Source organism: Enterococcus sp. AZ015 (assembly GCF_050499225.1).
GTDB lineage: Bacteria > Bacillota > Bacilli > Lactobacillales > Enterococcaceae > Enterococcus_D > Enterococcus_D entomosocium.
The window spans coordinates 2,781,103-2,838,773 of the sequence record NZ_JBMHEX010000001.1; the positions used below are offsets into that span (position 1 = coordinate 2,781,103).

At 43.1% G+C, this 57,671-nt stretch carries 50 protein-coding genes (1 of these 50 running past the window's edge); 5 read left to right on the forward strand and 45 right to left on the reverse strand.

The annotated features are described in order from the left end of the window. The 16 genes from IGK85_RS12920 to IGK85_RS12995 form a co-directional block, all read right to left on the reverse strand. Positions 1–613, reverse strand: the beginning of a protein-coding gene (locus IGK85_RS12920) for a uracil-xanthine permease family protein (RefSeq protein WP_016612741.1). The gene continues 671 nt to the left of window position 1, outside the view; the window shows 613 of its 1,284 coding nt (coding positions 1–613); it begins with the start codon at positions 611–613; its stop codon lies off the left edge, out of view. A 49-nt stretch (positions 614–662) separates the two neighbouring features. Next, positions 663–2,018 (reverse strand): guanine deaminase, encoded by a 1,356-nt coding sequence (gene guaD / locus IGK85_RS12925; protein ID WP_005234095.1) that lies wholly within the window; start codon positions 2,016–2,018, stop codon positions 663–665. 218 nt (positions 2,019–2,236) lie between these two features. Then, a complete protein-coding gene (locus IGK85_RS12930; protein WP_008380635.1) occupies positions 2,237–3,577 on the reverse strand; it encodes a hypothetical protein in 1,341 nt (446 codons plus the stop codon). A 156-nt stretch (positions 3,578–3,733) separates the two neighbouring features. Next, positions 3,734–4,075, reverse strand: coding sequence for a PTS lactose/cellobiose transporter subunit IIA (locus IGK85_RS12935; RefSeq protein WP_005234093.1), 342 nt, complete (start codon positions 4,073–4,075; stop codon positions 3,734–3,736). 1 nt (position 4,076) lies between these two features. Continuing rightward, complete coding sequence (locus IGK85_RS12940; protein ID WP_008380633.1) at positions 4,077–4,376, reverse strand: PTS sugar transporter subunit IIB; 300 nt, start codon at positions 4,374–4,376, stop codon at positions 4,077–4,079. Between the two features lie 28 nt (positions 4,377–4,404). Then, on the reverse strand, positions 4,405–5,670 hold the full coding sequence (locus IGK85_RS12945) for a PTS sugar transporter subunit IIC (RefSeq protein ID WP_008380631.1): 1,266 nt from the start codon (positions 5,668–5,670) through the stop codon (positions 4,405–4,407). Positions 5,671–5,685: 15 nt separating this feature from the next. After that, complete coding sequence (locus IGK85_RS12950) at positions 5,686–6,471, reverse strand: tyrosine-protein phosphatase (RefSeq protein ID WP_008380628.1); 786 nt, start codon at positions 6,469–6,471, stop codon at positions 5,686–5,688. A 3-nt stretch (positions 6,472–6,474) separates the two neighbouring features. Next, positions 6,475–8,355 (reverse strand): BglG family transcription antiterminator, encoded by a 1,881-nt coding sequence (locus tag IGK85_RS12955; protein WP_008380626.1) that lies wholly within the window; start codon positions 8,353–8,355, stop codon positions 6,475–6,477. 244 nt (positions 8,356–8,599) lie between these two features. After that, a complete protein-coding gene (locus IGK85_RS12960; RefSeq protein WP_005234088.1) occupies positions 8,600–9,625 on the reverse strand; it encodes a LacI family DNA-binding transcriptional regulator in 1,026 nt (341 codons plus the stop codon). A 3-nt stretch (positions 9,626–9,628) separates the two neighbouring features. Continuing rightward, positions 9,629–11,755, reverse strand: a complete 2,127-nt coding sequence (locus IGK85_RS12965) for a glycoside hydrolase family 65 protein (protein WP_008380623.1) — start codon at positions 11,753–11,755, stop codon at positions 9,629–9,631. Next, positions 11,742–12,578 (reverse strand): carbohydrate ABC transporter permease, encoded by an 837-nt coding sequence (locus IGK85_RS12970; RefSeq protein WP_429972257.1) that lies wholly within the window; start codon positions 12,576–12,578, stop codon positions 11,742–11,744. The genes IGK85_RS12965 and IGK85_RS12970 overlap by 14 nt, the downstream gene beginning before the upstream one ends. Positions 12,579–12,583: 5 nt before the next feature. Beyond that, a complete protein-coding gene (locus IGK85_RS12975; RefSeq protein ID WP_008380619.1) occupies positions 12,584–13,492 on the reverse strand; it encodes a carbohydrate ABC transporter permease in 909 nt (302 codons plus the stop codon). Between the two features lie 62 nt (positions 13,493–13,554). Beyond that, on the reverse strand, positions 13,555–14,832 hold the full coding sequence (locus tag IGK85_RS12980) for a sugar ABC transporter substrate-binding protein (protein ID WP_005234084.1): 1,278 nt from the start codon (positions 14,830–14,832) through the stop codon (positions 13,555–13,557). 11 nt (positions 14,833–14,843) lie between these two features. Next, the gene (locus IGK85_RS12985; protein WP_008380616.1) at positions 14,844–17,171 is read right to left on the reverse strand and encodes a glycoside hydrolase family 65 protein; all 2,328 of its coding nucleotides are present in this window, start codon (positions 17,169–17,171) and stop codon (positions 14,844–14,846) included. Between the two features lie 50 nt (positions 17,172–17,221). Then, entirely contained in the window at positions 17,222–17,515 is a 294-nt protein-coding gene (locus IGK85_RS12990; protein ID WP_005234082.1) for a hypothetical protein, read from the reverse strand. Next, entirely contained in the window at positions 17,493–17,906 is a 414-nt protein-coding gene (locus tag IGK85_RS12995; protein ID WP_008380613.1) for an RDD family protein, read from the reverse strand. The genes IGK85_RS12990 and IGK85_RS12995 overlap by 23 nt, the downstream gene beginning before the upstream one ends. A gap of 229 nt (positions 17,907–18,135) precedes the next feature. Between IGK85_RS12995 and IGK85_RS13000 the strand changes: the two genes are divergently transcribed. After that, entirely contained in the window at positions 18,136–19,350 is a 1,215-nt protein-coding gene (locus tag IGK85_RS13000) for an amidohydrolase family protein (protein ID WP_008380611.1), read from the forward strand. Positions 19,351–19,441: 91 nt separating this feature from the next. On the opposite strand, the gene rbsK is transcribed toward IGK85_RS13000, so the two are convergent. From rbsK to IGK85_RS13055, 11 genes are all read right to left on the reverse strand, one after another. Next, positions 19,442–20,371: a ribokinase gene (gene rbsK / locus IGK85_RS13005; protein WP_081487936.1), complete on the reverse strand. Its 930-nt coding sequence runs from the start codon at positions 20,369–20,371 to the stop codon at positions 19,442–19,444. 4 nt (positions 20,372–20,375) lie between these two features. Then, the gene (locus IGK85_RS13010) at positions 20,376–20,819 is read right to left on the reverse strand and encodes a GNAT family N-acetyltransferase (RefSeq protein ID WP_008380608.1); all 444 of its coding nucleotides are present in this window, start codon (positions 20,817–20,819) and stop codon (positions 20,376–20,378) included. 55 nt (positions 20,820–20,874) lie between these two features. Continuing rightward, positions 20,875–22,245, reverse strand: coding sequence for a C4-dicarboxylate transporter DcuC (dcuC, locus tag IGK85_RS13015; protein ID WP_005234077.1), 1,371 nt, complete (start codon positions 22,243–22,245; stop codon positions 20,875–20,877). 12 nt (positions 22,246–22,257) lie between these two features. Continuing rightward, positions 22,258–23,178: a ribonucleoside hydrolase RihC gene (gene rihC, locus IGK85_RS13020; RefSeq protein ID WP_008380607.1), complete on the reverse strand. Its 921-nt coding sequence runs from the start codon at positions 23,176–23,178 to the stop codon at positions 22,258–22,260. Positions 23,179–23,319: 141 nt separating this feature from the next. Beyond that, complete coding sequence (locus tag IGK85_RS13025) at positions 23,320–24,333, reverse strand: LacI family DNA-binding transcriptional regulator (RefSeq protein WP_008380606.1); 1,014 nt, start codon at positions 24,331–24,333, stop codon at positions 23,320–23,322. A 151-nt stretch (positions 24,334–24,484) separates the two neighbouring features. Next, entirely contained in the window at positions 24,485–25,294 is an 810-nt protein-coding gene (locus IGK85_RS13030; RefSeq protein WP_008380605.1) for an alpha/beta hydrolase, read from the reverse strand. A 10-nt stretch (positions 25,295–25,304) separates the two neighbouring features. Next, a complete protein-coding gene (locus IGK85_RS13035; RefSeq protein WP_005234073.1) occupies positions 25,305–26,771 on the reverse strand; it encodes an alpha-L-fucosidase in 1,467 nt (488 codons plus the stop codon). Continuing rightward, positions 26,768–27,424 carry an SGNH/GDSL hydrolase family protein gene (locus tag IGK85_RS13040; RefSeq protein WP_005234072.1) on the reverse strand — a complete coding sequence of 219 codons (657 nt, stop codon included), beginning with the start codon at positions 27,422–27,424 and terminating at the stop codon, positions 26,768–26,770. Before IGK85_RS13040 ends, IGK85_RS13035 begins: the two co-directional genes overlap by 4 nt. Before the next feature lie 138 nt (positions 27,425–27,562). Continuing rightward, entirely contained in the window at positions 27,563–29,311 is a 1,749-nt protein-coding gene (locus IGK85_RS13045; protein WP_005234070.1) for an ABC transporter substrate-binding protein, read from the reverse strand. Positions 29,312–29,332: 21 nt separating this feature from the next. Next, positions 29,333–30,265: a carbohydrate ABC transporter permease gene (locus tag IGK85_RS13050; RefSeq protein ID WP_005234069.1), complete on the reverse strand. Its 933-nt coding sequence runs from the start codon at positions 30,263–30,265 to the stop codon at positions 29,333–29,335. Between the two features lie 15 nt (positions 30,266–30,280). Next, positions 30,281–31,222 carry an ABC transporter permease gene (locus IGK85_RS13055; protein ID WP_005228459.1) on the reverse strand — a complete coding sequence of 314 codons (942 nt, stop codon included), beginning with the start codon at positions 31,220–31,222 and terminating at the stop codon, positions 30,281–30,283. A gap of 235 nt (positions 31,223–31,457) precedes the next feature. Here IGK85_RS13055 and IGK85_RS13060 point away from each other — a divergent pair, with 235 nt between their 5' ends. Further along, entirely contained in the window at positions 31,458–32,063 is a 606-nt protein-coding gene (locus IGK85_RS13060) for a YesL family protein (protein ID WP_005234068.1), read from the forward strand. After that, on the forward strand, positions 32,060–33,856 hold the full coding sequence (locus tag IGK85_RS13065; RefSeq protein WP_008380604.1) for a sensor histidine kinase: 1,797 nt from the start codon (positions 32,060–32,062) through the stop codon (positions 33,854–33,856). The genes IGK85_RS13060 and IGK85_RS13065 overlap by 4 nt, the downstream gene beginning before the upstream one ends. A gap of 58 nt (positions 33,857–33,914) precedes the next feature. On the opposite strand, the gene IGK85_RS13070 is transcribed toward IGK85_RS13065, so the two are convergent. The 7 genes from IGK85_RS13070 to xylB all read right to left on the reverse strand — a co-directional run bounded on the left by IGK85_RS13070 (position 33,915) and on the right by xylB (position 44,658). Continuing rightward, entirely contained in the window at positions 33,915–35,378 is a 1,464-nt protein-coding gene (locus IGK85_RS13070; RefSeq protein ID WP_008380602.1) for a glycoside hydrolase family 43 protein, read from the reverse strand. After that, positions 35,379–37,649, reverse strand: coding sequence for an alpha-xylosidase (gene yicI, locus IGK85_RS13075; protein ID WP_429972258.1), 2,271 nt, complete (start codon positions 37,647–37,649; stop codon positions 35,379–35,381). Further along, complete coding sequence (locus IGK85_RS13080) at positions 37,646–38,545, reverse strand: ROK family protein (RefSeq protein WP_008380600.1); 900 nt, start codon at positions 38,543–38,545, stop codon at positions 37,646–37,648. The genes yicI and IGK85_RS13080 overlap by 4 nt, the downstream gene beginning before the upstream one ends. 137 nt (positions 38,546–38,682) lie before the next feature. Further along, positions 38,683–40,092, reverse strand: a complete 1,410-nt coding sequence (locus tag IGK85_RS13085) for a response regulator (RefSeq protein WP_008380599.1) — start codon at positions 40,090–40,092, stop codon at positions 38,683–38,685. 36 nt (positions 40,093–40,128) lie between these two features. Further along, positions 40,129–41,595: a glycoside hydrolase family 1 protein gene (locus IGK85_RS13090; RefSeq protein WP_008380598.1), complete on the reverse strand. Its 1,467-nt coding sequence runs from the start codon at positions 41,593–41,595 to the stop codon at positions 40,129–40,131. 141 nt (positions 41,596–41,736) lie between these two features. Continuing rightward, entirely contained in the window at positions 41,737–43,044 is a 1,308-nt protein-coding gene (xylA, locus tag IGK85_RS13095) for a xylose isomerase (RefSeq protein ID WP_008380597.1), read from the reverse strand. A 117-nt stretch (positions 43,045–43,161) separates the two neighbouring features. After that, positions 43,162–44,658 (reverse strand): xylulokinase, encoded by a 1,497-nt coding sequence (gene xylB / locus IGK85_RS13100; RefSeq protein WP_008380596.1) that lies wholly within the window; start codon positions 44,656–44,658, stop codon positions 43,162–43,164. Positions 44,659–44,908: 250 nt separating this feature from the next. On the opposite strand from xylB, the gene IGK85_RS13105 reads away from it, so the two are divergent. Then, complete coding sequence (locus tag IGK85_RS13105; protein WP_008380595.1) at positions 44,909–46,087, forward strand: ROK family transcriptional regulator; 1,179 nt, start codon at positions 44,909–44,911, stop codon at positions 46,085–46,087. A gap of 55 nt (positions 46,088–46,142) precedes the next feature. On the opposite strand, the gene IGK85_RS13110 is transcribed toward IGK85_RS13105, so the two are convergent. The 4 genes from IGK85_RS13110 to IGK85_RS13125 form a co-directional block, all read right to left on the reverse strand. Continuing rightward, on the reverse strand, positions 46,143–46,976 hold the full coding sequence (locus IGK85_RS13110; RefSeq protein ID WP_005228444.1) for a carbohydrate ABC transporter permease: 834 nt from the start codon (positions 46,974–46,976) through the stop codon (positions 46,143–46,145). Next, on the reverse strand, positions 46,977–47,888 hold the full coding sequence (locus IGK85_RS13115; RefSeq protein WP_008380594.1) for a carbohydrate ABC transporter permease: 912 nt from the start codon (positions 47,886–47,888) through the stop codon (positions 46,977–46,979). It lies immediately after the preceding gene. A 126-nt stretch (positions 47,889–48,014) separates the two neighbouring features. After that, on the reverse strand, positions 48,015–49,340 hold the full coding sequence (locus IGK85_RS13120) for an ABC transporter substrate-binding protein (protein ID WP_008380593.1): 1,326 nt from the start codon (positions 49,338–49,340) through the stop codon (positions 48,015–48,017). Next, positions 49,337–50,953 carry a glycoside hydrolase family 43 protein gene (locus IGK85_RS13125; protein ID WP_008380592.1) on the reverse strand — a complete coding sequence of 539 codons (1,617 nt, stop codon included), beginning with the start codon at positions 50,951–50,953 and terminating at the stop codon, positions 49,337–49,339. Before IGK85_RS13125 ends, IGK85_RS13120 begins: the two co-directional genes overlap by 4 nt. Positions 50,954–51,219: 266 nt before the next feature. Here IGK85_RS13125 and IGK85_RS13130 point away from each other — a divergent pair, with 266 nt between their 5' ends. After that, the gene (locus tag IGK85_RS13130) at positions 51,220–52,014 is read left to right on the forward strand and encodes an AraC family transcriptional regulator (RefSeq protein ID WP_008380589.1); all 795 of its coding nucleotides are present in this window, start codon (positions 51,220–51,222) and stop codon (positions 52,012–52,014) included. 262 nt (positions 52,015–52,276) lie between these two features. Here IGK85_RS13130 and IGK85_RS13135 read toward each other — a convergent pair whose 3' ends face one another. From IGK85_RS13135 to IGK85_RS13165, 7 genes are all read right to left on the reverse strand, one after another. Beyond that, a complete protein-coding gene (locus tag IGK85_RS13135; protein ID WP_008380587.1) occupies positions 52,277–52,999 on the reverse strand; it encodes an HAD family hydrolase in 723 nt (240 codons plus the stop codon). A gap of 96 nt (positions 53,000–53,095) precedes the next feature. After that, a complete protein-coding gene (locus IGK85_RS13140) occupies positions 53,096–53,713 on the reverse strand; it encodes a bifunctional 4-hydroxy-2-oxoglutarate aldolase/2-dehydro-3-deoxy-phosphogluconate aldolase (protein ID WP_008380585.1) in 618 nt (205 codons plus the stop codon). Beyond that, on the reverse strand, positions 53,710–54,807 hold the full coding sequence (uxuA, locus tag IGK85_RS13145) for a mannonate dehydratase (protein ID WP_429972259.1): 1,098 nt from the start codon (positions 54,805–54,807) through the stop codon (positions 53,710–53,712). The genes IGK85_RS13140 and uxuA overlap by 4 nt, the downstream gene beginning before the upstream one ends. Positions 54,808–54,827: 20 nt before the next feature. After that, positions 54,828–55,283, reverse strand: a complete 456-nt coding sequence (locus tag IGK85_RS13150; protein WP_008380583.1) for a PTS sugar transporter subunit IIA — start codon at positions 55,281–55,283, stop codon at positions 54,828–54,830. A gap of 24 nt (positions 55,284–55,307) precedes the next feature. Next, a complete protein-coding gene (locus IGK85_RS13155) occupies positions 55,308–56,183 on the reverse strand; it encodes a hypothetical protein (RefSeq protein ID WP_008380581.1) in 876 nt (291 codons plus the stop codon). A 102-nt stretch (positions 56,184–56,285) separates the two neighbouring features. Next, entirely contained in the window at positions 56,286–56,792 is a 507-nt protein-coding gene (locus IGK85_RS13160) for a PTS system mannose/fructose/N-acetylgalactosamine-transporter subunit IIB (RefSeq protein WP_429972261.1), read from the reverse strand. Positions 56,793–56,809: 17 nt separating this feature from the next. After that, complete coding sequence (locus IGK85_RS13165) at positions 56,810–57,667, reverse strand: PTS system mannose/fructose/sorbose family transporter subunit IID (protein ID WP_008380577.1); 858 nt, start codon at positions 57,665–57,667, stop codon at positions 56,810–56,812. Positions 57,668–57,671: the final 4 nt, after the last annotated feature.

Here is a 57,671-nt window from a genome sequence, read left to right on the forward strand (position 1 = left end):
TAAAGGAAGCAATCACGGTACCGATAACCAAAGCAATAATGACCGAACTGATTCGGAAGTATTTTCCCATTCCTGGAAAATAATCGCCTAACATGGAAAACAAGATCAAAATCGCCGCAGTAATCGCAGCCAACAACATGTTTTGATTGGCACTTAGTGTTTCAGTGGCAGGATAGATATTGCTAGTAAAGGCCGTTGGCAACAGCGTCAAACCAACGATCATGATGATCGTTCCACTGACGATCGTAGGAATAAAATGACGAACGATATACTTATAGATTCCAGTAAAACCTAGTAAAATGACTGCTGCGGCACCAACAATGCTGGCACCTAACACCGTGTCCATGCCGTTGGCACCAAAATAAATACCGATGATCGCTCCAACGGGTACAAAGGATGGTCCTTGACATACGGGTAATTTCAAGAAAAAGAGGACTTGGATCAAAGAAGCGATCCCTGCTCCTAAAAAGGTCGATTGGATCAAACCTGATGCGTCTGAAGAGGACATCGCCACCGCGGTTGCGATAATAAATGGCGGCACATACACGTCCATTGCCAACACATGCTGTAATCCTAAAAGTACTGCTTGACCAAAGGGAATGTCTTCGTTCATTCCGATCGTTAAATGTTTGTTTTTCGTTGATTCCACTGTCTCATTCTCCTCATTTTTCGTGTACTTTTTTTCCTTGGACCCAGACTTGGCGAATATTTTGCATCGTTGCTAAGTACAGGATTTTTTGTAATCTTGCTTCGGGTGAAGTAAACACACCGAAGTCAGGCAAAGGATTTTCTTTTTGTCGCGTATCGATCACTTGCACATCAAACGCATACCCTTCTTTGATGACACCTACTGGTAATCTCAGTGCCTCACCGCCGCCTTTTGTCGCCAATGAGAACGCATCGATCACGGATATACGAGAATCAGCTACTCCTCGTGTGTTTTGAGGAAGCGTGACATCCACGCCATCTTCTAACATTCTCGAAGACATCACAGCTTGTTTGATGTTGTCATACAAACTCGGTGAAAAACCGCCGGAGATATCCGTTCCTAAACCAATCGTGACCCCTTGTTCTTTCAAGCGCTTGATTGGGATCACGCCATTGGCAAAGTAGGCATTTGAGATGGGACAGTGCGCAACTGCGGCGCCGGTTTCGACAAAACGGGCGCCGTCAGCTGGGCTGATGAAATTGCCATGAGCCATCACTGCTTTTTCTCGCAACAAGCCGAAATCTTGCAGCACTTCGGTATCCGTTTTGCCAAATCGCTCTTGAACAAAGTCATGTTCCCATTGCCCTTCACTGCAGTGGGTCTGAACATGGACATCATATTTTTCAGCCAATGCGCCTAACCCTGCCAAGCCTTCATCGGTACAGCTCGGGACAAATCGCGGAGTAACCACAGGATAAACGCCTTGAGGTGCAGTCTTTGCGATTGCTTGTACTTCTTGAATAAAACGTTCTGTATCCGCTAACGCCTCTTCTGTTGACGCGTCCCGATAAAAAGCAGGATTGGCTTGGGGATCGTCCATAACGACTTTTCCGACTAATCCCCGTTGACCAAGAGTGGCACAAGTCTTCGCCAATTGAAGGCTCGCTTCTAGATGGACCGTTGCAAAATAAAGAACCGTTGTCGTTCCTCTTGCCAATAGCTGTGCCACCAAATCTTGATAGACAGCTTTGGCAAATGCTGGATCGGCATATTTTGCTTCCAGCGGAAACGTGCATTCATCTAACCAAACATTTAACGGTTCATCTAACGCGATTCCTGCTTGCGGCCATTGCGGTGCATGGACATGCAGATCAACAAACCCAGGTAAAAAACACTGGCCTGCAGATAATGCCTGCAGATTCTCTGATGCTTTCGCCAGCTCTGACTCATACCCTTGATCTGTTTTAGCAGTCACTTTTACGATGATCCCTGCGTCATCGACTTGAATCAAAGCTTCTTCTATATATTCTAGTTTTCCATCAGTTGGCGTATGGAAAACATCTCCTTTAAAATAGTGAATGGTTGCCATTTGTTTGATTTCCCCCGTTCTCTAAGACATTGTCAGGAAAAAGCCGTTCATTTAATGTTCCTTTTTCACTAACACGATGTTCTTATTTTAACGCTATTCGAAAATAGTGCAATAAAATTCACTATCATAAAGAAAGATAATACGATAAATGTTCGGTTTTTATGCGATTTCAAAAAAAAGACACCGTCTAGAAATAAGACAGTGTCAGTTAACGACGCTTATACTTTTGTTTTCTTTAGTTGCCGATAAAATACCACCAGTCCACCTACTAGCAAACAGAGTACTCCTGCAATCGAGCCCCATTTTGCTGGCTCTAAAAAGCTTTGGATCCTTGAGGTCTGATTCGTTGCCGTCGTTCCTGATAGCTGAAACAAGAAAGCCAACGGCTGATGTTCAAAACGAAGAATAACAAATAGGAGTGTCATCAAAAGAAATTGATGTACCAGACTCCCTTTGCTTTGTGTGGCATACTTGGCTAAGCTCTGCTGTTCAATTGCTTCCGGTTTTGCCGCCAAATACTGTTTCGTGAGCCATTGATTCAATCCCGCATTAAAGAAACTAATGACAAATAAACTTATTGGGATCAAAAGATCGCTGCTAAATAGAAGAACACCAACCATCAATCCAAGCAAATACGCCGGTACTAACTGTTTTTCTAGCAAGCGTGCGAGTTTTCCTCCGAGAAACATTGCGCCAAAAAGGCCCAGTGCATAAGGCAAGTAAACGTGAGTACTAAGCGCTTGTGCCCCAAATCGACCGGTAACATAGACCGAGCCGAAAAGAAAAAGAAAGTTACCGATCACTCCCCGAATAAAGGTGAGGATGTTCAAGTGAAGCGGCTGTTTCCACGAGCGGCTGCGTTTCGTTAAAGTGATCAGCAGCAAAGCAAAGAGAAACAAGAAGCCAGTAATCGCCCACTCAAACAGGGCATTCGACTTGATCAGCCTGGCTGATCGCAAGCCAAACAGTAAGAGAAAGAAAAAGAAATACAACAAAAACTGCTTGTTGAATAACTGGTTGCGCTGCATCAACGGTCTTTTTGGGAGGTTGTTGAAGGTTTGACTACTCTTAGCTGCCAGCACAAAGAGTGCAAAATAACTGCCAAATAGGCCAACGCCTTGAAGGTCATCAGGCAACCGTAAGGCAAACAGTAAAACAAAAAGAAAGAACAGCGCCTCCTTCCAATCATTTTTCAGCGGCTGTTCAGTGAGCTTGGCTTTTTGTCGTACCATCAGATCAGCTGGCGGCAGCCAAGAAGCACTGATCCCCAACAAACCAGCAGCTGGCAAGAGTGCCACGCTCCACCAGATGCTCAAGATACCTACCAATGCGCCGGCGCCGCCGATCAAGACACTTGCTGCTAACAATGATGGTGCAAAAAGCGCCGTAAGCGTCTGTAAGAAAAAGACCCCTGTCATGCGAAAGGTATAAAAGAGCGCAAAGGCTAATGTTGCACTTAGCGACTGCTCTTTGCTCAAAGATAAGAAATAAAGATACGGGATGATCGTGATCGTATTGCTGATGATCAAAAGTGCGGTATGGGATTTTAAAACTTTCATCGTCCGACTCCTTGCCTTGATTTAAAGTTCCATCTTTCTTCTATCCTACACTTTCAAGCAATCCTGTCAACTTGCGTGCCAAATTTAAGCAAAAAGAAACCAAGTGTATTGTCAAAAGACTGACACTTCGTTTCTTTTTCTTATTGCGATTTTCGGCTAGAAGCCAGTAGACTGAATCGTTTGCTTAATTGCCTGAATTTCTTCATACAACCCTTGAAACTCTTTTGCAAGCTCACTCATGATGTCTGCGCTCATCAAAAGATCTTCCGCATGACTTAATAGTAAGGACATCCAAACTTTGTCCCCTTGAGCTTCTTGTTGAACTAACTTCCGATGTGCCAAATGGGCTTCATGATAGTGTTCTTTTCCTTTTTCGATTGCTTGCAGTGCAGCCAGATTCTGGGCTTCTCTTCCTTTTTGAATACTTTCAAAAAAGCAACTTCTTGCCATACCCGCTTGCGAGATAATCTGAAAACAAATTTGTTCTTTTTCTTCCATTCTACTCTCCTATTAGTTCAAGTGCTTGTTCCAATGCTTTTTTTCCATCCATCATGCCATAGGTGCGCATGTCGATACTGGCTGCTGGACAAGCAACTAAGCCTTGGACTTCATTTAATCGGTAAGAAACTTGCGGTCCTAACAGTACGCAATCAGCATCTTTTGCTGCAGTCGTGACCGATTCAATGGAGAACGCATCGATCACCACCGCTTCTCCTTTTTCTTGCGCTGCTTTTTTCATATTATTTACTAAGACGCCAGTAGACATGCCGCCAGCGCAAACTAATACTATTTTTTTCATCATTGTTCCTCCATTTTCTCGTTATTTGTTACTCAACGACTGCCGCTTGAGTTTGCAGATTCTTTTCTTCAGCTAGTGCTGCTTTGTCTTGCAGACGCATAAAAGGGATGTAGATGATGACACATAAGACAAATTGGATCAATTGTGCAATGATCCCTTGCCAGCCATTCACTAAGAAGCCACCGAAAATAATCGGAAATCCAGTTGGGATATTGACTCCATTGTGGTAAGGCAAAAAGCCGACAATTGTTAAGAGATATGCTGACAACACGGAAACAGCCGGTGTTACCATCAAGGGAAGCAGCATTCTGATATTCATCACCTGAGGAATCCCAAATTTGATTGGCTCAGAAATACCAAACATGGAAGGGATCAATCCAATTTTACCAACAGCTTTTAGCTGCTCTGATTTGCAACCAAAAATAGCCAGTAAAGCGACTGCAAATGAACGAGCCCCGCGATTGTTCAAAATAAACCCAATCGTAAACAAATGTGGTAATGCTTGGCCGGCACTGTACGCCGCCAGATTATCAAGCCCTGGTTGGTAAAAGACCAACATCAAGATCGGATAAACAGCCAACACTCCGTGAATGCCAAAGAACCAAAGAAATTCGATAAACGCCACAATGATCATACAAGCAAAAATATTCGCTCCTAGCAAGGTCAATGGAGCTTGTACCCAAGTATAGATCATATCTGTCAGCGTGCCGTAAGGAGTTGCCGCCATGCCCACATAAATGATGCCCATAATGGCTGAAACAATAATTGCTGGCACGATCGCTGCAAAGGATTTGTTGACGATCGGCGGTACCGAATCCGGCATTTTGATCATCAAATTCTTCTGTACACATAAAATGTAAATTCTGGCACCCAACAAACCGCCAAACATGGCGACAAACATCCCACCGGAGCCAAGGGTCGACAACTCCATCGTACGGGTTTCTTCTAAAGTCGAAATCGGACTCAAGATCAAAAATGATACCAAACTCATGATACCGGCATTTAGTTGATCCGCATTTAAATGCTCGGCTAATTTATAGCCAACTAGAAAGGCGACATAAACGGAAACGACATCGATCGTCATCGCGTTGACTTGGGTTAATAATGCTTTCAAACCAATTTGTTCCATTATCTGTTGCGTTGCCCCAATGTCGATCGCATTGATCAAGGAAGCAATGGAACTGATCATCATGACGGGCATTAAGCCCATCATTGCATTGGCAATGGCTTTCATATAAATATTGTTTTGTACTTGAACGGCTGCAGCTAGTATTTTATCTTTCAGTGTATTCATAAGGTCCTCCTTCACTTAATCCCGCAAGTATTTATCTTTAAGTAGCTGGATTTTCTGCTGTGAAAAACCCAGTTCTTCTTTTACATATGTTTCAATCCCCCCATGAGCCTCAATCAAATCCAAAGCGGTTTGTAAAAAACACCGATCAGCTTCTTTGAAGTATCGCATTGCTGCCACAAAATCGGGGTTGTTCGTTTCTTCTTGTATCTGCTTGAGACTCTTGGTATTTTTCTCCCTTTTGTACTCGTTGGTCAGCAGGTAATCTTCCATGACCTCTTCATAACTGACACCCAACAGTAACTGAATCAGGGCAACGCCATACCCGGTGCGGTCTTTGCCACCACGACAGTGCTGAACCACTGCACCTTCAGCTTCCAAATGAATGGCCAATACTTCTTTGAAAACGGTCTTGCATTGACTGTTTTCAACAAATTCATAATTTTGCCGAATCATCAATTCTTTTGCAACTTCGGCGGTGATTTTTTCTGCAGAAAGCGCCATTGGTTCCCCTTCTTCTGAAGAAGCTAAAGCAGCAATATCAGCAATTGGCGTCAAATAAAGTATCTGAGCATTCCCAATGGGTTTGTCTTCATTGTCTGCTCTTTCTTGGGCATTGCGGTAGTCAATAATTTTCTCAATTCCCAGAGCTGCTAATTTTTTCTGATCGGCTTCTGTCAATTTGCTCAATTCGTCTGAGCGATATAGTTTTCCAGTCACTACGTATTTGCCCTCTTTGGTCCGATAGCCGCCAAAATCGCGAAAATTATACGCACCTTCTAAGGTTACTTTTTCATTTGTCATACACTACTCCTTTAAATAATTAATGAACGTCATAAAGTCCGTTGTCGCAGCTAGTTTGTTTACTTTATCCAACGAAGAACATTGTTTGATCAAATGATCATTCAGCGGTTTCACTTTTAAGTGATCTTGTTCAGCAATCACTAATAAGAAAACGAGACGAACCGTCTGTTTGTACCAGAACACTGGCTTTTTCAAGTTTGCAACGGCAATCACCGTTTCTGCACCAATCAGCGCATTGGGATGAGGGAAAGCGACTGACGGTAAGAAATCGGTTCCAAAAAAGGCTTCTCGTTCAAAAACCAACGTTTCAAAATTCTCAGGCATTGAATACTGTTCTTTGATTTGTTGGCATAAAAAATGCAACACCGCTTCTTTTGTTTCAAATTCTTGTTCACAGATGAATAACGATTCCTTAAAGTAGTTCAAAAGCACTTCTTCTGTGAAGATAGCGGCCAATGCGGCTTCGATCTTTTTGATCATATCCGGTTGCATAAAATAATCAACATTCATAACAGGAATCGTTCCTTCGTAAGGAAGTGGAATCGAAGAAAAGATAAAATCGAACTCCTGCTCTTCGATCATTTGCAAAAATTCATATGGATTGCATACCGTGACTTTCTTGATATAATTGCGAAAATAAAACTCAAATTTCTCTTTAAGGAAGGTATTGGCCGCTCGGCCGAGGTCATTGACCACTAAAATATACTTGCGCTGTGTTTGCGAATTTTTCTTATTTAAAGCCACATCAAAGTGCATCGCCAAATAGCTGAGTTCATGATCACTGATGGTCTTTTCAAATTGCTTTGCAATGACTTGACCGGCAATGATGGCTAAATCATAAGCGACATTACAGTGTACCTTCACCTCATTCAACAAAGGATTTTTCAGCTCGATCCCCAATTCGATCCGATCGATCAGCGGAGCAAAGTGCAACATCAACATCGTTTGCAGATCCAAGTCTTTGCTGAAATCGATTTGGCGGCTTTCCTTGATCGCTTTTAAAATTTTGCTGACCAATTCTGCTGCTTCATCTGAAACAGTCATCTTTTCATTTCTAGGGACTACTCGTTTGCCAACGATTTGCCCTAAAACATAATTTCGCTCGTATTCGGTAAAATGTACAGCACACTCTTTTTCAATTCTGGCGATGATTCGCTCTCCTAGTAATGTCTGCTCATCATTGGTCCTGCCGCTGATCGGTAGGTTTCGATCTAAGTAGCGGCCGCTTTGCATGCGTAAGACAGCGATCGCTAAATGATTCACCAGATTGTTCAAAATAGCCTCCGACATGGGGTAGGCTTTTTGCGAAAACTCCGACGAAACGATCGCTTTTATCTGCTGGTGAAGAAGCGACGGTGTATCTTCGCTGATTGTGCCCTCTTCTAACTGCTTGATATGGGTTCTTTGCAAATAATTACTAGCCATAAACCGTCTCAAGTCAAATTCGCTACCGCTAAGTTTCATTCCGTAATACGGCTTCGTTTGAATGGAGAGCTGGTAATGGCTTAGTATCCGTCGCAGCTTTTTCAATTCTTGAGATAGCTTACTCTGAGAAATGAATAAGCGTTCGCAAAGCATTTCGGATTTAATATACGTTTCTTCTTGAATAAAGAATTCAATAATTCTAGAAACAAAGTCGTCATTGTGGGACGCTTGTTCTTTCCTTCGCTGAAAAGCTTCTTCGTTCGTTATTTGTAAATACAACCCACTCCCTTTTTTCGCTTGAATCATACAACCGTATCGTTCTTGATGCTGGTTGATTTCTTCTGCATAACGGCGAACGGTTTTTCTGCTAACACCCAACTCGGCAGCAGCCGCTTTACTCGTCATAAAACCGTCATGCTCCGAAAGTGTTCTTAACAACAATAGGCTTAATTTTTCCATCTCTCTCTCCCTCGCTTACTAGTTTAGAGTCAAACCCAAGCAACCTCCATAGGTATATCTTCCCTTTCATTAAGGGAAATTTCTACAAGAAGTTGCTTGCCTTGTGCTTTGCTTCTTATCAAAAAAACGAATGGTCGTGACTTTCACTTTGTTGTTGCCACATATGACCGACCAATTTGTTTGAGTTTTCTTCTCCACAAAAAAAGACATGATCTTCACTCAATGAAGGTCATGTCTTTTTTATTTAGCGAACCTCGCTGATTTTCTCTACCGACTGTCGCACTTTTAATTGATGGGGACTAATTTTTCGATGGCTCGTTTCTGCTTGATTGGTGATGATGTCTGCTAGTAATTCAGCTGCTTCATAACCGATTCGTTCCATATCTTGGGCAACGGTTGTTAATTCAGGCGTTACGTAGCTAGCCAAAATAATATCATCGAACCCGATGACCGAAATATCTTCAGGAACCCGCAAGCCCATGTCTTTGATTCCTCGTATCGCTCCGATTGCCATAATATCACTAGCACAGAACAGTGCAGTGATTTCTTGATTGTTTTCTAACAGATTTTTACAAATCAAATAGGCAATTTCTTCTTCATAGTTGGCGTACTGGATATACGACTCATTCACTAACAAGCCATGCGCTGCCAAAGAAGCGCGGTAGCCTTTTTCTCTAAGTTCACTGACATTGGCATCACGACTCCCGTTGATCATGCCAATTTGTCGATGATTATTGGCAATCAAAAAATCCACAGCTTCTTGCGCCGCTTTTTCATTGTCAATCGAAACCAAGCCGATCTTAGGATTGTCGATTTCCATATCAATCAGAACTGTCGGCAAAGAGGTTTGCTGTACTTCCTGGTAGTAAGGATCGGTGGTTTTTAACCCTTGGATCACTACACCAGTGATATTGTGCTCATTGCAGAACTGACTAAACGTCTTTTGCTTTTGTTTCTCAGTACTTGTCCCATAAAAGACAAACTCAAAATCTGACTGATCCGTATAACGATAGACCCCGTTCAACACTTCCAAAGGCATCGTTGATTTTCGGTTGAAATTCAACTCATTTAAAATCAAGGCGATGGTTTGTTGTTTCTTCGAAGACAGTGTCCTTGCTGCCATGTTTGGGGAATAGTCTAATTCTTTCGCTATTTTTAAAATTTCTTGCTTGGTTTGTTGGTTGATATCACTATACCCGTTAAAAACTTTGGATACAGTCGCTATTGATACACCGGCTGCCTTTGCCACATCGCGAATCGTTGTTCGCATTTGCTATCTCTCCTTTATCCAAATACCACCATCAGCCTTCGTAGCGAGCAATTGGGTTGTCTCCGCTAACTGACAGTCAATATCGCGATCCTTTAAACTGATTTTAACAGGTTCTCCTTGATAAAAGAGCGTAAATTTTAGTTCTTTTATTTTCTGTGGCAAATGATTCGCTAATCGCAGGCCTTGATCGTAATACAACCCTGCAAAACCGTAAATCAAGCTCAGCCAGCTTCCCCCCATATTTGCTGCGTGAATGCCATCGACAACATTTTTTTGGAGATCCGTTAAATCCATCAAAGCCGTATCCATAAAATAACGATAGGCTTTTTCAGAATCCCCAATTCGACTCGCCATCACGCTAAAAATAGAACGAGACAAGGAGGAATCATGCGTCGTCACTTGTTCGTAATAGTCATAATCTTTTTTTAATTGCTCAAGACTGAAGTCTCCTGTATAGAGCATTTGGGCTAAAACCGTATCGGCTTGCTTACAGACTTGATGTTTGTAGATGACCATTGGATGATAATGCAGCAGGAGAGGATACTTTTCAGCAGGTGTAGTTTCAAATGGCCAGACTGCTTGTTCTAAGAATCCATCGTCTTGCTTCGTAATCCCTCGCTGTTCATCGTAACCAAAGTACATTAAGTCGGCTGCTTGCTGCCAAGCACTAATTGTTTCTTGGTATTTACCATACCGCTGTGCTAACTCAATGGCATAATATAGATTATTTTGAACCATTTTATTCGTATAAAAATTATTATTAACAAGGGCACTGTACTCATCAGGTCCAGTCACTCCATTGATGCAAAAGGCAAGTTTGCCCTCTTTTTCTACTAGATCGCCATAGCTCAACCAGAATTTCGCCGTTTCAAAAACAACTTCACTGCCAACCGTTTCGATGAATGCCTGGTCGCCAGTCACTCGTTCATACAATTGGAATGCATAAACGATATCCGCATTGATATGGACTTGGGCAGTTCCCGCTGGATAATAAGCACTCGTCTCATTTCCATCAATTGTTCGCCAAGCAAACAAAGCACCCTCTTGGCTTAGCTCCTGCGCCCGTTGTTTGGCTTGCGGCAAGATCTTCCCGCGATAGGAAAGCAATGCCTTGGCTATTTCAGGGTTCGTGAAAATAAAAAACGGCAACAGATACATTTCCGTATCCCAGAAGTAATGCCCTTCATATCCCTCGCCAGTCAATCCTTTGGCTGCGAAATTTGTTCTGCCGTCTCGCCCCGCACCTTGATTCAAATGAAACAAATTGAACCGAATGCCTTTTTGAAGAACTGGATCTCCTTCGATTTGGATATCACTTGCCGCCCAAAATTGCTGATAACTTTGTTGCTGCTCTTGCAAGAGAACTTCAAAATCGGCTAACTCTTGGTTAAAAGGTGTTTCGTGATTTTGATTATCTTCAAGTAGTTTCATTTGGAAAACCGTCGTAAGCGTTTCCTCTGCTTGTAATTGCTTTTCGCCATTGATCACTCGAATTGCTATACTTCGTTGACTATTTTCAGCAGTCCAAATCGCATAATCCTGATAATCAGCTTTTCGTAAGTGATGTGCTTTACTGGCAACCCGAGGATCATCTGTTTGAACAATTGCTGCTTTTTGTTCTAACGGATGTGTCATGGAAATTGGCTCTGAGAAATTGGTGTTCTTAATTTGATACTGACAGACGTAGAGTTCACTTCGTGTCATAGAGGCAAACGACTGCATCACCAATTCAAAAGTTTTACCTAGTGGCGTTACTACTTTATAGGATTCATCCAACACGCCTTTTTCCAAATCCAAAGTCATTTGTATAGGCTTTACTTGCCATTCTGAAGCACTAGAGTCCTCGTCACCAATCTGTAAACGTACGCCTCTTAGATTCGGCAGCTTGATGATCGTCTGATGCTCTTTGGCATAGCCGTATGCCCATTCACCGTATTGAATCGGCTCACTATCAAAAAAACCGTTAACAAAGGAGCCCGGATTTCCCCCGTAAAGCTCATTAACTTTTAAAGGATGCCCTGCCCGCACGCCAATTTGACCATTGCCAACTGCAAACAATGCTTCTAAGTATTCAGGGGTTTGATGAGAAAGTTCCTGTGCTCTTACTTTAAATGAATCATTTTTCGCCATCCATTCGCACTCCTTGTAAGAAATATTTGTTGAACAGCAAGTAAATGATCACAATGGGAATGATCGTGATCACACTTGCCGCCATCGTCTGATCCCATCGTACACCACCATTTCGACTTTGGAAAGTCTGCAACCCTAGAGTCAAAGTATATTTACTTGGTGTGGTCAAATAGAGCATTGGTTTCATGAATTCATTCCAAAAGCCCATAAAAATAAAGACAGCTTGTGTTGCGATGGATGGTTTTGCTAATGGCATCACGATACGAAAGAATGTTTGAAATCTGCCGAGACCATCGATTGCCGCAGCTTCTTCCACATCTTTTGGAAAAGATAAAAAGAATTGACGCATCATAAAGATATTCCCGATGTTGATACCAGCTGGTAAAATCAACGCTGAAAAACTATCTAACATTCCTAGATTCATCAAGATTAAGTAATTTGGAATCAACAAAACCTGAGCTGGCACCATCATCAATGCCAAAAATCCATAGTAAATTCGTTCACGCCCCGGAAAATTTAATCTTGCTAAGGCATAACCTGCCATCGTATTTAATAAAATATTGATGGTCGTTCCAATAACGGATATAGTCACGGAGTTTAGAAACCAGCGCATAAACAAAGAAGAGCGCCCCAAGACATATCGAAAATTGTCTAAAGTAAACTCATTGGGGATCAAACTCATATCCCCAGAAACAATTTCTCTATAGGGTTTGAAAGATGCAGCAATTGCCCAGACAAAAGGATAAAAGGTCAGTACTGCATAAAGAATCAAGATCGTATAGAGCAAGATCTTTAAAATTTTTGTTTTCTCTTTTCCTCTCACGGACGTTACCCTCTTTCTTTGTTCAATTTTTCTGCTAAAAGTGACGTGATAAAGATAATAATTGCTAAAACGATCGCTAATGCTGCCGCATACCCCATCGTGTTCATTTGTCCAAAGGCGTATTGGTAAATCATTAGTGACAAGGTCAGAGTCGAATTGTTGGGTCCCCCTGATCCGTTCGAGAAGATATACGCCTGGTCAAACATCTGAAAGGTACCAATGATCCCCGTCAGCAGTACATAGGTAGTGATTGGGCGTAGATAAGGAATCGTGATATACCGTAATTTATCCACGGTTGTCGCACCATCGATCTCTGCTGCTTCGTACAAAGAATGAGGCAGATCAACTAAAGAAGCCAAATAGATCGTCATATAATAAGGCACGGTCGACCAGATATTCATTACCATAATCACTTTCAACGCATAGGCCGGTTCTTGTAAAAAATTTATTGGTTCTGAGTAAAATCCTAAATTCATAAATAAGTCATTGACTGGACCGTAAATATTAAAAATAAACATAAAGATGATCGTCAATGCTGAACTAGAAGTTAAAGTTGGCAAAAAATAAACCATCCGAAACAGTTTCTTCCCCTTGATTCCTTTGCTGCTTAAAATATACGCGATAATCAAAGCAAAAATCGTTTGTAACGGAACGACGACCAAGGCAAACGTGGCCGTATTTCTAAGAGCGATTCGCGCTTTTTGATCGGTGAAGATACGTAAATAGTTTTCTATCCCTTTAAAAGAAAATGTATTGGTAAACAAATTGACGTCGTTGAAAGATAGATAAAAAGCAAAGAGAACAGCTAAGACGAAAAAGATTCCTACGACAATGATTGCTGGAGCCAGAAAGAGCCACGCTTGTCGGATTTCTTGCCATTGGCTTTTTGTATAGTTAGTTTTTTTTCGTTCCATCATGTTGTCACCTTTCCCAAAAGAAAAGAGAGAGGAGTTCCTCTCCCTCGTTCAAATTCAGACTAGTTTGCTGTAATATCTGCGTTCGCTTGTTCATCAGCAGCTTCCATTGCTTCTTCAAAGGTCATGTTTCCATTTAAAGCATTCGGTAAAAAGTTTTGATAGGCTTTGTTGATCGTATCTAAAGTGGTGCCCTTTTGCCAAATCGTTGCATAATCCCAAGCCTCTAGGTGAACATTCAAGTCACTGTTTTCTGTGATTTTGGCCGCATCTGCTACATCTTGACGACTAGGTAATGTCCCGGTTCCTTCAACCCATGCTTGCATACCGCTTTGACCAGTAGCGTGTTGAATCCATTTATCTGCCAAGGCACTTTTTTCAGTCCCAACATATTTTCCCCAACCGACAGAAAACATCATTGACCCTTCCGTTCCTTTATACGTTGGCATTTCTTTCACAACAAAAGGAATATCAGGAAATTCTGTCTTAAGTGTCTCATACACCCAGTTTCCTTCATCCATGATCGCAATTTTTCCAGAACCAAAAGCTTCGCCGTTCCAACCTGTTCCGATATCTTGCGGTGTAACAGCTGCTTTCGTATCGACCAACTCTTTTAAAATCGAAAGATTATCAACTACTGCTGGATCAGCCAAATTAGCCGTCCCATCTTCATTGATTGGTTGAGCATTTTCACGCGTTGCAAGATGATAGTTGCGAGCCATATCTTGGTTATAGCTCATGGCAAAAACATTTCCGTCACCATACGCCTCATTGATTTTTTCTTGGAACGACGGCAGCCACTCAACATACGCTTCAAGTGTGTCTGGCACTTCATCGATCGACACACCCGCTTCTTCAAAAATCGCTGTATTGAAATAGAGTGCTAAAGTTGACATATCTTTGGGAACAGCCTGCAGTTGTCCATCCGAAGTCGTAAAAGCATCGATCAAGCTATCATAAAACTGCTCACTTTCAAAATTAGCCGGATCCAGCTCTGCAAGTGTGCCATTCTCTGAGAACCATGGGAACATATAGGCATCCACGTAAAAGACATCTGGTGCCGTTCTACCAGCCATGTCAGCTTGAATTTGGGTATTATAATCGGTATATACTTTCTTTTCAACTGTAGCACCCGTTGCTTCTTCAAAAGATTGAATCATTTCATCCAACGATTTTTCTTCTGCCTCGTTGCCACCCCAAACACCGATCGTTAACGAATCCCCCGTGAAATCCGTCTGATCTGTCGAACTACTGGTGTCTTCGTTTCCCCCACAAGCTGCCAGCACCACTGCTCCAGACAATAGAAGCCCTGTTCCTACTACTTTTTTCCATCCAGTCATTTTATTTCCCCCTAAAAAGTGATTTTGATTTGTTCTTCAAGCAGATAAACCTTATCAAAAGCGATAAACTCAATCGCTTGCTCCCCATGGTTGGTGACCGTAAAACCTTCCTGTGTGACCTCAATCTTTAATGGCTGTTGGTGCCACATAATACCAAATTCAAGTGCTTCCCAAGCCTTTGGTAAATGTGGTTCGATTCTTAACTGGCCGTCTAAACAACGGACACCACCATAGCCGAAGACCGTCATTTGCCAAATACCGCCGAGTGATGCTGCATGAATCCCTTCATTGGAAGACAGCATATTTTCTCCCATATCAATGTTGATTGCTTGTTGAAACAAATCATAAGAAAGTGCTACTTCCCCTAAATCAGCAGCGAGGATGGCATGTGTCGATAAGGATAAGGAAGAATCATGCAACGTTTTCGGCTCATAGTAATCCCAATTCAACCGTTTCTCTTCTTTTGGAAAAAGGTTCTCAAATAAGAACAAGAGCAAAAGAACATCCGCTTGTTTCGAAACTTGCATCTCGTTGACCTGTTCTAAGTTATACTCATGGAACAGTGTGCCTACTTGCGAATCATTTTTATATTTCGTGAGATCGATCTCCTTTTTCGTCAAATAGGTATCATCTTGCGGGATGATTCCCGCTTCATTCGGTTGCGGTAAATAAATAGCAGCTACTTTTGCTTGCCATTCTTGATAAGCTTCATTTAATGGTAATTTTTCAGCTAGTTTCGTAAATTGTTCTGGCTGGTTCTTTTTCAACTCTTCATACAATGAAATAGCTAATTGAATGTTCCAGTGCGCAGTATGATTCGTGAAAGCATTATTATCGACATGCTCCTTATATTCATCTGGTCCGACAACGTCTAAAATTTCAAAGCGCTGGTTTTCTTCGGACCACTCTAAACGACTCGCCCAGAAGATCGCTGTATCAAAAATCACTTCATAGCCTTTTTCCCATGCAAATTGTTGATCATTCGTTACATCAATAAATTGTTTGATGCCGTAGGTGACATCGCTGGTAATATGCTGTTCAATAAATCCTGACCAAATTTTCGTTGGTAAGCCCGTAAGGATATCCGCAGCGCCCCAAACTGGCGTAGTCTCACCATCTTCAGGCCAAGCAGCTTCCCACGGAAATTGGGCGCCTTGATAGCCGTTATCAGTAGCTTTTTTATGGGCACCAGCCAAACCTAAATAGCGATAAGTCACTAATTTTTTGGCGATTTCTGGGTGTGTGAAGGTAAAATATGGCAGCATAAAAATCTCTGTATCCCAAAAGGTATGTCCTTTGTACCCTTCCCCAGATAGGCCTTTGGCACCTATGTTCATGCGTTCGTCATGGGCTGGTGTCATCACATGTAGATGATATTTTGCAAAATGAATCGCTAATTGATCTAGTGTGTTCTCTGTCTTGATTTTGATTGGAAAGACGGACCAGACTTCTTTGTCCCATGCCGCTGCTGAAGCTTTTGCTAATTCCTGATAGCCGTTTTTGCGAATCTCTTTCAGCTCTTCAAGGGCAATCTTCTTCAAATCTTGTGGTGTCTTTCCTAAATGCTCTTTATCGATCGTGGTATAAACAGAAGAGAACTTCTCAAGCTTCAACGTCTCATTAGGTGCCAAGGTTTGCCAGTAACGATTGTAGATTTTCCGTCTTCCCATCTCGATCCGCTTCTTGGTTCCATCATAGCAATCTTCTGTTTTTTCTAGATTATGTGCTGTCGAAAGAACAAAGGCGATCTTAGATTGAGTGGTCTTTGGCATCATTTGTAAGAAACGATTTTCTGTTAATGATTTGTCACCTTCAGTAAAATGCTGTGAGCCGCTATTTGTCTTTTGTCCGTCAATACCAGAAATAATTTCCAACGTGACTTCTTTTCCTAAATTTTCGACCAGCACTTGTTGCGCAAACACATGCTTTTGGGCAAAGGAAACACATCGCTTAAAGGTCAGTTCGACATTAATCTGACCATGTTTCCATTGAAAGGAGCGCGTGAGTTCCCCAGTTCTCAAATTTAAGACACGTGAATAGTTTGAATATTTGCCTTTTGATAAATCTAATCGTTCGCCATCAAAAAGGAGCTCCATTCCAATCATATCCGGCACATTAGGAAGCTCAGTCACTTCATTTTCGTCGAATTTATTAAAGGTTCCTGCAACAAAAAGATTACGCGTTTCGCCAACATATTTCTCTTCTGTCACAGAGCGCATCCCCAGATACCCGTTGCCCAAACACATGATGGCTTCTGCTTTGCCTAACCATTTTGTATCAAAGGTCTTTTCCGTAATTTTCCAAGGGTCTTCTTTTAAATACTGCATCGCTGTCTCCATTTTTTCCTCCTACTTCTTCAGAAAACGTTTTAGTTTCTTTCAAAAATTTTTTATTTATAAAAATAGTTATTGGACCGAAACAAAAGTACAATCAAGCCCATGAAATAACTACCAATTACTAGGACAATTGCTGCGTTAAGAAACACCCATCCTACGATCAAGTGGAGTGGCGCATAGTAAGCATAATCTCTAATTATTTTTGCGGCTTGGTATTCGTTTCGCCACTTCCAAGCAATAAGACTAGCACTAGCCCAAGCAAAAATAACTAACAAAAGTAGCGCTTGTGTATTGATCTCCAATAAAGGATTCCCTGTTAACAACTCATCGAAGGAGGTTTCGTTCATACTGATCATTCCCCTGTTTCTTATTGAACCCCACTACACTTTGTCCTAAAATGTCGTGTAACGTTTTTTTCGTACCTAGATAGAGGAAGAAAGAACCAGTGAAAAACAACCAACCGATCATTGGTAAAAAGTAGAGCAATTTTGTTACTTCCCTCATTCCTACAGTTAATAAATTACGTTGATTCGTAAAAACAACGAGTTTCGCAAAATGTTTGCCAATCGTTTTCCCCTCAAAACTACTCAAACAAATCATGTTGTAGACCACAAAGAGAAGTTGTGGCAAGACAATCGTTACTCCAGCAGGTACCATTAGGAGATAGCTAAGCATGGTACTTGGTAAAAAAATGATCATGCAATCAATCAAAAATGCTAGCAATCTTAGTAACAGCATATTTGTCCCCTTTTTTTCGAAAACCTTTTCGTTACATCCACATATTACCAAACATCTTTTCTCTATTCAAGCGTTTTCATAAAAAATAATTTTTATTTTTTCCGATTTCCTAATGGAAAATCGCGTAAATACTAAAACGTTTTAGATTGTCTGTTTTTTTGCAAGCGATTTGGTTGGGAACCAGCTTTACTTGTGATACCATGAAGCAAATACGAAAGAAGGCGATTTCTTGGATTTATGGCTTACAAATGTACAACTTGAGACGAGTTATTTAAAAGAAGGCGATTGGTCTTATGGAACCAAAACAGAAAATACAGCAATCGGGATCAATGATGGAAAAATAGCGGAGATCGTGCCGATGACCGAATGGCAGGCATCAAGCGAAGCGACGATCATTGATGGGGGAAATCAGTTATTGTTGCCAGGATTGATCGAAAAACATTGTCATTTGGACAAAAGTAAATTAGGTACTCCTTGGCGTCCAGTAACGCCGGCAGCTAGCTTGGTGGAACGATTTGAAACTGAGATTCCCCAATTAGATGCCTTGCCGTTATCGATCAAAGAACGCGGACAAGCGCTGATCGATTTAGAACTGCCTCATGGTGCGGTGATGTTCCGCTCACATATTGATATTGAACCAATGACTCAGCTGCGTTATTTTGATGCGATTACCGAATTAGTTGCCGAACAACCTTTTGGCTCGGAGTTGGTCTTATTCCCACAACATGGCTTATTGCGCTCAAATGCTGCTTCTTTGATTGAAGAAGCCTTAGCAACGGGCAAAGAATCTTTTATTGGCGGTGTTGATCCTTATACACTCGATCAAGATTACCAGGCTTCCTTACGGACAACTTTTGAACTTGCTCAAAAAGGACATGTCGGGATTGACCTCCATCTTCACGATCGGCAAGAAGCTGGCAGAGCGACCGTCAAAGAAATGATTCGTTTGACGAAGGAATTCAATATGCAAGGAAATGTGGCGATCAGTCACGCCTTTGGTCTAAATGACTTTGAAGGCACAGAACGAAAAGAAGTCTTTCAAGCCTTAGCAGATTTAGAGATCCACATCATTTCAAGTATTCCCATCAGCCCTGGCACGATTCCACCGCTTAAGGAATTGCAAAGCTATGGCGTTGCTGTTCATATTGGTTGCGACAACGTCTATGATTCTTGGTCTTCTCTAGGAGATGGTTCTTTACAAGAAAAACTGGCCCGCTATTTAGAGATTTTTGCCGTCAAAAGTCAGGAAGACTTGACGCAAGCATTAGGTTTAGTCACGGATGGCAAAGTCCCATTGGATAAAAACGGTGCGCAGCAATGGCCTAAGGTTGGTGATTCGGCTGATTTCTTACTGACACCAGCTACTTGTACGGCAGAATTCGTTGCCCGTAAAGGCTTCGTCAGCAAAAGCTTTTATCAAGGAACAGTTGTTTTCACCGCATAAATCTTATCTATGTAAAAGGCATCTGCGCTTCTTTTTAGAGGCGCAGATGCCTTTTTTCAGGAATAGTCGTTTGCTAATTGTACATAGCCTTTCAGGTAAATGAATCAACCTGCTGCTTCATAAACTCTTCTATTTCACTTCTTAGTGGCATTCCTGTTTGAGCCCCCAGCTTTTGAACGGACAGACTAGCTCCATTATTCGCCATAGAAACGGCTTCATAAAAATCGGCTCCTTCCCCTAAAGCTGCTGCCAAGATGCCATTAAAGGTATCCCCTGCACCGGTAGTGTCTACAACTGAAACTTTGTTCGATGGAATCGTCACAACTTGTGACTTTTCTACAAATGTTACCCCTTTGCTTCCTCGTGTGACAACGATTCGCGTGGCATATTTTTTTTGCCAATCAGCAATGACCTGCTCAATTTCGTCTTCCAAAATGGCCTCTTTACCGATCAAAGCGGCAAATTCCGTTTCATTTGGTGTCAAAATATCAATATACGGCAGGAGTTCCGGTACGATTTCATTGTAAGGAGCAGGATTCAAAATCGTTAGAACTCCTTTTTTCTTGGCAAGAATCAATGCTTGTTTGATTGTTTCCACAGGAATTTCCAGTTGAGTAAGTAAGATATCCCCTTGTGAAAGTTCACTGATTGTTTGCTGAACGTAGGCTTCATCGATCAGTCCATTCGCACCGGGGACGACAGTGATACAATTATCCTCTGCTAATTTAAAAATACTCGCAATTCCTGTGAACATATTTTTTTCACGGGAAACAGCCGATAAATCGAGAGCTTCTCTGCTGAGGTGCTGAAGAACCTTTTCCCCAAAAGTATCTTCCCCGATTTTCCCTAAAAATTTTGTTGATGCACCGTAACGAGAAGCTGCCACTGCTTGATTTGCTCCTTTGCCCCCGACAAAATAATCAATTTGCTCCCCAATGATCGTTTCGCCGATCCTCGGCATTCGTGTTGTCGTGATCACGATATCCATGTTCACACTACCTAAAATCGTTATCTTACTCAAAAAATCACCTATTTCTCTTGAATATATAAAAAGGACCAAAGGCTTCCCGACCCTCAATGGTCGTTTCACCAACCTTTAAAAACCCTGTTTTTACAAATAATCGCTGCATGGGCAGATTGGTATGATTTGTGATTGAAAGAAGTGTTTCCCCTTCATCACACTGTTGTTCCAAACAGCTTCTGATCCACTGGCGGCCAAAGCCTTGCCCCGCTTGAGATGGTCTCGCAACGAGTCGCTGAATCGTTCTTATCCCATGATATTCTTTGCTACAATTTGACAATGAGTCAACTGACAAAACACCGACACTTACAATGTTTTTATTTTCATCCTTCAACACCAACAGTTCCTTTTTCTCGATATCCTTCGCTAAGATTTCTAGGGAGGGATAAGTATCAGTCCACTGGTAGATTTTCCTTCTATTCATCTGCTGCTTTGCTTCGATGAACATTTGAAAAATCTCTGCTAATTCTTGTCGTGACGCCCTTTGAAGTTCATTCATGACTCTAGTAAGGGAGCAATACCAACGACAAAATGACCACTGCTATAATCCCAACGATCGTTGGAACGCTGGTTCGTTTCAGTAACCGAACAGGGCTGACGTCGATTGAAGAAGACACAATCATAATTACAGCGGCAACTGGTGAGATCGTTCTGCCAAGATTGGCGATCATCTGCATTGGCAAGGCGATCAAAATCCCGTCAATTCCCGCTTTAGCGGCAATATCGGGAATCAGTTCAATCACAGCGTAAAACATCGCCAATCCTCCGCCACTCAAAATACCGAACAATGCGGTTGCGCCGCTGAATATCAATGCCGTTAACACGCCAGCAGATTGAGAATTTTCTACCGCACTCATTAGTGAATCAATCACTCCTAAGCTTTGGATAGCTGTGGTAAATAATGATCCACCCACAACCAACATGACTACTTGACTAAACCCTTGTCCCATTCCTTTGAATAGTTCCACTGCACTTTCTTGCGCGATTTTGAAAGATTTCTTTCTCAAACATTCAATCAGTAATGCGACAAAAAAGGAAATCATCGTTAGGACGAAAATATCCATTGTTACACCTTCTTTGAATATACCGATTATACCAACGATAATGATCAACACCAAAGGAAGTAGTGGTAAAATTGCATAAAATCCAGGAACAGCCGTTTCTTCTGACTTACTTTCAATTTCTTTTAGTTCTACAAAGGCATCTTTGCCTTCTTTTTTATCACAATACGTTTGCCAAAAGTAATGAACAATGGCCATGATCAGCAATGTTGGGATGGAAATTTTCGCATGGTACAGAACATAAGTTAAGATGTTGTAATTCAATGTCTGAGCCGCAATCACATTATCCGCACCTAATGGCGTCGGCATGATCGTGGCAGTCATTGCGATAACTCCGGCTGCTGTTAAGGAAGAGATACCAATCCCTTGAAGCAGTGGATAAAGGATTGCCATCAAAATTATTGCCAAACTAGATGCACTTGGGACGACTAACGACATCAAATTCCCTAATAAGAAAACGATCGGAATAAATAATGCCTTAGACTTGATTTTGGTCATTGGCTGAACCAGGATATTGACAGCTTTTTGATTGGCACCAATGAGATTCATATAACCTGAATATCCGAATAAGATCATGATCACTAGACCAGCAGAACTTACTTGAGAGATGATCGTATCTTTAAGCTTTAAAAAAATATCGAATAAGGCCAAGCCAGTCCCTTCGCCTTCTGGGTAAAGCGGATTTCCTAAAGCAACGGATGCACAAAGCAAGACAAGTGCCCCAATAATCAAAATCAATGCTGGATTATAACTCTTAATAATAAAATATCCGACGATCCCCAAAACAACGAGTACTAAAATCGCTTCTATCATTTCTTTCCCCTCCTATTTACACTTGCTGATTGCCTGTAAAAACCATTCTTTAAAGAGCGCTTCATCGATATCGACACAAACACGGCAATTGTTTTTCTGCTTCAGACGATTGTTGAGATCGACAATTGTCGCACCTGCTGTGTAGGCTCCTTGTGTTTCGATCGCAACAAAAGTCTCTTGAACAGTGAACATCTCTGGACACAAAAGATAAGCGATCGCGCAACTGTCATACATTTTCAGCCCCGTGCCAAAACTGCCACCACGGTATTTTTTGAATAATTGAACCATCATATCTCCGGTTTGATTCATTTCTTTGATTTTTGCACTGTCTTCTGGGTAAACAAGCGCTTTGGCGCCCACATCTAATGGTGCTACAGAAAGTGGTAAGCCGCTCTCAAAAACAATCGTTGCAGCCTCGGGGTCAATCGCAATATTGAACTCTGACAATACACCAAAGTTTCCTCTGCCTAAGGCTCCGCCCATTAAAACGATCTCATCGATTTTTTCTTTGACTTCTGGATAAATCTTAAGTAAAAGAGCAATATTCGTTAGAGGACCTAATGCGACAATTGTGATTTTTTCTTTATTCTTTTTGATCGTTTGATACATCGCTTCCACAGCTGAAGTTTCCAGCAGCAATGAACGATCTGGTTCTGGAAATGAATAGCCGGCCATTCCTGTGACCCCATGAACATCGCTGGCATCTTTGACTGCTCGCGTTAGTGGCTGAGATGCACCTTGTGCTGCTGGAATCGACAAATCCCAAAAGGAAAGCAGTTTCAGTAAATTATTGGTGACATGTTCAATACCGACATTTCCGGCCACTGTCGTGATCAACTTGACCTCCAAGACTTCACTAAATAGAGCAATTCCCAACGCAACTGCATCATCGATCCCCGGATCCGTATCAATAATGACTTCTTTTTTTGACATACGTATTCTCCTCTCACCTTTGATAAAACGTTTTATCATTTTTCTAAAAAAAAGCGAACATCTGATAAAGCGTTTTATCTAATGTTCACACAAAGAATAGCATCGTTTTAAAGCGCTGTCAATAGTAAAAAAAGAGTTTCGCTAGGAAACTCTTTCAGTCACACTGTTCTTTTTTATCAATCTAGGTGTCAATTGGACGTAACGTGGCTTCTGTCCGCTGATTGCATTCATCAAGGCAAGAACCGTTTTTTCACCTAAATCATTTACATCTTGTTCCACAGACGTTAGAGATACTTCTAAAAGATCATTCAAAACAAGATTGTCGTATCCTACGATCGAAACATCCTCTGGAACCTTGATTCCTAGTTCTTTGGCACGCTTCATAATTCCCAATGCAATCAAGTCGTTGCCAGCAACAATGCCGGTTACATCTCGGTTTTTTAGGAGAATGTCTGCTTTTTCATAGGCGTCTTCAAATTGGAACTTTGTTACCACATGCCAACTGTCTTTTCGTTGGAGATTGAATTCCTTCAGCGCATCTAAATAGCCTTGGTATCGATACACACAATTGATATTTTTATCAGGGTTCATCATCGTGCCGATCTTTTTGTGTCCTTTTTTTATTAGCTCACTGGTAGCAATATATCCCCCATGCCGATTATTATAAAAGACTTGATCGACCTCAAAGTTATCTATTCCTCTATCAACCAAAACGATTGGAACCGAAAGATTCTTCAATCGTTCTTTGGTTTGTACCTCATCCGCGTAGGATTCGGTTGAAAGGGCGATGATCAACGCATCAACGTTGCGGTCAATCAGGAGCTGAATCAATTCCTTCTCAACGTCAACTTTATCATCTGAGTTGACCAAAATCAGCAGATACCCCTGTTTTCGCAGCAAATCTTCTAAGACCTTGGCCAAGTTGGCAAAAAAAGGATTGTTGATATCTGGGATGATCAGTCCGATCGTATTGGTTTTTTTCAAAACCAGGCTTTTAGCCGCAGCATTCGGCGTATAATTGTTTTCTGCCGCCAAGCGCTTGATTTGCTGTTTTTTTTCTTCTGTGATCCGAATCGGTTTGTCATTTAACACTTGAGAAACGGCTGCGATCGATACACCTACTTCTTTTGCAATGTCTTTTAATCTGACTTTCACTGAATACCCCTTTCGCTTTCCTAATTTTGTAAATGAACCAAGCACTCAATCTTATGTTTTCAGTAAATCCTTTTTATACTGCTGAAAAAACGGATTTGAGAATTAGACAAAGATGATTGATTAAAGATTATACTGTTTTTTTGAATTCCTCTTAGATGTTCCACCTCACCCAATCAGCAAACAATTCTGGCCAACGGACAACCGATGCTTCGATCCCGTGTTGATTGCCGTTGGCGGTTTCCGGTGTTCCTAAACTTAGTCCATGACCACCGCGAGGGAAAATGTGCAGCTCATAAGGTATATTAAATTTGCGCAGCTGTTCGGCAAAAAGGAGGCTGTTTTCCGCCAAGACTAATCCATCTTCTAACGTATGCCAAAGAAACGTCGGCGGTGTCTGTTCATTGACTAAAGTCTCTAAAGACAAAGCCGCTTTTTCTGTTTCATAGCGATCTGCTAATAATGAACGGAAGGAATCTTGGTGCCCAAGTTCACCACTAGATAAGACCGGATAACTCAACAGTAACCCGTTAGGTCGCCATTCTTCATTGGCTCCTTGTAAAGCCTCTGCTAGAAAAGGTTGCTGCCAAGACACACCCAGATTAGCAGCTAAGTGACCACCAGCTGAAAAACCGGCAACAATGATTTTTTCAGGATCGACGTGCCAGACCTCATGATTGGTGCGCACAAGACGAACGGCAGCCGCCAATTCCTTTAAGGCTAACGGATAGACAGCCGGTTTGATACTATAATGCAACACAAAGGCTTGGAAACCAAAGCTCATCATTTTGATGGCGATGGGTTCCGCTTCGCGATCAGACAACATTTCATAGCCGCCGCCAGGACAGATGATGACCGCTGGTCGAACACGATCTGGTTCCATTTCAGGAGAATTTTCCATGACATACGTGGTTAAACTGGCTTGGCTTTCTGGTAAAAGTGCGGTTCTTTTTTCATGTATCACGGATTGCGCCTCATTTCATTGTAATTTTATAGACGATTGGTTGGTCGGTTTCAATTGGTTCAAAAGTTAGTTGCAAGCCTTCATCGGTCACTTGCCAATCAATAGGCTGTTCTTCGTGTCCTAGAATCGTCACGGTTTGGATGATGCCGTGAAATTCTGGCAAATTTTGATCTTTAGACTGGGCCAGTGCTTGGATCCTTGCGTGTCCATTCTCAGGACTTGCCATGCCAATAGCATACAACGAATCCCCCTGAACCGTAAAGCGGAAATCCTGGCTCGTGTATGTCGTCGCCTGTGCCTCTTGAAATTGGCCTGAGACAACGGTCGTGGGTCCTTCCCCGGCTTTGCGCCATGGTTTCGCTTCATAAATGGCTTCACCGTTTACATCCAGCCACGCACCGATTTCTTTTAAGATCGTTTGATCTTTTTCTGGGATCGAACCATTCCCTTTCGGCCCGATATTCAAAAGAAGATTGCCATTTTTGCTGACGACTTCGATCAAATCCTGTAAAATCTCACGCGTTGTTTTGTAATCCAACGTTGTGGTATAACACCATGAATTGCGAGCGATCGCTGTATCTGTTTGCCAGTAAAAAGGTTGTGGTTCGGCAAATTTTCCCCGTTCGATCTCCACGACACCACTACCAAACATCATGGCATCGTGTTTGTAGCAGATACCAACTTTTTTGCCCCATTCAGCCCCACGATTGTAATAGTAAGCAGCGAAAACTTGCAGGTGCTCCTTGAAGGCTTCGTGTTGGATCCACCAATCAAAATACAGCAGCTCTGGTTGATAGTTGTCGACGAGTTCACAGGTTCGCAGTAGCCAATCATCTAAAAACTCTTTTGAGGGATATGGCTCGCTATACAAATCTTGATTATCAGGTTCTGGCATAGCAGGCCAATAAAAGTCGCCTTTTTCTAACGGTTCCTTGATGTCGCTGTCAAATTCCTTACCATGTCCCATGAAAAACCAATGTTCGGCACGATGAGATGAGGTGCAAAAATGCAGGCCTTGTTCCTCAGCTGCTTCTTTTAATTCCGCAAGAATATCTTTTTTCGGTCCCATAACTGCCGCATTCCATTCAGAAAGCTCGCTTTTGTACATCTGAAACCCATCGTGATGTTCTGCAACGGGAAAAAGATAATTGGCACCGGCTTGTTTGATCAGTCTAATCCACTCATTTGCATCGAATTTTTCTGCAGTAAATATGGGAATAAAGTCTTTGTAGCCGAAGTTTTTTTGCGGACCGTAGGTGTTGATATGGTGATCGTATTCCGGATGGTCTTTGATGTACATATTTCTGGAGTACCACTCGTTATTAAATGCAGGAACACTATACAATCCCCAATGAATGAAGACCCCAAATTTTGCTTTGGGGAACCATTCCGGTAGAACAAAAGCGCCCAAAGATTGCCAATTTGGGAAAAAGGGGCCTTGATGCGCGACTTGGTGGATCGTTTCTACTGTGATCATGGTCTTTCCTCCAAAATACCGACTGTTTCCAGCCATGTTTTTGCAATCAACACATGTCCTGCAGTCGACGGATGCACACGATCACTGCTTAAGACATAGGATGACTGATAAAGCAAAAAATCATCAAACTTTTCCTGCGTATCTCCTAAAAGGATACCATACTCTTGCGCTACTTTAGCAAGCACGTGTTGGTAGTTGGTAAGCATTTCTCTTAGTGGATCTTCTTTGTTGGCTTCAACCATAAACGGGGTCAAGAGAATCATTCCTTTGACACTCGGTAATGTCTGAGCGATCAAATCACGCAACTCTGATTCAAATCTTTCAATCCCCACCAGTTCCGTTTGAGCAAATGTGCCATCAAAATGCCGCCACACATCATTTACACCGATCATGATCGTTACCCAATCTGGTTGAAATGCCAATACATCATCCTTCCAACGCTTCTTCAAATCGACGACTGTATCTCCACTGATGCCTCGGTTAACGATCATTAATTCCATTTGTGGGAGTAATGCTGTGGTATAGGCGTTGATCAGATGAACATAGCCGTCCCCCCATGACGACCATCCCGCAGGTATCGCTTGATAATTTCGATTACTATCTGTGATCGAATCCCCCATAAAAAGCAGACGATCTTTTTTATCCACTATCATTGTTTTCCTCCTTAAAGAAAGAAGACTGATCCGCTGGTGCTGGATCAATCTTCTTAAGTGATTGCTTAACCAAACGCTGTTTACTCACTTTTGTCAAGGAACCGTTGACCAACCATTTTTATGATTCTTTGTTTTTGATTAGTCCCCAAATTCTTTCGCTACTTCTACCCGTTTTTCGTTTTGATCTTTCGCATTATTCATGTCAAATTCTAGCACTGTTTGATAGCCTAAGCCGTCTGCTGTTTCTTGCATTTCTTTTAGCAATTGGTCAAATTCTGCTTCATCTTTGGCAAAAACCATTCGCCAAGAGTACTCGATGATTGTCGCTTTGGCTTGGTTCCGCAACGTAGAGATCTCTGAACTATCTTCTGGCGCTACATAGCTGGCACCAGGGGCAACTAACAATTGGTCGTTCTCCTCTAAATAGCCAATGGTCGATTCTGCACCACCCATATTTTTTGACCAATCTTCTTTTACAGGATCGGTTGTTTCATTTTGATAGCTTTCCCACATCGTATAAGCATATGGGAAGCCGGTATCAGGATTGATATCGATCGGTAATACCGTATTGACGTTTAGCGCGGATACACCATCTTTGTAACTTCCGCCACCATATTCTTCTGGCACATCCCCATCGCCATCTAGCAAAGCTTGTTTCCCAAACTCAGTTAAGACAGGCTCGCCATCTTTCATTTCCCAAGTTAAGCCTTCAGGGCCACTACTACCGCTTGTTTGAGAAGAATTTGCTAACACGCCTTCTGAAGAGTAGAGCCAGTCAATAAAGGCTGCGATTCGCTCTGGGTCTTCGGCATTTGAACCGATCCCGATAAATTGTTTGCCACCGTAAACTTCCGCACCATAAGAGAAGATTTTTTGGTCTTGAATCGGTGCCAACATAAAGCCTTTTCCTTCATTCAAGTTCGTAGTCGTATTAAAAGCCGCTTGACCTAACCAAGGCCACCATGAGAATAAGACTTGTCCTTCTTGGAATTTGGCAAAAAGTGTATCGTAATTTTGCGTCGTTGATTCTGGATCCACTAAGCCCATTTGATTGGCTTGGAAATAAAACTTAAGTGCGCGAATATATTCAGAATCACTATCGAGAATGCTTTGATAATCAGAACCATCCGCTTTTGCCAAGACAAAACCTGATTCATCGTACCCATAGTAGGTGACCAGCTGTTTGCCTGCATTCATCATGTTGCCGTCCCAATCGCTGAATAGAGAAAACCCATAAACTTTTTTCCCAGAATCTGTTGTTGGATTGTCTTCTTGCATTTTTTGAATCACAGGAAGCAGGTCTTCCAATGTACCGATTTCTGGATATCCTTGATCCCCATAAAGATCCCAACGCACATAAGCACCAAATGTAGGATCTAATCCTTCTGAAGGATCGGTGGCTTTTAATGTAGAAACGGAAGTTGGAAAGCCATATAGACCATCGGCATCTTTGTTTAGATTTTGAACAGCCGCATCGAAGCGCTGAACATTTTCCATAGTTTCATAATACTCGCTCGCATCGGTCAACAAACCAGCTTCAACCAATTCGTTGTATTGTTGGCCATTATCAACAATGATCAAATCGCCCAAATCACCTGCTGCCGTCCTCGTTTGATAAAGAGTGTCTCCGTTTCCAGCAACGTTTGGTGCGATGATGTTCAATTCCATATTGAATTTATCCCGCACGATTTTGGCAAACCAACCTTCTTGCATCCCCATATAGTTGGCTAGCCCATTATAGACATCGATCGTGATCGTTTCATCGTAGCCACTTTCGCTGGAAGCAGCGTCTGTGTCAGAGTCAGCCGCCCCTCCACAGCCGGCTAAACTACCTAGCAATGTCATGCCTAACAAACCTGTTGTTACATATTTCGACATTTTTTTCATTTTCTTCCCTCTTTCTTTTTATTAACCTTTCACCGCACCCAACATAATTCCTTTGACAAAATATTTCTGGAAAAGCGGATAAATAAACATGATTGGTAAAACAACAATGACTGAAACGGTCATGCGAATCGAAGTCGGTGTCTGCGTTGTTGCAGCTGAAGCGATACTGGAAAGTGATCCCGATGTATTTTTGACCATTTGTGCCAACGAATTGGCTTGATTGATATACGTATAAAGAAGGTATTGCAAGGAGTAGAGACTTTGATCCGTAATGTAAATCAGTGTATCTTGGAAAGAATTCCATTGACCAACTGCCGAGAAGATCGCGACTGTTGCTAAAATCGGCGTACAGTTGGGTAAAATTACCCGAAAGAATACTTGAATGATGCCAGCTCCATCCATTTCAGCTGCTTCTTGCAACGATTTGGGGATTGACTCAATATAGGTTTTCACTAAGATGATGTTAAAAGGCTGAACGACAGCCGGCAAAATATAGACCCAAAAATTATTCGTTAAACCTAATGTCTTCATCGTGATGAATAATGGAATCAGCCCTGCATTGAAATACATTGTAATCACGACAAAGCGATACCAAAATTTTCGTTTCCACATTTTTTCTTGGGTAAACATAAAGCCTAAGAAGGCTGAAGCTAAGACGGTTGCTGCTGTTCCAATCACCGTTCTAGCCACCGAAACGGTTGCGGCTAATGGCAACCCTTTTAGTTGTAACACTTGACTGTAGTTTTCAAAATGGATCTCTTGTGGAAAAAAGCGAATTTGTCCTAACGCACTCAACTCATTATTACTGATTGAATTAATAATCAAGTAATAAAAAGGATACGCACAAATCAACGTAATCAGAAAGAAAAAGGTATAATTGAGGATACTAAACGTCAGGTTTTCACGTTTGGGTACTTTTTTCGCCTTTTTCTTTTCACTAATCGATAGTTCCATAGATATCCTCCTCTCCTAAATAATGGAAGTCCCCCGAATTTTTTTCGACGCAATATTGACGATGGCTAACAAGGCAACAGAAATGACACTTTTTAGCATACTGATCGCGGTAGCCAGAGATAGACTATTTCCACCCATCCCTAAATTGTAGACATACAAATCGAGGACTTGGATCGTATTTCGATTGAATGCATTTTGGAAAACAAAGTACTGATCCATCCCGTTGTTCAACAAGTTGGCGATAGACAGCATCAGCATCACAAGAAACGTCGGCATCAAGGCAGGTAGTGTGATATGACGCATCAGGTGGAAACGATTCGCCCCATCGATTCGCGCCGATTCATACAATTCGGGGTCAATTCCTGAAATGCCTGCAAGATACATGATGGCACCCCAGCCCAAGCCTTTCCAAATATTCCAAAGACACATCATTAGCCACGTATGATTGCCGCTATCCAAAAATTTGACTGGATCTGTAACGAAGCCCCATTCTTGCAGCAACGTGTTTACCAGCCCTGTTGAAGAAAACAAGCTAAAGGCGATCGTATACACCAAAACCCAACTGATAAAATTCGGCAGCGTGGTCAGCGTTTGGACCAAGTTTTTAAACCATTTGCACTTGATTTCGTTCAATAAAATGGCGAAGCCTACTGGTAGGATCGAAGTGGCGATCCCTAAAAAACTCATGGCAAAGGTGTTTTTCATTACTTGTACGATCTGATCCACTTGTGTTGGACTAGAGACAAGAAGTCGAAACCATTTGAAGCCTACAAACTCGCTGCGCGCTAAACCTAATGCTGGTTTGTAATCATAAAGTGAATAAATCCATCCGTGCAAAGGAAAATAAGAGAACAAAAACACGAGAATCAGAAAGGGAACGATACATAAAAACAAAATCTTCCCTTCTCGTGTCACCCGCTTATTTTTTCTTGGGACACTGCTTAGTTTACTTTCCATTTTCCTCCCCCTTTTTTTGTAACCGCTTTTACATTTTTAATACTAACACCTGAAATCTCATTTGCCACCTGTTAAAAATAGAGGTCAATCCGTACATTTTAGACTTTATTTTTCTTTTATTTATAAAGAATGTTGATCTATCAATGTTTTCGCTAGAAATCGCTCAAATGATAAGGCTTTCAAAATTTGTTTTTTGCGAGTACTATAGGAATATATTAATTTTGGAGGGATAAAAATGAAGTACAATCCTGATGGCCAACTGTACAAAATAACCACCGTTTTTTCACAATTCACATTGTTAAATTTACTATATATCATTAGCTGTTTGCCAATTATTACGATTGGTGCTGCGACAGCTGCCCTTTATGAAGTGACGATTCGTTATGCGGATGAGGAGCGTGGTGAATTGATTGTAGGCTATGTGCGAGCGCTACGAGCAAACTTTATGAAAGCCACCGGTAGTTTTCTCCTTCTTGGGCTCCCCATGGTAGCACTACTGTATAGTAGCTTGTTTTGGTTTTCCTCAAAAACCATTCTTGCCAGTATTTTTGCTTTCGTTCTAATTGTTACAGCTATTTATCTGTTTATTGTATTAGTCTATTGCCTTGCGTTAATTGGACGTTATGAAAACAGCTTTAGGCAAACATTAAAAAACGCGTTTCTGTTACCGATCGCGGACCCTATCCGTTCGTTAGCCCTCGCGCTTATTCCTATCGCTGCGTTTTGTTTTGTTGTTTTATTTCCGTTGTTTAAATTCCTCTTGTTGATTTTTGGCTTTTCTTTCGTTATTTATTGTAGTTCGTTCCTGTTGCTTTCCATCTTTCGTAATCAGCAAGCATGAAAAAAATCAGTCATCTCTCACTTTTTCGTCGTCTGAGTCAGTTTTCCATTCGGCGACAATTATTCATTCTTTATCTGCCTGTTGTTTTTTTATCCACAGTGACTATTGGTCTCTTATTGGTCTACGATTCAACCAAGCAGCTGACAGGCAATTACCAACACTTGGCAGAGTTGAATGCTCAGCGTGTCAAATCTGTTCTCTTTGATACAACAAACACGCTGACCAACACGGCGAGTTCCTTATCAAACGATACTCATCTACGTCAGCTTTTAACTGCAAATTACCTTGACGACCAAGAAGCGATCGTGGACATCAATAGCTATGATCAGCTAGATGAGATCAGAAATCTTCAAACCTCGATTGCGAAATTAACTATCTATACGACGAATCAAACCATTCCGAACTATAAATATTTTCAACAGGCAGATGACACAATTCAAGCGACCGCCTGGTACCAACGAGCCCTCAAGCAACCCGATGCTTTTTTGATGACGATGCCAGAGGATTACAAAGCAAATCGTTTGAGTCTTTATAAAACGTTGCCTTTGCCTTTATCAAAAGAAACTGCCGTTTTGGAGATCCAAGTCGATTATAATTATCTCAGCAACCGACTTCGTAATTCATCCTATGAATTGGAATTACAGTTAAATGATGATGTCATCTTTTATAGCGACAAAATCAATCAAGTCGGTGAACCGGGACAGCTTACGACTCTTTCTGAGCCGCAAACGAGTGCTGCCTTTTTAAAAGATGATGGTACCAAGGTGATGCTCACCAAAAGCACCTTACCCATGAGTAACAAAGAAGACATCATCACAATTTATAGTGCGGATACAAATGCCTATAGCAATCTACGCGCCAATCTGATCCGTTGGAGCACGATCGTTTTGGTGATTTTGATCACTACTTTCATCATCGTCTTTCTCTTTGCTCGATTCTTTACCAAACGAATCTCTCAACTGCAGCAGGCGGTCTACTTTGCCTCGATCGAGGATTATGATTTCTTTCAAAATATCAGCGGCGAAGACGAGATTTCACAGATCTCTCTTGATTTCCATAAGATCATTCAACGAATCAAGAAAAAAGAAGAAGAGATCTACCGTTCACGTCTGGCGCAGCAAGAGCTGTTGACTCAACAACAGCAAATGGAATTTAATATCTTAGCGGGGCAGATCAATCCCCACTTTTTGTTCAACACGTTAGAAACTATTCGCATGATGGCGCTGACTTCCGGCAATTCTGACGTCGTTTACGCCATCAAATTACTGGCAAAATCGATGCGCTATACGCTAGAAGCCCACGGAACCAAGCGAACGAGTTTAGAAGAGTCCTTAGATGCGGTTCACGTGTATGTCAAGATCCAGCGGATGCGCTTTGGCGATCGAGTCAACTTTTCCTATTCAGTCTCCAATGAGATCGACCAAAAAGAAGTACAAATATTGCCCCTCCTGATTCAACCATTGGTGGAAAACGCCATCTCCCATGGCTTGGAAGGCATCACCTATCCAGGGTTTGTCCGTTTGACGATCACCAAAGACGGCCATGATCTGGTGATCGTGGTACAAGACAACGGCAGCGGGATACCGCCAGAAAAACTCGAACACTTGCAGCAAAAAATCAAGACGCCCTCCACCCATGCCAAAAAGAACATTGGGCTAGCCAATGTCAATCATCGGGTCAAAATGTTTTATGGACCTGAATACGGCTTGACGATCGAGAGTGTGCTGGGCAGTGGCACACAAGTTACCTTGCGGATCCACGATCTAAGCCAAGATTCATTTTCTCCTCGCTAAAACAGTAAAGCCCCCCTTCGATTTCTGAAACAGGAATCGAAGGGGGGCTTTTGATTGATTAGAAATCCCGCACACGAACGGTTTGTTGTGGTGAAGAAGCACTGGCGTAACAGCCCACCATGATTCCAGTAAAGACACCACCGACCTCAGTGGTCAGATATTTTGTTTCTCCACTGCCTAAAGGCTGTGCTTGTCCTTGTTCATCAAGAACAGAAAAACGATAGGTTTCTTTATCGGAGCTCAGCTGCAAGGTGACCATATCTGCTGCATAAGGCAGTTTCTTTTCAACTTTCCATAAGGAACCGATTTGTCGGCGGAAAACTAGCTGCTGACTGGACGCCGTTTTTTCTAGGTATCCCTCATAGTGATGGGTGGCATTTAAGAAAACCGTCAATCCTGCTTGTCCATCCGTTAGTTGCCGACAATCAAAGGTTGCCTGAAATTGTTGCTCAAAGGCGGTTTGCCGTTGGAACACTGCGGCGAGTTTGCCTTGATCAGATAGACCCGTCTGATTAGGATGCAGCAAGAAGCCATGCGGCTCTTCTTCAATCAATGTCGGGTCCCATTCGAATAAAGTCACGTAATCAGGCTTGCTGCTCTTCTTTTGTGTTTCCTTTGGTGCCGCCGCTGTGTCTACCTGAATGATTTCTGGCAAGTGACCTTCCTCGCCAAACACCGGCCATGGGTTTGACCAGTCCACCGGTAGCAGGCATGTTTCCCGACCTAGCAAATGCCTCAAAGGATAGCTGATGGGGCGTACTGCCAGACAAACTGCCCACCAGTTGCCTTGGGTATCTTGCACGAGGTCCGCATGCCCTGTAGCTTGCAGCGGCAGATTCGTACTGCGATTGGTCATCACTGGATTATTGGAACATGCTTCATAGGGTCCCGTCAAGGAACGGCTGCGGGCCATGGTCAGCATATGCCCATAGGACGTTCCGCCTTCGGAGATCAACAGGTAGTAATAGCCGTCTTTTTTATACAAGTGGGGGCCTTCTGGATCAGCCGCTCCGCTGCCTGTCCAAATGTTTTGGCGCGGACCTAATTCTCCAGAAGCCAAATCGATCGTCCGCAGATAGATCTCCTTATGGGTGCCTAAGTAATAGGTCTGCCCATCGTCATCTGCGAAAATCGTCGGGTCGATCCCAGGAGTGTCCAACCAAATCGGGTCAGACCATTCACCGGCGATGTCATCTGTCCAGATCAGAAAGTTGCCTTCTCTTCCTTCGTTTGCCCCAACGTTGGTACAAACGAGGTAAAAGCGGTCCTTGATAAAACGCAAGGTTGGGGCATACAGACCAAAAGCATTGGGATTTTTCGTCGATAACTGCAGCTGCTCAGGTCGCGAAAGTCCATGACCAATCAGCTGCCAGTCTGCCAAGTTTTTACTGTGATAAATTGGTAATCCAGGAAAATATTCAAAAGTACTCGTCACCAGATAAAAGTCTTCACCGACACGGCAAATACTGGGATCTGGATGAAATCCAGGTAAAATTGGATTCGTGATGGTTCGCATCGGCATCTAGAACTCCTTTATCGTGGTTTGGTCAGCCGTCAGCTTATGGCTCGTTTTTCCAGCAGTCGTGTGAATCTGCAAGGATGCTTGCTGGATCCCTGTCAGCTTGACGATCAGTTCTTGATCGACTCTTTCAACAGCCACCTCGCCAATCCACTCACCGTGGTGATCATAGATAGCCGTAGCGGTCTTGTCTTGCGGATCAAAGAGATGGATCGTTGGATGTTCGGCATAGTCATAGACTGCTTTGGTTTGTTCATGGCCTTCGATAATCAGTTGATTTGGTCGGACTAACAGTGGCAAGTGGAAATAATCATAGGTTTCTTGGTACCAACGTCCGCCCTCGTAAGCTTTGCCAGATAAATAGTCGATCCAATGCCCCTTCGTCTTCGGTACGTAAAAGGAGACCGTTCCTTGATCATTAAAAATGGGCGCAACTAAAAGGTGTTCCCCCAGCATGTATTGGCGATCCAAATGATGGGTCATCTCGTCTTCAGGAAACTCTAAGACCATCGCCCGCATCATCGGAATCCCCGTTTGGGCGGTTAGCACCGATTGAGCTTGCAAGTAAGGCATCAAGGACAATTTTAACTTGGTAAAGGCTTTGGCTACCGCCACGGCTTCGTCGTCATAAACCCAAGGCACTTTGTATTCCCAGCTGCCATGGTAACGGCTATGGGAAGACAGCAGACCAAATTGTGTCCAGCGCTTGTAAAGGTCTGGGGTTGAGCCAGCTTCAAACCCTGAGATATCGTGGCTCCAATATCCAAAGCCGCCTAACCCAAAGGACAGACCTGCCCGCAGTGACTCTGCCATTGATGGATAATCTGAGGTACTGTCGCCACCCCAGTGTACAGGCAAGCGTTGCGAACCAACCGAAGCTGCCCGCGCAAAAACGATGGCTTCTTCTGCTCCCTTGACTTCTTTCAGCAAGTCAAAGACGACTTTATTGTATAGGTAGGCGTAATAATTGTGCATTTTTTCTGGATCAGAGCCGTCATAGTACACCGCATCGGTGGGAATCCGTTCACCAAAATCCGTTTTGAAGCAATCCACACCCATGTCTAATAAGGCACGCAGCTTGCTATTGTACCAAGCGACCGCTTCAGGGTTGGTGAAGTCGACGATCGCCAAACCTGCTTGCCATTTGTCCCATTGCCAGACATCTCCATTGGCGCGTTTCAAAAAGTAGCCATTGGCCATCCCTTCGTCAAACAAGGGTGATTTTTGCCCAATGTAAGGATTGATCCAGACACAGATTTTCAATCCTTTGGCTTTCAAGCGCTGCAGCATTTTTTCCGGTTCTGGGAAAGTTCGTTCGTCCCACGTGAAGTTGCACCACTCGTATTCCTTCATCCATAAGCAGTCAAAATGAAAGACCTCAAGGGGAATCTCACGTTCTGCCATACCGTCTACAAAAGATGTTACGGTTTGTTCATCATAATCCGTCAAGAACGAGGTACTTAGCCACAACCCAAAGGACCACGCAGGTGGCAGCGACGGTTTCCCCGTCAAATCAGTGTAGCGCTGGATCACTTGTTTTAACTCATCACCGGCGATCACAAAGTACTGCAGCGTTTGTCCTGGATTGCTGAATTGAACACGAGAAACTTTTTCACTCCCCACTTCAAATTGCGCCCGGTCGGGTGAATTGACAAAGACGCCATACCCTTTATTACTTACATAAAACGGAATATTTTTGTAAGCTTGCTCCGTACCAGTGCCCCCGTCGGCATTCCAAATATCAACACTTTGGCCGTTCTTCACGAAATTTGTAAAGCGTTCCCCTAAACCATAAATCGTTTCTCCCACATCCAGGGTCAACTGTTCGCTAATATGGGTATTTGCTTGCGGATCGATCACTAAGGCTTTGCTGCGAGGTTTGCTTTGGGTAATCAGCTGTTCTTTGTAATAAAACGAAGCTGTCACATTTTCCTCTTTGCTGATCACGACTTGCAAGTCTCCCGAGCGAAAAACATACGATTGCTCATCTTCTGAAATATCAGGAGTGATCTCTTCTGTCATCAATTCAAAGTTGGGGGCTTTGGCTTGGACCCCTTTATAATTGTAGAGGGTGATCCCAATGATATTGGTTCTAGGGGTAGTAACTTCCATCGTTAACAATCCGCCATCCAGTGTTGCCCCTTTATGCCCGACATAGCTATAAGGCAGATATAAGACCAATTTGTTTTCATCTTTACGGGCATCGTAGACATGCACCGCAAATTTCACATCAAATCCTTCACGAAATAACCAACCGCCATCTGAAAATTTCATTTTTTTCCTCCTTGTTGGATCAATGTCAACGCCCCTAACAGACCAGAATCATTATAGTAACGACAAGTCTCGATCGGCACTTGGAAATCCGGCCAATGGGGGTTCTCATTGATTGCTTGTTTGATTATAGCTAATAGATCAGGGTTTTGGCTGATGCCGCCGCCGATCAGTATTTTTTCTGGGTTCATCGTGACAGCTAGGTTGTAAATCGCAAGTGCGACATAACGTGCCCACTGTTTTAGAATCTCCTGCGTTTCAGGATCACTCGACCGCTGCTGCATGATGGTTTCGCCTAAAATCTCCTCTGATTCAGGAATCGCTTTTGCTCGTCGATAGGCAGCAATCAGCCCTCTCGTTGAAGCTAGATCATGGAGGGTCGCAAAAGAAGATGCTTGAAAATCAGTGATCATCATTCCGAATTCTCCTGCCCGAAACCCATTTCCGTGAATCAACTGGCGCTGATGAACGAGCGCACCACCAATACCGGTGCCTAATGTGATCATGACAAAATCTTGTATGTCAGTAGCGTTGCCGGTCGAAAGTTCTGCTAAAGCAGCACATTTCGCATCATTTTCGATCCAGATCGGATAGGGCTTGGTTAAACGCTGCTGTAGCTCTTGTACGACAGCACAGCCGTGTAAAGGAGCCAACGCCCCCGCCATGATCGCTCGGCCATTGACTGAATCAATGAAACCAGGAAAACTCAACCCGATCCCTTCGATAACATGCGCTTGCTCGACTTCTTGTATTTTGGCAGCTAAGGCAGCAAAAAATTCATCCCGCGTATTACTCGGGGTTTTGATTTTGCCTCGGTCCAGCCATTGATTCTTCTCGGTAAAAACCCCGAATTTGATATAGGTCCCGCCTACATCAAAGCACAGGCGTACATCTGTCATTTCTCCTCCTCCGTTCGAAAAGCGCTTACAGTTCCATCTAAATTATATAAAAGAAAAAAAAGAAAGCCTACCAAGCAATTTAGTCATCGTTACCCTAAAAAATAGATGTCCGTAGAAAATCACGGACATCTTTGTGGTTATTCATTTTTCCGAAACTCATTCGGCGAAACCTGATGGTATTGTTTGAACTTTTTGTAGAAATAATCAACATTGCTGTAGCCCACCAATTCAGCAACTTCGTAGACCATTAGATTGGAATGACGTAAGATTTCCACCGCTTTTTCCATTCGTACTTCATCCAAGAACGCCAAATAATTTTTACCGGTTTCTTTGCGAAACTTCTTGCCTAGATAGGCACTATTGTAATTGAAACGTTCCCCGATTTTTTTCAAGGTCAAATCTTCTTGATAATGCTTTTTTGTGTATTGGATCAATTCTGCAATGATATCGATTTGGTTCAAACTGCTGGCGACTGTTGCTTGCAAGTCTGCTAGTTTTTCGGTGATCACCTCTTGTAGCATCGGAAACGTTTGGGCGAGAAAAATCTGCTGATGCACTTCGTCTGTCGACCATTCGATCGCTAATGCTACTTTTTCACTGATTTGATGCTGCAGCCATTCGATGTCGCCATTGACTTGCCATTTGATCTCTTCTTCCAATGCCAATAAATGATAAAAGGTTTGATAATAGCGGAATAACGGCTGTTCCAACGGATCGTTTGCCAAAATCGCTTTTACTAATTCTTCACGCAAATCGCTTCGTTCTTCTGCTTCTTGGGTCGTATCCAAAACATGGTGAGAAATGACTTGATTGGGAAATAAGAAAATCAATTTACTTAATGTCTGGATATCGATCATCAATGGCTTCAAGTTCTCTTGCGCCGCAAACCAGCGGGAGATCAAGATCTCTTGATGAGCCATTTTTTTGCGGCACCACGCATCGATCGCCTCGTCGGGAAAGCGTTCCTCGTTTAACAAAACCAAATACCGATGATGCCGATGGATCAAGGTGATGACTTGCGCCACTTGCTCCTGCAATTTCTCAACCAGCTTTTGGGCATCTGCCTCCTCGGAAAGTCGCAATAGCTTGATGGCTTGTGCGTCTTTGATCCCCGTTTGATCCCCGCCAAACAATTTCTCCATCAACTGACTCTTCTGATTTTTCTGCTGATCGGTCTTGGCTTTTTGATCGATTTTCGTCAAAATACCAATCAGCTCTTCTTCATCAACTGGTTTCAGCAAATAGGTCACAGCGCCCAGTTGCAAAGCTTGCTTGGCATAGTCAAAATCTGAGTAGCCGGACAAAATAATGGCAAAAAACAAAAGCCCTTCCTCCGATGCTGCTTGCACCATCTCAAGACCATTTTTTCCCGGCATACGGATATCAGCGATCACAACGTCTGGCTTCAATTCGCGGATCATTGCCAAGCCAGCTTCGCCGTTTTCCGCCGACCCGACGATTTGATACCCCAGACGTTCCCAATCGATGATCAGAGGCAGTCCATTTCGGATCGATGCTTCATCATCAACGATCAACACTTTACGCATTTTCCAACCTCCATTTTCAGCTACTCCTTCGTTACATCATGTTTCACTTGTCAAACTTGCCCCATTGGTGCGAATCACCTCTTGATACCAATAAAAACTATCCTTCGGGATGCGCGCCAACTGACGTTCGTTTTGATTGTCGCGATCGACATAAACAAACCCATAGCGTTTTTGGTATCCATTCAACCAACTTAGTAGATCTGTAAAGGACCAAGCACAATAGCCGATCAGCTCAACCCCATCCGTGATAGCCTTTTGCAGTTCCACCAGATGTTCCTGCAAATAGGTAATGCGGTATGGATCATGGATCTGTTTGTCTTCTGTCAATTGATCGATGGCGCCTAACCCATTTTCAGTAATAAAAATCGGCAAGTCATAATTGGCTTGGATACGTCGCAAGGCTACACGGAAACCAACGGGATCGATCTCCCAGCCCCAATCTGTTTTTTTCAAGTGGGGATTTTCCGCCGTCGCAAACATGGTTTCTTCTGGTGAGAACTCGCCAGCTGCCGCTTGCATCAAATACGGATCGACTTTAGAAAATTCTTTCTTTTCAGCTGACTGCTTTTGCAAATTGTTTTGTTGGGCCGTTCCACCGTGATAGTAATTGATCCCTAAGAAGTCAGGTTTTGCCTGTTTTAATAGTGCTTGATCTTCTGGAGTGACTTCAGGAGCCAGACCGACTTTGGCTAATTGCTTGTAGACAAATTTCGGGTATTCGCCTTTGCAATAGACATCTAAAAACCACGCGTTGTTGAAGGCTTCGCCATTTTCTGCAGCCAGCACATCTTCTGGGTCACAGCTAAACGGATACATCGGACCATAGCCAAAACTTGGACCAATCTTGCCCTGTGGAACCAGCTCATGGAACAAATTAATTGCCTTTGCATTGGCAAGGTTGATGATATGATTGGCTGCATACATCCGTTTTAAGTCCTTCAAGCCCGGTGGATGTGCCGCCCAACGGTACCCAAGAGAAGTGAAGACATTTTGTTCATTCATGGTGACCCAATAGGTGACTTTCTTTCCTAAGCGTTCAAAAAGGATTCGGCAATACCGTTCAAATGCCGCTGCTGTTTCTCGTCCCTCCCATCCTTGGTATTTGTCTTGCAAAGCCTGAGGAAGATCCCAATGATACAGCGTCAAAATCGGTTCTACTCCTTGCCGAAGCAATTCGTCCACCAGCTTTTCGTAAAACGCCACACCAGCTTCATTGACCGCACCTTCGCCATCAGGCACGATTCGCGACCACGCTACGCTGAAGCGATAGGCTTTCAAGCCCATTTGCTTCATCAAGGCAACATCTTCTTTGTATCGATGGTAGTGATCGATCGCCACTTTGCCGTTGGTTTCCTCAAAGGTATTGCCGGGAATTTGGGCATAGGTATCCCAAATCGACGGACCTTTGCCGTCTTCTGCCCATGCGCCTTCAATTTGATAGGCCGCCGAAGCCGCCCCCCATAAGAAGTTTTCTGGGAAAGGATCTAAGTTTGTGTGAAACATCAAGTTGCCTCCTTCAATTCCTAAACCGAGTTAAATCGGTTACATTTTATCGTATCATAATTTGGTTGATTCGTAACAATTGCCAAAAGATATTTTTTAGGTGAAAAAACTGTCGCTCCTCAGAACGACAGTCGTTTCTTATTAAAACAGGTAATCATTCAAACGAGATTTCACATATTCAATGTGGCTGGATTCTAATTCGATTTGATCATGCGCCAATGCGTAATCTGTCAGTGTTTCTAAGTTTTCCTCATCAGCAACGATCTTCGCTCCGATGCCTTCTTGGAACGAGGCGTACCGTTTTTCCTTCAACTCGTCTAAGAAGCGGTCTTCTTTCAGTTTCGCTGCTGCTTTCAACGCTCGGGCATACGTATCCATACCAGCGATGTGGGCTAACAGCAGATCTTCCATTTCAAATGACGAACGACGGACTTTAGAATCGAAGTTGATTCCTCCCGGTGCGATGCCGCCGTTTTCTAAGACTTCGTATAAAGCGAGTGTCGAGTCAAAAACGTTGGTTGGGAATTCATCCGTATCCCATCCTAACAGCATATCTCCTTGGTTGGCATCCAGTGAGCCTAATGCGTTATAGCTACGGGCAACGGCGATTTCATGTTCAAAGGTATGGCCAGCTAATGTTGCATGATTGGCTTCTAGGTTTAATTTGAAATCTCCTTCTAAGCCGTAGTGCTGAATGAAGGCCATCGTTGTCGCTGCATCAAAATCATATTGGTGTTTTGATGGTTCTTTTGGTTTCGGCTCTAATAAGAACTGCGGTTTATGACCGATTTTTTCGCCATAAGCGATCGCCATTTTGAATAGACGGGCGATGTTGTCTTGTTCAAACTTCATGTCTGTATTCAACAAGGTTTCATAGCCTTCACGGCCACCCCAGAAGACATAGTTTTCGCCGCCTAATTTTTTCGAGATGTCTAAGCCTTTTTTGACTTGGGCTGCCGCATACGCATAGACTTCTGCATTATTGGTGGAAGCAGCGCCGTTGTTGAAACGAGGATGTGAGAACATATTTGCTGTATTCCATAATAGTTTGATCCCCGTTTGTTCCATTTTTTCTTTGATCAAATCGGTGATTTCGTCTAAGTTTTGGAAAAATTCTTCTAACGTTTCTCCCGCAGGTGCCACGTCAACATCATGGAAACAGAAGAACTCTGCCCCTAATTTTTCGCAAATCTCAAAGAAGGCTTCTACTCGATTTTTCGCCGTTTCCATTTCGGTGTCACCAATCCACGTCCGTTTGTTGACGGGTGCGCCGAAAGGATCAGAGCCGTCTTGTGTCATCGTATGCCAATAGGCGATTGCAAAACGTAGATGATCTTTCATTTTCTTGCCTAAAACAACTTCTTCGGCATCGTAGTGGCGAAATGCAAACATATTGTCTGTTTTAGGACCTTCGTAGCGGATTTTTTCGATCTCTGGGAAATAAGTCATTGTTGTTGCCTCCATTTTATGTTTTTTAGTGTAATAAACTAACTTACTTGTTTCCAATCTTTTAGAACCAAAAACGATTCCTCGCTTTGATCAAGTAGATTGCCTGCTGCCATTACGCTACTCGATTTGCGCCAATGCATGGCAGATAGGTGCGGTTTGTTGGTAGACGGTGCGGTAGATCGCATAAATTTCTTGGTATTTGGCGACATTTTCAGGAATCGGTGCAATGGCCTTGCCGTATTTGACAAAGGCGTTAACACAAGCAGTTGCATCTGGATAAATGCCGCTGCCGATTGCTGCCAGCATTGCTGCGCCCATACCTGGACCTTGCTCAGTAGACAAAGTCAGCATTTCTGCATTAAAAATATCGGCTTGCATTTGCAGCCATTCGGCATTTCTCGCACCGCCCCCCACAGAAACGATCTGGGTGAATTTCCGCTGTGCCCGTTCTTCCATGATCATTTGGGAATCTTTTAAAGAGAAGGTGATCCCTTCTAAGACGGCACGACTGAAATGCTTTTCGCGATGCCGTGTGTCGATGCCGATAAAACTACCCCTGATTTGGCTGTCGGTATGCGGTGTGCGTTCGCCCACGATATAAGGCGTAAACAGCAGGCCTTCTGCCCCTGGGTTTACCTCACTGATCGCTGAAAGCAATTCCTGAAACGATTGGTTGGGGGCAAACGTATCACGATACCAGCTTAAGGAATTTCCAGCGGCTAACGTGACCCCCATTGAATACAACTTGTCTTTGATCGCATGACGGAAGAGGTGTAGATCTCCTTGATAATCAACCTCTTGCGCTTCTTCAAAGGATAAGAACACACCGCTCGTGCCAATCGACACCATGCCGACACCTTCGGCGATGATCCCTGAACCTAATGCAGCACAGGCATTGTCTGCGCCACCTGCATAGATCGTCACCTCTTGTTCAAACCCAAAGGCTTCTTGCAGCTCTTTTCGCATTTGCCCCACAGGCGCTGCTGATTCAAAAAGCTGCGGCAGTAAATCCGATGCGATTGCGAATTTTTCTAGAATGGCTTCAGACCAGCACTTCTTTTCGATATCCAGCAGTAACGTACCCGCTGCATCGGAATAATCCATCGAATAGTTCCCAGTCAGCCAAAAAGCCAAGTAGTCTTTTGGCAGCATCATGTGACGAACTTGTTGCCAATGTTCAGGCTCGTGTTCTTGGACCCATAAAATTTTTGGTAAGGTGAACCCTTCCAAAGCAACATTCTTGGTGATTGCTTTTATTTCCTCTCCAAAGGATGCCATGATCGCTTGGCATTGTTTGGTGGTCCGAACGTCATTCCATAATATTGCCGGACGAATGACTCGGTTTTCTTCATCCAATAAAACAAGACTATGCATTTGCCCAGAAAAGCTGACGCCGATCAATTCCTTCTGCAGCGTTGGAAGCTGCTGGATCAAGGTTTTGATCACCTTATCTGCCGCCTCTTGCCAATGCACCGGCTCTTGCTCACTGAACCCCGGTCTAGGGGATGACAATGGATAGTCAGCACTTGCTGTTCCTTGGAGTTCCCCGGTTTGATCAAAAACTAAGCCTTTTAACGCACTTGTTCCTAGATCCAACCCTAAAAAATAAGCCATCTCTTCTCTCCTTCCTCTGTTTGAAGCAGTTAACCATTGACCTTTAATCGGTTAATTAGCATTCAAAACTAACTAATTGGATAGTAAACGATTCTCGCATTCCTGTCAAGCGCTTTCAACGAATCTTTCATGGTTTTTCCTTCTCAAATTGCCGCTCCTACATTCTGCGTCTTTTCTTTATTCTTCAGCTTGCACAATATTAATTTGCACGGTAAACTAACACTAATCACATCTACGAAGAGGAGAACACATGATTATCAATAAAATGGGCATACGCGAACAAAATGAAGCGGCTGTATTGAAGACGATCATTGACAATGAAAATGTGTCACGAGCGGAAGTGTCAAATTTGACCCATCTCAATAAAGCGTCTGTTTCTCAAATAACCAAAAAACTGATCGACACGGACTTCGTGCGCGAAGTCGGCATTGGTGATTCCACTTCGATCGGTGGTCGCAAACCGATTCAATTGCAATTCAATCACCGTAGCAGCTTAGCTGTTACCTTTGACATCGGCTATAACTATGTTCGAGGGATGCTCTCTTATATCAATGGCGAGATGATCGCCTCCGCCGACCATTCCCATGAATTGATCACCAAAGAAAATGTATTGGCGACGGTCGATTCCATGATGAAAGAATTTTGGCCGCAAATGCCGCAAACCACTCATGGATTAGTAGGAATCTGTTTGGCGATCCACGGCATCGTTCACAATCAGACGATCACCTTTGCCCCCTACTACGACTTGGAACACTTTGATTTGATCGCCCCTTTGAGTCAAAAATACAATACGGCGGTCTATATAGAAAACGAAGCCAATCTGACGGCTTTAGGCGAGTACTGTTTTTCTTCTGATTCCACGAATTTACTGAGCGTCAGCGTCCATAGCGGGATCGGTGTCGGAATCATCGTTGATGGGCAACTGCAAACCGGTACTCACGGCATGGCGGGGGAAGTTGGCCATTCTACGCTCTTTCCTCATGGCAACTTGTGTCCTTGCGGCAATCGAGGCTGCTTAGAGCAATATGCCTCGAACAAAGTCTTGTTTGACACCTACAGTCACTATACAAAAACTGCGTTCGTAAATTCGGATACCTTCGCACAAGCCTACCATGCCGGAGAAAAATCAGCAGTCGAATTGGCGCAACAAAATGTTGAATTTCTTAGTATTGGGCTAAACAATGTCATCACTTTTTCTGATCCCGAAGAAGTCTATATCAACAGCTCGGTCTATCGCAAAATTCCTGATTTATTACTGGCGCTGCAGCAAAAATTGACCAGTCAGTTCACCAAAAACACGAAGATCAAAAACAGTCGATTAGGCGATCAAGCCCCGCTGTTTGGCGGTAACGTTCTAGTGGCAAAACATTTCTTGAATATCAACGATTTGCGCTTTGCAGCACTTGATCTCTCCCATGCGATCCGTTAAATGAACGCTGGACTGAAAACTCAGTCCAGCGTTTTCTTTTGGTAAAAAGGTCTCGCTATCCTTTGATTCCGCCAGCCGTCACACCGCCCACGATGTATTTCGAGAGAAACAGGTAAATCAGCAGTAAAGGAATAATACTTAATGAGATCCCTAGATACATACTGCCAAATTCAGTACGGTAAACATCGGTTTTCAGCAATTGGACCAGCATCGGTAACGTATACTTTTCCGTATCGTTGATCAAGATCAAGGGCATCAAGAAATTATTCCACGAGGTCACGAACGAGAAAATCGCCATGGTGGCTAGGCCCGGTTTCATCAAAGGCAACATGATGCGATGGAAAATTTTGATTTCGCCGGCTCCGTCTAAACGAGCAGAATCTGCCAAATCAGGATGATAGATCGTTTCTAAATATTGCTTTAAGAAAAAAACGGTAGCAGGTGATGCGATCGCTGGTAAAATCAATGGCAGAAAATTATTTAAAAGCCCTAAGCGATTCATAAATTGATAAAAACCGATCATGCTGATTTGCTGAGGAATCATGATCAGCCCAAGAATGACAGCAAACAGGACTTTCTTGCCACGAAATTCATAGGCGATCACGCCATAAGCCGTCAGCGCCGAAAAATATACATTGAGAACGGTAGCACCAGCAGCAATCAGGAAACTATTTTTAAACCCATTGAAAACATTGAAGCCTCTGCCCATTAAGACGGACCAGTTGTATTGGAGATTACCGCCGGGCCACAAGGACAGCCCTTGCTGGATCTGTTCCGCTGAACGGGTCGCATTGACTAAGACGACCCAAAACGGCAGTATACTTAGGATGGTCAGCAACACCAAAAAGACATAGATCAACAATCGTTTTGCTCGATAGCTATTTTCCATTTATTTTCGCCCCACTTTGCTGTTTTCTTTGAAAAATTGAAACAATAACGTGCTTAATACGATTGAAAGTACCAATAATAGTACCGACGCGGTTGCGGCAACGTTGAAATTCCGACTCCCGGTAAAGGCCTGGTTGTAGATAAACATCGTGATCGTTAAGACGCTATTGTTGGGATTGCCATTTGTCAGCAAAAAAGGAATATCGAACATTTGCAAGCCACCAATCAAGGACGTCACCAATGTATAAAGCAAGATTGGTTTTAACAAAGGCAGCGTAATCTTGCGGAAAATTTGACCATCATTGGCTCCATCGACCATTGCTGATTCAAAAAGAGCATCATCAATGCTCAAAATGCCCGAAACCAAAACAATCGTGGTCTGACCATACCACATCCAAAATTGGATAAAGGAAACGATCAGCCGAGTGCCCGTTTCACTACGGAAAAAGTCATAGGGCTGGTCCAAAACACCGAAATGCTGCAAGACTAGGTTGATCGGACCTAACGGAAAACTGAACAAAACAAAAAATAAGATTGCTACTGAAGCGGCAGTAATGATGTTGGGTAAGTAAAAAGCGACTTTGAAGAATCCTTTCCCCCGCAAGCGCAGCTTGATATTGGTAAACCATGCCGCCAGCAACAAAGCCAAGCCAATTTGAGGAACAAAGTTTACGCCCCACAAAATAAAGGTATTGCTGATCGATTTTAAAAATAACGGGTTGCAAAAAATCGCAAGATAGTTATCCAGTCCGACAAGATTGGCAGTCGGATTCCACCCTTTTAGATCTGTAAAGCTCAGGTAAATCGTATAGAGAATTGGATAAAGCTGAAAAACCAAGAATGCTAGAAAAAATGGTGCGATAAATAATAGCCCATAGCGATGATACTGTTCAAATCTTCTCTTATTCTGCATCGTAATCCCCCTGATTTTTTTCTTCTACTGCCAACTTCTGCCTGTAAAGACAAGCCATTTAAGCAGCGCATAGTACCTAGAAAAGGTTGAAACCGACCCCGTCTTCGGTGCCGGTTTCAACAACACCTAATCTACTTGAACATCTGGATAAGCATTGACGACCGCATCTTTAAAGTTTTGGATCGCCGTTTCCTGATCCACTTCACCTTTTGAATATGGTGTCAAACAACTATCCGTAAAGAGGGTTTCAATCGTCTGGTCATACTCGGTCAGAATTTTCGCGTTGATGTCTTGAACCATATCGGCAAATTCTGCATAGTGGTTTTGACCGCCTAAAAATTCCTCTTCATATTCGCCTTTAATTTCTTCAACGACTCGCTCATTTGATACAAAATCACCGGTATCTTCGGCCCATTGTTTTAAAAATGCTTGATCTGTGGTCAAGTAAGCCACCAATTGCGCAGCTTCTTCTTGCATCTCAGAATTTGCCGTAGCACCGATCCATGTGCCGCCCCAGAACCACGACGAAGGTCCTTGGATCATGCGCCAGTCGCCTTCTGTTGAGCTGGAGTTATCGGCAGCTGTCGCATTTGGTTTTAACCAATAGTGCAGCCCCCATGTCGGCAAACTATAACCGAATACATTGTCGCCATTCATTCCAGCAAACCAAGCTTCTGACTGTCCTTCTGTATCTTGTGTCAGGCCTTCTTCTACAAATTTTCGTGATACATCCAACAAGTCATACAAACTGTCGTCGATCACTAATTTGCCGTCTTCAACCCAGCCATGTTCGCGTTGACCATAAAAAGGCTTCGCCAAATCTTGGACACTAGAGATCATATAGGTGGTTCCACCACTTTTTTCTTTGACTGCTTTGGCTTGCTCATAGAACTTGTCATAGTCTGACAAGGCCGCTTGCGCAGCCGCTGGATCATCGATTCCTAGCAGCTCTTCTGCCATCGATGCCCGGTAATAAAACCCGCCAGGAGCAGCTTGCCAAGCCAAGGCATGAAGAACCCCGTCTTTTGAAGTCCCTACGTCTTTGACATATTGATACGTATCTGCTGAGGCTTCATCAAGCCCCAGTGAACCAAGGTCTGCCATCATGCCTGATTCCACATATTTTTTGACAAAGGCAGATTCTAAAGCAATCACATCTGGTGCATCTTTGGAACCGAGAATCGGATCGAGCTTGGTCTCGAATTGGTCAGAAGGAATCTCCACGATCCGAATGTCATAGGCCAAGTCGTCATGCGCCGGCAAATAGTAATCATTGATCATCGTTGATAATTCTGAAGTAAAGGTCCAAACCACGAGTTCATCCTTGCCACTACTTCCCGTTGCGCTATTATCTGAGCTGCTGTTTCCAGAACCATTCCCGCAGCCACTAAGCATAAAAGCTGCTAAGCCCGCCAATGACACTGTTTGTAAGACCCGTTTCCAATTTTTCATCTTTCTTCCTCCTCGATTTTTTGATAGTCAAATGAATCAAAATCAGCCGCCAAACGATTGCCGGTCGTATCAATCGCAAACATCCCTACAAAAGCCCCTGTAAAGAACCCACCGTAATGTTCTGCTACATAGTCGTCAGACAATTGCAAGCTGTCAAATAGCTGATCGATGACCTGCCACTCTTTTTGATCAAACGAGTACGCGTATTGATAGTGGGCATAATTAACGATCGTTTTGAAGTAGACTGTTTGTACATCGGCTGGTATCACAACTTCTGGTGCTTTTTGACTCTTCAGTTGGCCCTTTTCGCTTGTCAATACAGTGATGATTCTGCCTTTCGTCTCATCATGAGTGATGTAGATCGCCGACCAGTTTTGTGTATTGTAGTAATTCGTCATGCCTGCTAACTGTAGAAACGAGTTCGGTGAAAATTCGACGGCAGTCGTTGCTTCGAAACGAAAATCGCTCCATCTTCTTGCCACCAGTGCTTGATGGAACAAGGAATTGAACGACTCTCGCCCATACAAGCGCAAGTACCCTGGTCGTGCGGTCAAACTACCGATTTCCTCAGAAAAAGGAATCCGCAAGGTTTGAAACACTGGTGCCAACGACGCCTCTTCAAAATCATCAAAGCCTGATTCTGTTTCCCACGGATGTTCGGGCAGCTGTGGCTGTGGGACTTCCTCTTTTGGAAAGTTTCCGCCTGTGATATACGGCCAATCATTTTCCCAATAAACAGACTGGATCGCTGTTTCTCGTCCGAGCGGGCAATAGCCGCGATTTTCTAAGAGGGGCGTTTCTGGATACTTCAGCGCTCGCCCTGTTAAGTGAACAAAATACCATTCATCGGTCTGCGTTTTCACAAATGAACCATGGCCAGCTTTTTGTAGCAGGATCTCTGGCTGTCCCCAGGAACTGATCAGAGGGTTTTGAGGATGAACTTCATAAGGCCCTTCGATGTGCGTCCCACGAGCGATGGTACTTGCATGTTCAAACTTGGTGCCGCCTTCTGCCGTCAATAAATAATAATAACCGTTCACTTTATACATAACCGGTGCTTCCGTCAATTTGCGCTCTGTTCCTTTGAAGATGATTTTGGGCTGCCCCACCAATTTCTTGGCTTGCCAATCAAACTCTTGGAGAGCGATCCCATAAAAGGAATGGTTTGTCGGACGATAATCCCAAACCATGTTCAAAAAATATTTTTTGCCGTCGTCGTCATGAAATAACGAGGGATCGAAACCAGAAGAATTCATATAGATTGGTTCTGACCAATCCCCATCAATGGTCTCACAGGTGATCAAATAATTGTTCACATCTTTCCAACTATTAGATTGTGTTTTGACATCTGAATAAATCAACCAAAAACGACCATCACTGTAACTTAAGTTTGGCGCCCAAACACCCCCAGAATCTGGGTTTCCCAGCATATTCAACTGACTGACACGATTGACTGGTGTACTGATCAAGCGCCAGTTCTTCAAATCCTTCGAATGGAAGATGCGCACACCTGGAAACCATTCAAAGGTCGACGTAGCAATGTAATAATCTTCTCCTGCACGACAAATACTCGGGTCTGGATGAAAGCCTGTTAGTATCGGATTGGTAATCAAAAAAATTTCCTCCTCTTTCCCTTTTTGGCATTTTGTGATTCAACTGAGTGTCAGTAGGAATGAGCTTCATCCAGTTAGTAAGTTTTCTTTACTAATATACCTAACAAAAAAAAGAAACTTGCTGCTGCAGCTCATTTTAAAAATATTCACTAATCATTGTTCTATTTACTTTCTTCAGCTGAACTGTCATAATTATAGAATGAAATCGCTATCATTCACAGGACGATTTCCACACATCGATAGACAAAAAATGGAGGATAGATCGCGTGACTATTTTAGAAGAATACCATTTCGGCGAATACCTAGGCGTTTCCAGTTACCATCCCTACTCGCTTAATTACATGGAACATTTTCATCGTTCCTTTGAATTGCTTTTTTGTAGTGACGGCGAAGCGGTTGTCAAAATCGAAGAAAGTCCCTATGTCCTTACAACTGGCCAAGTGTTATTAGTCATGCCTTACCAGACCCATGCCATCGAAACCCCTAAGGAATCACAACTGCATATTCTGGTTTTTTCGCCGGAGTTTATTCCAGATTTTTATGCCAAAACCAAAGATTTCGCTTTGTCAGATCCCGTTATCACCATTGATTCGTCTGTCGCAAATCAGCTGTATTATCCTTTATTTGAAACGGATTCCCTCTATTTACGAAAATCGGCACTGTATCAAGTCCTTTACCTTTTTGAGCACCAAACGACTTTACTACCAGCCAAAAACCAAGAGGATATCCTGATCCAGCTGCTTGCCTATATCGAGTCACACTTCAAAGAAGAGCTGACGCTCGAAAAACTAAGCAGCAGTATCGGTTATAGTAGCGTCTACGTTTCCAGAATGATCACTGAGAAATTGAAAAGCACCTTTCCTCGGCTTTTGAATCAAGCAAGAATTCGCCATGCCTCTTTTTTGCTGACTCATAGTCTCTTGCCGATTACGGAAGTAGCAGAACAGGCTGGCTTTCAAAATGTGCGAACCTTCAATCGAAATTTCAAAGCTTTGACCTCACTGACTCCGAAAGAATACCGCTTAACACACAATGCTCATTTTTCGTTGCTGAAGGAATAGCGCAAAAAAGCAGCTTCACTTACCTATAAAGTGAGCTGCTACAATCTTACTCGTTTTTCTAGTCAGCCTTTTGCCACGTTCCCAGAAAGTAGTGAAAAACATTCTAACTCTCCCCTTCTTCATAGAGAAATGAGCAGGAAAAGACCAATTGCCAAAATGAACCTTTGTTGTTTTACCGATTCCGCAACGCTATGCCTGATTTATAGCACCGTATGTTCTTGCTTAATGCCGTTTGCTTTATCGAAGCTTCTTGGAACATCGATCAAGGCCAAGAAAAATGATTCACGACTAGCCAGTCTCTGACTTCCGTCAGATCAGAAAAAGTTTTCACCTGTGCAGCTACTTCTTGCTCAAGTTTTGGCTGTTTAAGCAAAGGATACTTCCCATTTTTCTTGACTGGCAAAATACTCAAATCATCCGCAATCAGAAAAGCTGGGATCTTGGCTTGTTTTGCGGCTCTTATGCCGGCTAGAGAATCTTCTAATACCAAGGCTGCTTCAGGCTTTACGCCTAATTGTTGGCATGCTGTCAGAAAGATTTCTGGATCAGGTTTGCCCTTTCGCACTTGATCCCCAGAAACCACCGTATCAAACCAATCTGGCATCTGTTCCATTTCAAAATACGCCTTGATTTTTTCTTTCGACGAAGAGGACGCCACGGCTATCAAGCAATCTTGTTTTTTTAATGCTTCCAATAGTTCAAGAAGGCCGGGCTTTTTGAACACCCGCTTTTCTTCAGCTAAAATCACTTCTTTCTGACGATTCATCGCTTCTCGCCACCGATCCGTTGGTACCGTACTGCCATAAAGTTCCTGCATCCCTTTACGAATATCTGCTTCCGTTCTGCCAGTCAGGTAATAATAAACATCTTGGCAAACTTCAAAATCATACTCCTCCGCGGCTCTTAAATAGGCGCGGTAAACTAACCGACCTGTTTCAAACATCAAACCGTCCATATCAAAAATCACCAGTTTTATCTTCTCCATCCTATGGCCTCCTTTGCTTTTCTGCGAATAAAAAAGCAATGGTACCAAAATCCTTTGGCACCCATTGCTTCATCTTGTTTATTTACAGCTGACTGCTCAACTTAGCAATGATTTTACATGCGCCAAATGGCTGTCAGCCTTTTCCCGCCCTTCTTTTACTAGCGCTTCTGACAGAATGAAGGAGCCGCCAACCGCTAATACTTGCGGATCAGATAAATAGTCTTGAACATTTTCGAGAGTGATCCCACCAGTTGGGACAAATCGAATATCGTAAAACGGACCGCTGAGGGCTTTGATTGCCGGTAAGCCCCCGTAGATATCCGCAGGGAAAAATTTCACAACTGATAAGCCATAATCCGTTGCCCGTTGAATGTCATTTGGGGTAGCTGTCCCTGGAAACACTGGAATGTTTTCGGCAAGACAAAATTCCACCACATCAGGTACAAGAGCAGGGGAAACAATAAAGCGCGCCCCTTTCTCAACTGCTGCTTTTGCTTGTTCTAAGGTGCGGACCGTGCCTGCGCCTACGATCAATTTGCCCGATTGAGAGAGTTTTTCAATCGCTTCTAAAGCAAGGGCACTGCGGAAGGTCACTTCAATAAAATACAGTTCATGCTCAATCAGCAGTGATTCTACTACTGGCAAATAGGTAAGGTCTGTTGCCGTGTAAAGGGGCAACACCCTTGTTTTTGCCAATTGTTCATAGAGTGTCATACACTCTCTCCTCCCTTCGTTCCCCTCGATTGCATTTGCTCTTTCAAGACGGCTTCATGAAGCCCTTGAAGATAACTGATACCAATCGCGCGATCATACAGACCATAGCCTGGCATCGCCACTTCCCCCCAGATCGTCCGCCCGTGATCAGGACGGATGACACCATCAAAACCGACCTCAACCAAGGCTTTCATAATGGCATACATATCTAACGATCCTTCAGTGGAAAGATGGGCAGATTCTTTAAATTTGCGTTCCCCCATAAACAACACATTGCGAAAATGAACAAAGTTGATGCGGCCTTTTAAGCCATGAACGATATCCACCATGTCGTTTTCTGGATCGGCACCTAACGAACCGGTGCACAACGTCACCCCATTATAAGGCGAATCCACGATGGCCATGATTTTTTTCAAGTCCTCTAAATTTTTGGTGATCCGTGGCAAACCAAAAATTTCCCAAGGTGGATCGTCCGGATGGATCGCCATTTTCACATCTACTTCTTCACACACAGGAATGATCCGCTTTAAGAAATAGCTTAAGTTATCAAAGAGGATCTCTTGAGTGACCCCTTCATAAGTTGCCATCAAACGCTGGAACTTTTTCAGTCGTTCTTCTTCCCAGCCTGGCAATTTAAAGCCTTTTGATTGGCTATGGATTAGCGTATACATCTCACTAGGTTCCATATCATCCACAACGGCTTGATCATAGAGCAAGGAGAAGCTGCCATCCTCGTTTTGATAAAATAGGTTTGTTTTTGCCCAGCCGAAGATCGGTTTGAAGCTATAGCAGATCATATGTACATCACAAGCTGCTAAATTCCGAATCGTTTGAATATATTGATCGATGTAGTGATCCCGTTCCTCTGTTCCAGCTTTGATCGCATCGTGGATCGCGACACTCTCAATCCCTAATAGCGAAAGATGCTCTTTTTCAATTGATGCTTTTAGTGCGTTGATTTCGGAAATCTCCCAGACATCTCCGGGCATTTTATTCAGAAGTGTTCCTACAATGCCGTGCATTCCTGGAATTTGTCGAATATTCGTTAACGGGATCGTATCCCCTTCCCCGTACCATCGAAACCCCCATTGCATTTGCTGTCACCCTTTCGTTTTTAAAAATCATCGTCCTCATCAGTTTCTTCGCTACTATCACCTGCTGAAGAATTGTGCCAAATCGCTACACTGTTTTCTCCTTGCTGGATCACTGCTGCCACCGCCTGTTCAATCGGTGTCGCCAAAAATTGATGATTGATTGCTTCTAATACCATCGGTAGATTCACTCCGCCGATCACATACGTCTTTTCCTGAAGTGGTTCATCTAATTGATTGATCGTTACAACCGACTGATTGTAGGGACTGGCACTCAATAGATCAGCAAACACCACGACACCGTCCCCTTGATCTGTTTCATGGATTGCTTCATGGATTTTGTTTCCCAGAAGTTGAATATCCTCTCCGTGGTTCAAATTAACGACCGCAATATTTTCGACACTGCCCATGATCACCTCTGCGGCATCTTTAAAACCAGTACTCAGCTGTCCGTGAGTTGCCAATACGATTCCTAACAAATGTTGTTCCTCCTTTTTCGCTTCCTAACCAAATAACGCAAGGACTTTTTGCATATTCCTACTATTCAGCTCTTTTTGCTTTAATTGTTTTTTAGGCAACACATACGTCTGATCCTGTTGCTTTTCTGCACAAAACAGATAGTTGATGCTGCCCATTGCTTCACTACTGTGTTCGATTGACAACTGCTGGAGTTGCCCTTCATTGAATTGCTTGCCGATAGCTCGAATCGGAGCATCGGCACCAATAGAATCTAAATAATAAATCTTCGCATTCGGCCTTACTGAATCACGTAACACTTCCAACCCGCGTTCTCCGTAACTTCCTTCATCAAGAAATGCGAAGGCCGTCGTTGTTTGACTGTTTTGACTGATTAGGGACAGCAGCGCTAAGATAGAGGAGGTATTGCGGGTTAGATTTTGCTGAAATCCTGCCCCGCGGCTTACGCGATTTAATAGCAGAAAATAAATACCGACCCCTGAAGCAAAAAGCGCTGTTTGCCAAGACAATAAGGGAAATCTCCCTGAGGCAAAGTGGATATAAAGCCAGGTACCTAACAACCCTAAAAGAATCATCACTGCTGAAGCAGTCAGAATAAATTGATTTGTTTTACGGCCTTGCTCCTGCCGATCAAAAAAATGGTAATCGCCGAAATGCTCTGGCGGTGTATCATAATATGTGCAGATGATCCGTTTTGCTTTGGTCAGATCACCAACATACAAATTGCGTGAGGCGTTTTTTTTCGTGTGATCATACTCGATCACCTGAAGGTCTTTGCGAAATGGAATGATATCCGCGATGAGTGCCTTCAAAAATCTTTGTTTGCTTTTATCCGTTGATCGCGACCGATAGACATATCGATAACGAAAAAGCCAATCACGAAATGCTTCTGTTTGATTCATGGCGGATTCTCCTATTCACAAATTACTGACAAGGAAGGAGGAACTCTATTTTTATAAGACCCTCCGCCTTCCTCTTCAACAGATGACGAACGCGCTCAATGATTACAAATTGAACTGCTTCAACACATCTTTAAGGGTTGATTTCGGTGCAGAAGGTGTTGCTTGAAAATAGATTGATTCCACACCGTACGCTTCGTTCATTTCTTTGAGTTTTTGCGCATCAGCTTGATTTAAATAAACAGATTTTGTTACCAAGAGATCCTTCTCGGGATCTTTTTGGGCAATACCGCCTATGTTCAATTCTTTCATCGGCACGCCGTGTTTGACTAAGTCGTACATCACGCTGACGGTTTTGGCGATCAAGATACAGTTGTAATCTTTGAAGTTGTATTCATCCCAGTAAAATTTGGCTTTTTCTGGTGTAACGACGATCGTTTTTTGCCCTGTTCGGCTACCGGCATTTTTGTATAGTTCCCCCATGAACTTATCCTTAGCTACTACTTCATCCACTACAAAGATCGAATTGACTCCGCTTTTTTGCGACAAGGTCATCATGACCTGCCCATGGATCAATCGCTCGTCTACTCGTGCTAAATTTACTACACCCATTTTTGACACTCCTTTTCTTATAAAATACCGACACCGGCTAAAATAATCAGAATCAAAGTCAGCCATAGCAATGCTTGCGTGACTTTTAATCCTTTCTTTGTATAGAACCAGTAGACGCCCATTACAACTGCTAACGGCAAGATCCCTGGTACAATCTGATCAAGGATATCTTGGATAATAAATTCTCGTCCAGAAATATCAAACTGCAGCGAAGAACTGACTTTGACATAGTTTCCAGCCAGAACCCCCATCATAAACAAACCGAGAACCGACAGTGTTTCAATGGCAGTTTGAACACCTGTACTCTGCATCAAGCCAGTTGCGTTGCGTCCCATTGAGAACGCTTGGCGGGCAAAAAACATTCCTAGAGAAACTTGATACAGTGCAAAGCAAATGAACGGAAACAACGCACCTAGCGGACTTCCTTGCTGTGCCCAAGGGACGGCAATCGCAATAAAGATATATTGAACGGTTCCTGAGTCGATGGCATCCCCGATTCCTGCTAAAGCACCCATCAAACCAGCTTTCGTGTTGTACATTAGATCATCCTGCATCAAGATCTCTTTTTTCTCATGCTCTTCCTCGGCCCGCTGTTGTTCCATTGATGACATCAGCCCAGTAATAACACCGCCACCCCAACTTAGCTGGGTATTGAAAAACAACAGTTGGCGTTTGTAGGCAGCTTTCAGTGCCTCATCGTCTTTGTAAAGTTTGCGCAAAATCGGCATCATGGCGTATAAAAGCGATGGTGATAAATACCGTTCAAACGAATGCGGGATCTCATTGGCGAAATGCCATCTTAGGTATGCTTTTGTGACATCTTTCTTCGTGATTTCTTCCGGTGCGCCTTGCGCTTTTTGAATTATTTCGGTCATTACT

Excerpts from the sequence above, each read along its gene's own strand:
- guaD (WP_005234095.1), bottom strand. The coding sequence starts at position 2,018 with ATGGCAACCATTCACTATTTTAAAGGAGATGTTTTCCATACGCCAACT.
- IGK85_RS12930 (WP_008380635.1), bottom strand. The coding sequence starts at position 3,577 with ATGAAAGTTTTAAAATCCCATACCGCACTTTTGATCATCAGCAATACG.
- IGK85_RS12935 (WP_005234093.1), bottom strand. The coding sequence starts at position 4,075 with ATGGAAGAAAAAGAACAAATTTGTTTTCAGATTATCTCGCAAGCGGGT.
- IGK85_RS12940 (WP_008380633.1), bottom strand. The coding sequence starts at position 4,376 with ATGAAAAAAATAGTATTAGTTTGCGCTGGCGGCATGTCTACTGGCGTC.
- IGK85_RS12945 (WP_008380631.1), bottom strand. The coding sequence starts at position 5,670 with ATGAATACACTGAAAGATAAAATACTAGCTGCAGCCGTTCAAGTACAA.
- IGK85_RS12950 (WP_008380628.1), bottom strand. The coding sequence starts at position 6,471 with ATGACAAATGAAAAAGTAACCTTAGAAGGTGCGTATAATTTTCGCGAT.
- IGK85_RS12955 (WP_008380626.1), bottom strand. The coding sequence starts at position 8,355 with ATGGAAAAATTAAGCCTATTGTTGTTAAGAACACTTTCGGAGCATGAC.
- IGK85_RS12960 (WP_005234088.1), bottom strand. The coding sequence starts at position 9,625 with ATGCGAACAACGATTCGCGATGTGGCAAAGGCAGCCGGTGTATCAATA.
- IGK85_RS12965 (WP_008380623.1), bottom strand. The coding sequence starts at position 11,755 with ATGGCGAAAAATGATTCATTTAAAGTAAGAGCACAGGAACTTTCTCAT.
- IGK85_RS12975 (WP_008380619.1), bottom strand. The coding sequence starts at position 13,492 with ATGGAACGAAAAAAAACTAACTATACAAAAAGCCAATGGCAAGAAATC.
- IGK85_RS12980 (WP_005234084.1), bottom strand. The coding sequence starts at position 14,832 with ATGACTGGATGGAAAAAAGTAGTAGGAACAGGGCTTCTATTGTCTGGA.
- IGK85_RS12985 (WP_008380616.1), bottom strand. The coding sequence starts at position 17,171 with ATGGAGACAGCGATGCAGTATTTAAAAGAAGACCCTTGGAAAATTACG.
- IGK85_RS12990 (WP_005234082.1), bottom strand. The coding sequence starts at position 17,515 with ATGAACGAAACCTCCTTCGATGAGTTGTTAACAGGGAATCCTTTATTG.
- IGK85_RS12995 (WP_008380613.1), bottom strand. The coding sequence starts at position 17,906 with ATGCTGTTACTAAGATTGCTAGCATTTTTGATTGATTGCATGATCATT.
- IGK85_RS13010 (WP_008380608.1), bottom strand. The coding sequence starts at position 20,819 with ATGTTCATCGAAGCAAAGCAGCAGATGAATAGAAGGAAAATCTACCAG.
- dcuC (WP_005234077.1), bottom strand. The coding sequence starts at position 22,245 with ATGATAGAAGCGATTTTAGTACTCGTTGTTTTGGGGATCGTCGGATAT.
- rihC (WP_008380607.1), bottom strand. The coding sequence starts at position 23,178 with ATGTCAAAAAAAGAAGTCATTATTGATACGGATCCGGGGATCGATGAT.
- IGK85_RS13035 (WP_005234073.1), bottom strand. The coding sequence starts at position 26,771 with ATGATCACAGTAGAAACGATCCACCAAGTCGCGCATCAAGGCCCCTTT.
- IGK85_RS13040 (WP_005234072.1), bottom strand. The coding sequence starts at position 27,424 with ATGATAGTGGATAAAAAAGATCGTCTGCTTTTTATGGGGGATTCGATC.
- IGK85_RS13045 (WP_005234070.1), bottom strand. The coding sequence starts at position 29,311 with ATGAAAAAAATGTCGAAATATGTAACAACAGGTTTGTTAGGCATGACA.
- IGK85_RS13050 (WP_005234069.1), bottom strand. The coding sequence starts at position 30,265 with ATGGAACTATCGATTAGTGAAAAGAAAAAGGCGAAAAAAGTACCCAAA.
- IGK85_RS13055 (WP_005228459.1), bottom strand. The coding sequence starts at position 31,222 with ATGGAAAGTAAACTAAGCAGTGTCCCAAGAAAAAATAAGCGGGTGACA.
- IGK85_RS13060 (WP_005234068.1), top strand. The coding sequence starts at position 31,458 with ATGAAGTACAATCCTGATGGCCAACTGTACAAAATAACCACCGTTTTT.
- IGK85_RS13065 (WP_008380604.1), top strand. The coding sequence starts at position 32,060 with ATGAAAAAAATCAGTCATCTCTCACTTTTTCGTCGTCTGAGTCAGTTT.
- IGK85_RS13070 (WP_008380602.1), bottom strand. The coding sequence starts at position 35,378 with ATGCCGATGCGAACCATCACGAATCCAATTTTACCTGGATTTCATCCA.
- yicI (WP_429972258.1), bottom strand. The coding sequence starts at position 37,649 with ATGAAATTTTCAGATGGCGGTTGGTTATTTCGTGAAGGATTTGATGTG.
- IGK85_RS13080 (WP_008380600.1), bottom strand. The coding sequence starts at position 38,545 with ATGACAGATGTACGCCTGTGCTTTGATGTAGGCGGGACCTATATCAAA.
- IGK85_RS13085 (WP_008380599.1), bottom strand. The coding sequence starts at position 40,092 with ATGCGTAAAGTGTTGATCGTTGATGATGAAGCATCGATCCGAAATGGA.
- IGK85_RS13090 (WP_008380598.1), bottom strand. The coding sequence starts at position 41,595 with ATGTTTCACACAAACTTAGATCCTTTCCCAGAAAACTTCTTATGGGGG.
- xylA (WP_008380597.1), bottom strand. The coding sequence starts at position 43,044 with ATGACTTATTTCCCAGAGATCGAAAAAATCCGCTACGAAGGTCCTAAA.
- xylB (WP_008380596.1), bottom strand. The coding sequence starts at position 44,658 with ATGGCTTATTTTTTAGGGTTGGATCTAGGAACAAGTGCGTTAAAAGGC.
- IGK85_RS13105 (WP_008380595.1), top strand. The coding sequence starts at position 44,909 with ATGATTATCAATAAAATGGGCATACGCGAACAAAATGAAGCGGCTGTA.
- IGK85_RS13110 (WP_005228444.1), bottom strand. The coding sequence starts at position 46,976 with ATGGAAAATAGCTATCGAGCAAAACGATTGTTGATCTATGTCTTTTTG.
- IGK85_RS13115 (WP_008380594.1), bottom strand. The coding sequence starts at position 47,888 with ATGCAGAATAAGAGAAGATTTGAACAGTATCATCGCTATGGGCTATTA.
- IGK85_RS13120 (WP_008380593.1), bottom strand. The coding sequence starts at position 49,340 with ATGAAAAATTGGAAACGGGTCTTACAAACAGTGTCATTGGCGGGCTTA.
- IGK85_RS13135 (WP_008380587.1), bottom strand. The coding sequence starts at position 52,999 with ATGGAGAAGATAAAACTGGTGATTTTTGATATGGACGGTTTGATGTTT.
- IGK85_RS13140 (WP_008380585.1), bottom strand. The coding sequence starts at position 53,713 with ATGACACTCTATGAACAATTGGCAAAAACAAGGGTGTTGCCCCTTTAC.
- uxuA (WP_429972259.1), bottom strand. The coding sequence starts at position 54,807 with ATGCAATGGGGGTTTCGATGGTACGGGGAAGGGGATACGATCCCGTTA.
- IGK85_RS13155 (WP_008380581.1), bottom strand. The coding sequence starts at position 56,183 with ATGAATCAAACAGAAGCATTTCGTGATTGGCTTTTTCGTTATCGATAT.
- IGK85_RS13160 (WP_429972261.1), bottom strand. The coding sequence starts at position 56,792 with ATGGGTGTAGTAAATTTAGCACGAGTAGACGAGCGATTGATCCATGGG.
- IGK85_RS13165 (WP_008380577.1), bottom strand. The coding sequence starts at position 57,667 with ATGACCGAAATAATTCAAAAAGCGCAAGGCGCACCGGAAGAAATCACG.